The sequence below is a fragment of the Halocynthiibacter styelae genome, from assembly GCF_016123485.1.
Lineage (GTDB): Bacteria > Pseudomonadota > Alphaproteobacteria > Rhodobacterales > Rhodobacteraceae > Halocynthiibacter > Halocynthiibacter styelae.
Genome location: NZ_JADCKQ010000019.1, coordinates 1 through 44,356, shown reverse-complemented (window position 1 = coordinate 44,356; position 44,356 = coordinate 1). Strand labels below are relative to the sequence as shown.

Genomic DNA, 44,356 nt, shown 5'->3' with positions numbered 1-44,356 from the left:
GCGGCGGTGGCGGCGGTGGAGGTGGAGGTGGTGGCGGTGGTGGCGGTGGTGCAGAAGGTGAATCTACATCGGCATAGCCCAGACTGAAAGTTCCGGTCTGCTGAATGAAGTCATACCCGATGACAACAGCATTATTGTTGCCCAGATAACCGATACCTGCGTCGGCCCCGAACTTACCAGAGCCCGGATAGTAGATGTAGCGGGCCAAAAGTTTTGTCAGTGCGAGACAAAATGACTGTCACTGAGATTTAGCGGGATCTGTAGCAACTCAGCGATCCAGAATTGAGATGTACTCTCCATTGCCTGTATTCCGGTTTGCGGATGTTGTAGCGGGCTTGTCTTCTTTCTCTTCATCCATACCGAATTGCGCTTCAATGGTGGTGGTCGCGCCGCCTTCTTCTCCAAAGTCCCAGACATGGGTAACGGAATGCGCGATCCAGTTTCCATCCAGATCCGGAGCCACATTCAGGACTTGCACTGGTGCCTCTGCGCGGGCCGCAGGGGCACCGACCAGCTCAACAGTCATTTCACCTTCACCAGCCCGCACCTCTTTGTGACGGGCCTCTGCTGCTTTCACAGCGTCAGCCTCATTCTGAAACACCTCTCGAAGGGTTATTGAGGGGCCTTCAACAGCCAGTTCAAGGATCGCCTGGCGGGTGCGACCGGCGGCTGCATCCTCCCAGTTGGCAATGATGCGGGAAAAGCGGCTACGCGGCTTCAGGTTGACGGAATAGGCGTTGTCGGCAATCAGTCTGTCTGTTGTGACCTGCACAGCGGGCAGATCCTGACCGCTGGCTGTTTTACCGCTGTTACGCTCTGTCACCAGCAGATGACCATCTTTCGGCGCAATCACCGCGCCAATGCGTCTGCCGATCCGGGTCAGCAGGTTCTGGTCGCTCTCATTGGTCTGCGCGATGTAATCAATCACATGAGACGCCAGCGCTTCGGAAATCACCAGTTTCAGATTATGGCTCCGGGCAATCTCGCCAGCGATGCTTTCGACGGTTCCCGACCAATTACGGGTTTTGGGTTCTTTCAGGCTTTTCGCGTGATCTGCAGCTTTCGCGGTCAGGGTGGCGGTGCGTTCAAAACCATTCCGCCCCCATTCCTCAAACAGATATGTCCCGGCAAACATCAGGCCGGTTTCCTCAAACCCCAGATCCAGAGTAATGGCTGCACCTTCGCGCGGGCGCTCAACAAAAGGAAATGTGTCATCGAAGGTGATTGTCAGCTCATCGCTTTCATACCCGGCAGCATCCGTGGCCTCGATACGCAGTACGCGGGCGCTGTTAAAAGGTTTGCCTTCAACAGTGAGGCGGAAAGTGGGCCGGTATTGACGCAGATTAATCATAGAGTTTCACCGGCTGCACGGCGCTGACTTCGGGAAGGTCTGGCAGGATCACCGTCAACCCGGCTGGCAGAACCAACGGGGACTGGGCCAGCCCCCGGTTTGCTTCCCGCAATGCCTCTGTGCTGCCTTCGTGGCGTCCGTAGTGCTGCCAGGCAATGCTGTCTACGGTATCACCCTCTTTGGTTTCATAAGTATCAGCCATTTTGCCACCTCACAGGATACCATATTTCTGCTTCGCCCAGGTTTCGACTTGCTGTACCTGCGCTGCAGTCGGCGGGCTTGAAGCGTGAAAAGCCAACAGCTCACACATAATCCCCTGCCAGGCCCGATCCGCGTCATTTTTATTCGGGCCACCCAGTGTGGCAATTCGCACGGGTTCACCTGGTGTCGGGTGGTCCAGTGCCGAAAACCTGACAACGGACAAAGGCATGGGCAAAACGGTGCCTGACGGTGAAGCGCCATTCACGCGGGCCTTATTGGGGGAACCTGTAGACCAGAGAACATCACTGCCCGACGTGCCAACTGTGCGCCTGCCGTTGCCGTCAATGCCTTCCAGATTAGCAATGAACGTCACCCAGTGATCAAAAGAGGTATCCAGCCCGTCTTTATAGCACATGACCGCAAAGACCTCAGAACATGGTGCATCAAACCCCAGAACCAGTCCTTTCTCATTCGCGCTATTCGGCCAGACCAGAGCGGGGTTGCCGTTTGCGCGCGGTTCGCTGGTGGCGTAGTCTGGCCCGCCACCCGGACCAGCAACAACCGGCGCGCCACCAGGCACACGGTTGCGCAGTTCTGTCACTTCACTGCCAGACACGGTCACGCTTTCAGCATGCGAAGCGTCATACCATCCAATCAGCCCCGGAATATCCAGAGGTGAAAACGCAGCCTTCTGGCCGCTCCCCACCGATGGACCTTTGCCTCCGGCAAAGGATCTGAAGCCGGATCTGTCAAACGGATTAAGCATGATCCACCAGTACAATCGCATCAGGAAAAGACATTCCCAGCGCCCAAACTCTCGCACCACCAGTTGCTGCAATTTCATCCAGAGCCACAGCTCTTTCACCTTCTCCGGCCCCATAGAGCCAACCGCGCTTTTCAGCTCCGGCAGGTTGCACAGCAGATCGCAGGATTTCGACTTCTCCCTCAAGCACCTGAAACGTCAGGATGCTGACATCGCTGTTGGTCAGCTCAATCCATTGTCCCTTTTGCACGGTGATGGGTTCCTGTTCACGGGCCATTGTCTTTTTCCTCCTTAAAACACCGGAATGCCAAACACTGTGACGCCAGCGGGCGCACGGGTCAGCTTTATGGTCAGTGTGATTTTCTGAAACGTGCCATTGGGCAGCACATGGGTTTTCTCGCCGGTCAGCTCTTCGATGAGGTAGAAGCCATAGAAATGACCAGACCGTGAAATCAGCGGCAGGCGGCGACCAGAACGCATCCAGAGGCGCATCAGCTCAACCTGTGTCGGCCCGCCGGGCGAAAGCACCTCTTTGTAAATCGTCGCGCGCAGTTCCAGCTCACGATCACCCAAACCCAGAAACTGTTTTGTCGGCATAGAACGCGCCCGGTCCATGCGGGCAATGCGCACATTTTCGCGATCTTCCATCTGTTCCAGCGCCATGGTTGAGAGCGCAATCCTGAATGGTCCAAGAGCCATAAGCATAATCAGTCCTCCGCAATCGCTGCATCATCAAGGGCGCGGCGTGTGGCGCGTGCTGCCTGATCCCCGGTTGCACGGGCAATTGCATTGTTATCAACGCGCTGCTGCCGCGTAATGCTTACCGGCATGTCAATTTTCACGTTGATTTCCGGATTGCTTTCAAAGCGGCTTTCAACGGTGACATTCGGCTGTGTACTTCCGTAGTTTTGTAACGCACTACGCAGTTCAGAATTGGCATCATCTGAAGACATGTCCATTCCGGCTCGCACTCGCCCGCTCAGGCTTTGGATTTCAGCAGGAGATCTGAGGTTCAGACCGCCTGCATTGGGGCCGTTCAAATTGGTGCTTGTACCGCTGTTGCCGGTCTCGCTGCTTCGGAACCATGCGCCCAGATCAGGAATGATTGCGCCCCAGTCCCAATCCGGCAGAAGATCCGCCCACTGAAAAGCAAACATTGCACCCCAGGCAATCGGTCCACCAATGATTGCCATCCAGCTCCAATCGGGCAGGAAGTCCAGCCACTCAAAGGAAAAGAACCAGCCAACCCAGTCAATGGTTGTGTTGAGGTAGTCACGCCAGGGGAGTTCCTTCAGCCCCAGATAGTTCCACGCAAACATCCCGATTTCAGCCGCCATCACGGCCCAGCCAATGACCGGGATCAGACGCAGCGCTCCGCGTCCGAACCAGCGCAGCGGTGTGATCAATCGCCCCCAGCCAGAGGCATTCATGCCGAATGTGCCCAGACGGCTGATCATAGAAGCCCAGCCAATGGACGGGATAAGACGTGCGCCCCAAACCAGAGGCCGGACCAGAGAGCGCCATGGAATTGCAGGGATCAGACGTGCAGTCCAGCGCAGTGGGCGGATCGCCCAACCACCAAATTTGAAACCCCGGCCAAGAATGCGGGCAAGACCACGTGCGCCCAGGGCCGTGCCGCGCAACAGGCTCGCAGTGCGCCACAGACCACCCTGCATGACAGCCACGCCCAAACCGACGACACGGGTTGCAATCCCTAAGGCCAGCAGCGCAGCAGCGCCCTTAACTATCGTTGCAGTTAATTCAGGATTAGCCTGCGTCCAGGCCGCGACCTGATCCACAATCCAGGTGGCGTCCTGGATCATTTCAGTAAAGACGGGCAGCAATGCGCCAGACGCGCCCAGGAGTGAGGTCAGGGAGTTGCGCAACTGACGGGTGCTTTCGTTGAAACCTTCCATCACCGCTGCATAGTCCTTATCAATCACGCCTTCCGCGCCTGCGGCAACTGCAGTGATCCGTTGATATTCCTCAAGGTTCGGAATGACCGCGCGCAGGAAGTCCAGAACCTGCTTATCTGCGAACAGCTCACCCATTTTGAAGGCATCACCTCCGGTCATGCGTTCAATGACCAGAAGCATATGTTCAAGCGGGTCTGTGCCGCGTTCAAGGGCAATGGCAAGTTCACGCTGGATATCAACGCCAGCTTCCTGAAACTTGCGCACTGTATCCGGGGCCGTGATCTTGCCCAGAAAGTTGGTCATATTGGTTGCGGCCTGATCTTCAGAGCCTGCAGATTTCATGGCAAGTTGAAGGGCGGCGGACAGAGAGGCTACGGCTCCGACACCTTCCATGCCAAGGGAGCGCGCCCCGGCTGTAATCTCCGGGAACTTCCGGGCCATCGCTGCCAGCTCAAACGACCCTTCCTTGCCAGACTGGGCCATGATATCGAAAGCCTGAGACAGGCGGTCCGGAGCAACATTCAGGTTGTCCATCACCGCATAGCCCGCATTTGCCATTTGCTCGAACTGGGAACGTGTTGCGGTCGCAGCACGTCCCGTTCCGCGCAGTGAGGCCATAGCCTCATCCATACCCATGCCTTTACCCACATAAGTGGCAAGACCTTCCAGAAGCTGCAGCTCTGACTGCCCGGTGACATGGCGCAATTCACTGAGTTCATGACGCAGCGAACTGGTGCGCTCCGCGCTCAATCCGGCGAGGTTGGCAAAGTGGATCAGCTCTTCTTCAAAATTCCCGGCCGTCATGACCGGCGCGGCCAGTGTCAGCGCCATTCCGGCCGCGCCGATCATACGCTGGCGCGCGCGGGTAAAGCGCTCTTCGGACCGGCGTATTCCGGCTTCGATATTCTCAGCAGAAAAGCCCGTCCGGATGTTTCGGCCAAGCGACGCCCTGAACGCATTGGCTTCTGTTTTCAGGCTGCGCATGCTGTCACGCAGACGTGCGCCCGGACCAGAAAACTGGTCCATCAGGCGCACGATCATTGCAACACTCAGATCTGTGGCACTCATTGTTTTGGCCCCATCGCTTTTGCTGCGCGGATCATCTCACTGTGCCACTTGCAAAGCTCATCCCAATACTCTGTTTCAAGCTCTGCCTTGCCCCAGTGAAACCCCCAGGCAAGTTCCCCAATTAACTGTCTGGCAATTGGGATCGCGCCATTTCCTGCTCTATGCCCGCGCGCATCGTTTTGGGCAAAAAATCAAACACGGCGTCTTTCAGCGCAAGAAGATCATCGGCATCCAGGCAGTTCAGAACATGGGCTGAAACACCTGTGAAGTGTTCCAGCATTGCACCATCTGAACCGTCGCCATTTTGCGCTTCCTCCTTCATGGCTTCCTGAAACGCGATCATCTCAGAACCATTCAGGCGGCGCACAGTGATACTGCTCATTTCCTTGCCATCTACCAGCAGCGGCCAGTCAAGTGGCACCGCGCGTTCGCGGGACTTACCATTGTCTGCAAACCGCACTTCGGGCGGTGTTGGTGGTTCAGGCTGTGTGATTTCAGTCGTGGTTGTTTCCGGTTGATCTTGCATAGTGCGTCCAGATGTAAATGGGGCCATCCGGCCCGGTGAAACTGGTTGCGGGGGGCGGATTTGCACCGCCGACCTTCTGGTTATGAGCCAGACGAGCTACTGCTGCTCTACCCCGCGCTCAAACTCAGAGGCCCAGACCGCCCCGGATATCGGCCCATTGGTCTACGCCATCAACCACACCAATCATGTTCAGCAGGTCGATTTCATAGACAAGCTGCCCGTCAATCAGGTGCTTATAATAGGTGATGGAACCAATCTTATAATCGGTGTCTGTTTTTGACTGGGCCTGCCAGTCATTGCTGTCCACATTCAGGCGACCCTGAATGATCAGGACTTCATCCTGTTGCGACCCGTCGATTTCAGATACGGAAACGCCCCGGAAGGTTACACGGGTGGATTTGCCTGGTGTCAGGCCCGCCTTACCCATCAAAAGCTTATTGCGGGAATTGACCATCAGGCCCGCTTCCAGCTTCTGCACCCCCAGAGGCACATCCAGCTCGCCAAGCAGGCCACCGGCTTTAATTGCTTCCACCTGATCACGCACCAGTGGCGGTGTGATCTTTTCAATCTCCAGATGGGTGGAATAGCCATCAACATGAGCGTTAAATTTACGCAGGATATGGGTCATAGATTTTATCTCCGCTGAGGCTTACTGGTTGGACAGGCGCGCAACTTCCGCCACGGCATCATCAGCCAGTTCGGCGTAATACCCGGTGTTGCGGTTAAACTGGAAAATGATGTGCTGCATTGGCGCTGGCGGCTCTGCGTCATAAGACACGAACAGATCACCGTTCACCCAGCTCTCTTTTGTGTTCAGTGTCGGATCAATCCAGACCTTGCCACCAAGGGTCACGCCACGTGCTTTGAGCTGGCGCAGGTATCCGTTTACGGTCTCTGCAATATCCAGAATGGCCTGAACAGAGAACGGCTTGTCAATTGCCCACTTATGGGCTGCAGCAACGCTGTCCATGACCAGATCCTGAGTACGCTGCACCGCAAGGAACTTGGTCAGAGGTTCGCTGGACGTGCTTTCGTTACCCCACAGCTTGTATCCACCATCACGAATGATCGTCGCTACGCGATGTTCATTCAGATAGTTCGCTTCACAGTTCCGTTCGCCCATCAGAAATTCAATCGGGCGGGCTGTGCCGGTAATTCCGAACAGCTCATGATTTGAGATGGAATGATGAAACCCTTTTTCCTGATCTACGCGACACATCAGGCCGGTGACTGAAGGACTGGCCGGGCGGACAACATCCAAACCATTCAGACGGATCTTCACGCCGGGATCCACCACAAAGACACGCGGGGAACCCCAGTCCTGCGCATATTGCACAGCATCCTCTTTGGTCGTGTTCGGACCATCAGCGATGATCCAGCCACGGTTGCGGGTCGCAAAACCCATCAGCTCAGCCACCACCGGGTTGCGTGAATTTGCAACGCGCTGAGACGTAAAGCCCGGCACATCAAAGATACGCGGCACAAGACCGGTTTCGCTTTGGGCCGCGCGCAGGGCATGAATGCCAGTCTGCGCACCGGCAGTGCCGATGATGTTTGCCAGGGTCGCGTCAAAATCCGCGCCTTCTTCAACGCGGATCATCACAGAGGTTGTGGAACCATGTTCTTTGAACTGCTGGCTATAGGCATCCGGCAGAGTGCCGGTGGTGCCCAGATCTTCCAGCAGGCTACCATCGCCAATCATAGCAATGGGTTCATTCAGCGGGAATTTGTTGTTGTCAGCATCTGGCGCGGTGCCGACACGTGCAACGATTGAGGATGGAAGGGTCTGAACCGGGCGACCGCCCTTGATGTTCAGAAGGCTTTCAATCCCGTGCAGATAACCAAGGCCTGACATTCAGCGCTCCAACGTAAGGTTTAACTTTTGTTGGAGCGTTTTTGACATGGGGAAAGGTGTAACCCGCTGGTAGCGCCGCTACCTAATTCCAGAAATTCAGAAATGTCCGGGGTGTCTTCATATAGGCAAACGCGGGTGCACCGCGCAAGCCTTTCGCTTAATGGATCTGGAAAGCTTTTTTACGACGCGCTGCCCGCTCTCTGGCTTTTCGTCTTTTTGTCCCGGCTCTCAGGGCGGGTGTTTCGCGAAAACGATATGTTCTGCGCCACAGTACCTCAGTTACAACACGCTCCCAAATACCTAGTAACAGACTTGAGAAATGCCTTGGCTTCAGAATTTTATGTCTTATCGAGCACACGTATGATTGAAACGGTATGTCAGCAATTTGAGGCCACGGATATAGAAATGATACAACAACCATATATTTACATCCTGTCTCTTACAGACAGTGAAAAGCGCCGGGCACCTCTTATTCTACAACTCGAATCGATGGGCCTAGAATATAGTGTTTGGGATGCAATTGATGGCCGACAAGGCCTGCCAGAAAAGTACGAAAGCCTTATTGATCGTGAGCAGAGCAAAAAGCGCATGGGACGAAATATGTCAGATGCGGAGTTCGCCTGCGCCCTGTCCCACCGCGCCATGCAGCAGGACGTCCTGAACCGAAACTTACCTGGCGCGTTAATCCTGGAAGACGATGCGGTGTTGACGGAGAGCTTCAATGACATCCTGTCGCTCCTTCCCCTGAAAGGGCATGATATTACACTGCTTCATCACAAAGGAGGACATGCACGTCGACGGACTACTCCAATATCACCGAAGCACAAAGCGCAGCGTATTACGCTTTTTCCGAATAGTGCCGCTGCCTACTATATCACACGAACGGGTGCAGCACGCATGGTCGCCGCAAGCACACCGGTTAGCTATGTTGCAGACTGGCCGCTGGATTTGTCTCTGATAAACAGTTTTGTGCTGCAGCCATGTCCTGTTCAGCCACCTGAAGCAACAGAAGCCAATTCTGCAATTGAAAAATCCCGTATAAACATGAAAAAACTTCGATATAGAAATCTCCAGCGGTTTCTTGATCGATCTTACTGGAAGCGAAAGTACCTGAAACTTATTTCAAAAAAGCTAATCTGAGCATTATAGGCCTCAAGAAGCCCAGAAATTGGATTATGTTTTTTGAGCAACCGCCGGGCAATCTTTTTCAGGATACGCGACAGAAGGCTCATGGTGAATAATCCTCCAGGATTTCCTCAAGACTGGCGTAATCAGCCCGGTATTCAAAAGAACCAAGCTGCCCCCCGATGCGCACAGCAAGGAAGAACATCAGAGCAATCATGAGCGCCAACGGAATGCGGATGATCCGCCACTTTGGATGCGACAGCGCATCGCGCAGCATCGCCATGAAGAACTTCCAATCACAGCGGGCGCGATCCCATTGATCGCCGCCCACCGCATAGCCGAAATCATGGTGACGCCAGCTTGCATCCTTAAAGAACCAGCTCGCGGTTTCTGTGATCATGCGGCGCAGAGGATCTGGCAGCCAGCACGGGCCGACGCCATTGCCAAACTGCGCCTGCTGCTCTGGTGTCAGATCATGGAAAGACGGGCGCTTCATGCTTCGTCTCCTGAGGCGTTTAACTGGGCAATCCCTGCCTGCACGTCGTGAGCCAGCATTGCGAACACGGCTTTCACCCGGCCCTCGACTTCGTCCAGTGGCACGCCCTCATCTGTCGCCACAAGAATGGCGGAGCGACCTTTGGCGCGAATGCCCCCCGCAATCCCTACAAGCGACAGGAACCTTTCAGCCTTGCCAATGATGGTGGCGGCCAGCTCTGGTTCTGTAACCCCTCTGCCTTGTGCCTCTGATACGAGCATCGCCGCCTGTCCGGCGGTTGCATTGCCTGCAACGAGCGCACGGGCTGCTTCTTCCTTAACCTTCCAGGTGTCACGTTCAGCCACGGTTGCACTGCCAGTAAATTCCTCAAGGTATCTGGCATGCATGCGGTCAATTTCCGCCAAAGCAATTTGGCGTTGTTCCTGATGCGGGGGATAATCAGAAACAACGATCCACTCACCATCAATCCAGGAATGGTTGGAACTCGGACGTGCAGGGATTTCCTGAAGTACCCCGAAACGCGTCGTAAGAGTATCCTTCGGAGCACCTGACACAAAGATTGCGCCATTTTCAGACAGATAGGTAACCATCACAGAACCTCCGCCCAGAAGAGAATATCTACGTTATTGGAATTCAGCGACGTCAACCCGGCGTTCGGGTTAGTCAGGCTCCCCGCGCCTCGCTGAACAAAACGCATTTTCTGTGCGTTCACGATAAAACTGGAACCGCTATTGTCATCATCCGCAGTTGGCGAAGTCAGGATAACATCACCGTTAGAATACCCGGACGTGTTCCCGCCTTTCCAAATAAACTGCATTCCAAATGAACCGGCAGCAGGAACGGAACCAAGCCCATGAAGCCATTCTGTGCCGCTCGGATTATATGCCAGCAACCCGGATGTGATGATACTACGAGGCGTACCCGCACCAATGTTAACCCGGGCCTGAGCCGGGTTGACAACCTCCGAAAGGTTATTTGCCCCAACCATTGCATTGGTAATCTGCGATAAGGCTGCTGCGATCTCGCCATCATTTGCCTGCACTGCCGCGGCCAGCTCATTCAGCGTGTCCAGCGCCCCCGGCGCGCCATCAATCAGATCTGCAATCGCCGCATTGATCTGAGCTGCGACATCGATATTGGCAAACGCAACTTGCAGAGCTTCAATTGCGGTCTTGTTGAACCGTGTCCGAGAGGCAAGAAGCTGCGCCTGCCAGTTCATAATGCCGCTGTCATTTGCGGGATCTACAGGCCCGCCGGTCGGCCAGAAACCATCTTCCAACTGCGGGATCTGTGCCGGAAAACCTGCCGCTTCCGGCAGATAACTCAGGGATGCTACATCAACCATAATTTACCTCTGTTCTGAATGTTCCGCCCAATGGGATATTGGTGCCAAGCGCCCAGTCATTTGCGCCAAGCACATATTGGATATTGCGGACTGTGATTGCGCGCAGGCGACAGAAGACCGGCGCCACGGTTGCAAGGAGGCGCACCAGTTGATCCGCTGCGCGCCGGTCAATTGGTCTGGATACTTCAACCCAGTAGTCAGCCCAATGCACGCCACGCAAACCAAGCTTCCAGGACCGCCCCAGCTCATGAGTGCGACCAAGACGGGGAAGCGCTTTCGCCTCGATGACACTGACATCACCATAGGACGCAGCATTCAGCGCGCGTTTAATTGAACTCAGCGTCCCTTTTTCCCGATGCACCGCGATGGATTGCCGGATCGTTTGCCGCTTGACCGGCAGCGGCCATTGATCATCCCAGAAATCAACCGACATCGCCCAGGCAAGAAACTTCAGCGCATGTTCCGGACAACGATCAGGGTTCCAGAGATCCCCGATCGGCACATCAATGCGAAACGCATTCCGGATCAGGGTTTCAAGTGATCTTTCAAGGCGTGTTGAATTGACTGGAAGTGTGGAAATATCAGACAAGTTCACCCCCATCAGTCAAGCGAGTGTCTGTGCGTATCGCTGCCTGTTGTGAAGTGCAGACAACATCCGCTGCAGGCGACAGCAGCTCAACATTCTGGACACCATCCAGAAACAAAGCGTGGGTCAGTCCGGCACGGGTAATATCCACCCCGAGGTTATGGCGCTGCGCGCAATGAACATCCACGGACACGCGGCATTTTTCCATCAGCTCCTGCGTTCCATAACCGGGCAGAAATGTAATCCGCGCCTCAACCTCATAGGGAATGATCTGTGCGGACTGAAAGACATGATCGGCGCAGAGCGGCTGACGACCATCAACGTAATCTGTGACCTGCTGGAGCAGTGCAGGTGAAGCTGTACCGTCTCCCTCATTTGAGAGGATCGCAACGGTTACGACACCCGGTCCGGATCGAAACGGCCAGGCAGCTTTTACCTCTGAAGAGGCATTCAGTGAATGATAGATATATGACCCGGAAGAACCGGCTGAAGTCAGACCTTCAGGTGCAAGCTGGATCCGCTTGCGGAAATCTGCATCGCTTTCCAGAACCTCTGGCACCGGCGGGCGGGCATTCGGATCTGCAGCCTGCAGGACATGACGCGCCAGCCCCCAGAAATCGCCAAAGTTATCCAGGCTGGATCCGAACCCATGGGCCAGCGTGTTTTTCCGCGCTTCGTCATTGATCAGCCCGCGCATGCGCACGACTTCTGAAGCAACGATCTGCAGAATGATCACCAGCGGATCTGTCTCAGAGTTCACAACTTCTGTGACCTCAGGGTAAAGCGCCACCAGATCACGCTTGTAATCCGCCAGCAGCCTCTCAAAGTCCGGCTGTGCGACAGTTTCGGGAAAGGCACGGTCCCGCAGGTCAATGGGGGTGAAGTCACTCATATTGCATATCCGATATTCTGGCGCTGTCCGGTTGCCACCTCTGTGACTTCCACACGGATCTGCACCGCGCCATTTTCGTCTGCTTGTTCCAGGGCAAAGCCGTTCAGTTCTACACGGGGTTCATAGGCATCAATCGCTTCCGCAATCGCGACGTAGTAATCCAGAACGATTTCGGGCACGGAAGGCTTGTCTGTCAGATCCGGAGCCACAGAACCAAAGGCGCGGCGTTCAAGGCGTGTGCCGACGCGGGTTGTAAAGATCACATCCAGAGATTGCCGGATGTGATCCCAGCCCGTCAGGCGCTTGCCGGTATGTCTGCACATGCCCGCCATTTCAGATCAGCCTTTGCCTTTCGTTTTCTTTTGCAGATCACCTGCAGCAGGCTGCGCGGCATCCTTCAGACGCAGAATGTGCGGTGTGAAATACTTTGCTTCATCCGCTGTTTTAAACACGGTTTTCTTGCCCGCTTCCCGGTAATGCGGGCCATCCCAGAAGCTGCTCACAACTTCATATTCATACTTCTGAGGCGCGCCGCCCTGATCTTTCTTCTCTGGCATTTTCGTCTCCTAAACTGGGGTGCCGGTTTCAGCCGGACCCGGTTGGATCCCGCTGTGTTTATGGCTGTCGCCAATATCTGTTCCATTGTGGGTGACACGACCGCCTGTGATCGCCAGGCCTGCGCCGGTCAGATCAAGGGAAACGCCGCCGACCGTCGCATTTACGCCCCCGGCGATTGCGGTGATCGTCACATCGCCAAAGGTGAACACCGCCGCCTCACCATCACCTGAAGGTGCTGGATTTTCGTCTGTGAAGCCTCCCGGAAATGCACGTGACCGGCTGCTGATTTCGCCTGAAGGAGAAAACACGGTCATCTCTTCACCGACTGCAGGCGGGTTCCAGGTCTTGCGGGCACCGCCACGTTCCGGCCAGCGGATCCACGGGGTAAGCAAGGGATTTGCTTCATCCCCGATATCAACGATCACACGCTGATTAGCAGGATCAACCTCAACCACACGACCGGCGCGGACTATGTTGCTGTTTTTGCGCTGCAGCTCCGCAATCTGGCGCTGCATGGTGGCAAGAATGCGTCCAAGATCAGCCATGCGTCACCGCCCCGGAAACTGTGCCGGCATCAATCGGTCCACCACAATCGCTGACCTCCCCGATCTGCACGTTTTGCGACCATGCCACAGCATGAATGCAGACACCTTTTGATTTCGTCGCTGAGTACAGCGCCTGCATGCGGTGGTTTTTTGGAACGCCTATTCCCAATCCGGCGCTGAACTGGTTCAGTTCCACACGGGCAGCGACCGCTTCCATGATCGCCACGCCATCAGTGATACGATCTGCGCCATCGGTGACAATGAACACGGCCAGCGCTGCCTCATAGCGGCGTGTCTCATTGGCAAGCGCATCCGTTTTCGGGGCACCCAGAAAGGCAATGCGCAATGCCGGGGCACGAAAGCTCTGACGTTCCAGATCATCGGCCCCAAACTGACCCGGTGTAATATCAACATCGCGCATCGTCTGGCCCAGATCCGCTGTCTTCATATCGTCACGGATTGCTTTCAGCAGAGTAACAAGCCTGCTCATTGCAAAACCTCCGCAATGAAATCAGCAACCACGCTTTCAATCTCATCCCGGTTATCTGAACTTAGGCCCAGATAGGGGCGCGCAGGCATGGTCACAGACTGGACAACGAAGTTTTCACCACCGGCAGTGAAGGCCAGTGCCTTGGCGTTCTTAGGTTTGATCACGCCCCCGAAATGATGAATAGCCGCGTAAACCAGAGACGACCCGACTTCTACATCACCACCGCTCACGCGGTAATCAATGCTGTCGTGCAGGTTGCCCTGATCATGAAGAAGAGATGATCCCCGATAGTTCGCTTTCCAGGGTGTTCCATCTGGCGCGGTTTTCTCATCCCGGATCCGGCGTCGGGTTTGCAATTGCGCCAGACGCCCGACTGTATCCAGCAGCTCATGTTTATCCAGAACCGTCAGACGGGTCAGACGGTCTGTAGCTTGCGCCAGACCTTCCTCAACAACTGTGACTGCAACACCGCTCATCTGTTGCGCCCAAAGCGGCGGGGCCGCGCTGAAAATGACAGACCTTCTTCCCCACTGGATACAGAACCCGTCGCAGGCAGATCCGCGTCAGGTTCATCAGCGCCAAGGCCCGCTTTGCCTGCAGCAATTTTGGTCAGAAAAGAAATCGCCTGGTCATAGCGCTTTTCCATTGTATCCGTCAGGCGGGTATGAGCATTCGCCAGAATATAGGCTGCGATATCCACGCAGGGGCGACGCAACAGCCGGGGCTGGCGTGGCAAAGGCAGATCGTAACGGGCAGACAGATAACCGTCGATTTCGGCAGAGGCATCATCCAGCGCCTGATCGACCGCAGCCTGCGGATCAGCCACATCAACCGGCGTGAGATCTTCCAGATACTCAGCGCCATAAATGTTCACAATGTCACTGCGGGTTGCGTATTGCACGGTCATATTCCTGTGTTTCTTTGCCGGTCTTTCCCGGCTGTCGCCCCTGCTTGCGGGGCGTAACGGACCCGGTTTCCCGGATCCGGACTGATCAGCTCTTCGGGCCGGTCACATTCAGATGCGGATCATCAAGGATCGCCTGCATGCGCTTATCATCAATGTCGCCTTTGTAGATTTTCACCGGCTCAGGGCCGAACTTCAGACCGGCGCGGCGACGGGGCTTCAGAGACTTCACCTCGATGTAGCTGCGCGGGGTGTCTTCTTCAGCTTCCAGTTCGGCAGTGGCTTCACCGTCACCTGCCGGTTGCGTTGCAGCCTTCGCAGCTTCCTGGACCTTAGCAGTCGCTGTGTCGTCACCTGTGCCTGCGTCGTTTTGCTTTTCTGCATCGCCGGTCACCTGGGATTGTTCCACTTTCTCTGCCTTTTCGGTTTCAGTTGCTTTGGGGTTTTTGGTTTTGCCAGCCATCGGGCTTTCTCCTCATGGTCACTTCACTGAAGCGGGCCGTTTGACCGGCCCGCTCTGTCAAATGACCAGGCTTAACCGGCAAGCCACGGGGTCATCAGGATTTCAGCCTTGCCATAGTGAGCATTGTCTTTGCCGCCGTCCGTGCGTTTGACTTTGACAATCTCTTCTGCGGCCCCTTCCAGTTCAGGTGGAACAACCAGCAGGTTTGGCACGATGTTCAGAGGGCGACCCTGATCACCCACCAGAGAGGCCATCGCTGCACGGGCAGCTTTGAAGTTCTCAGGGGTCAGAGGGGCACGGGATCCGAAGGCCAGTTGCCAGAAAGTGTATCCGGCAGCACCACGGGAACGGGTGCCATACAGGTACTGGTCTTTCATAAAGACAGTGTTTGACTTCTCCGGATCGTCATGCACAATCAGTTCAGCTTTGACGCGGTCCTGATAGATCAGAGGTTTCACAGATTTTTTAGTCGCCAGAAGGAACCACGCCGGGCCGGAACCATCCTGCATGTTGGAAACAGATACTTCCTCACCATCAATGATCACCGGATGATCAGGATCAAAGAAATTCTGTCCGTCATAACACGGGCTTTCAAAACCCTCTTTAAGAGCTTTAAACACCAGTTCATCAGGATGTTCAGCAGCAGCTTCCGCAAGACCTTTTACAGCCATGGAATAGGTGCCGACGTTGTCATCTTCCACATCTTCGCGCTCAACCGCGATTGTGTCTTCAAACTTTTCGTTGCGGAGCTGATAGGCATCGCGTTCCAGCTTTTTGACGCGGCGCTCATCAATCCAGCGCTTCATGCCGGGGATCTGGTTCAGCCAGGTATAGGTCTCAACTTTGGCCGTTGAGTTCACTTTCTCAGCAATGTTTTGCCACTGAGGGCTGGCGCTTTCAAAAGCCTTGTTAAAAATCGCCTTGAACCCTGTGTTCAGGCGGCTGAGAAGTTCACGGCTCATACGTTTGGCGGGCATCGGTAATATCCTTTGCGATGTTCAGAGAAAAGTGGCGGGCCGGATCAGATAGCGATCCAGACCCCATTGCCCTCAACCGCACGGATTTTACCCGCGACACAGCGGGTGCCGCCGCCATCGGTCTTAGCAACTGTGGTTGAGTTCAGAACGAAACACAGCTTGCCAACATCCGCACGGGTGATCTGATCAGCAGCAGACGCACTGTCGAATTTCCACGTGCCAACTTTGGCAGTGATCTGTTCATCGCCATCAACGCCATTGGTGTTGTCCTGGCTGTCTTTCGCCACGCCAACGGTCACGGCTGTTGAACTTTCAAAGCCCGGCTTGGCATAGCCAGCATCCAGCACGACCAGATGACCAAGCCAGATCTTTGCACCAGCGGCCATATCATGCTGAAAGCTCTGGCCCTCACGGCTTTCTGTGTTTCGTTCCATTGTTCAGATCCTGTTTCGGGAGAGTTAAAGAGTTTGCGGGCGGGGGATCAGTCGTCAGCAGCGCCGCGATCAGCGGCAAGCTGTTTGGCATAATCCGCTTCATCAATCCCCAGTGACGCAGCCATTTCCTTGTCCTCATCAGACAAAGCGCCAGCGGCCACATCGCCCTCATTCAGATTGGACGGCTCCGCAATTTGGGACATGCCTTCGACCAGCTTCTTGATTTCCTCAAAGCCAGCATCAGAAGCGGAAGCAAGAGCAACGTAATGGTCCTTTGTGGCCGGGGTGATCTTCCCGGCCTTCACTGCACCGGAAATCAGTTCATCAATTTCAGCCTTGCGGCCCGCCTTGGCTGTCTCTTCCAGCTCTGCCTCTGCAGAGTTGGCACGGGCCAGCACAGCGTCGTAATCAGCACGCGGCATGAAATCATCCGTTGACGGGATCTTTGCAGCCTTTGCAGTTTCCAGTTCCTGATCCTTATTACGGATCGCAGTCAGAACCTGTTCCTGTGTGGCGTCTTCAGAAAGGCCAAGCGCCTTTGCAATTTCTTTCAGCATTTCTGCATCCTCAGTTTTGGGAATATCTGCGCGGGCCAGAGCCTTCATCTGAAACGCCGGACGGTTTACCAGCGCCAGCGCATCAAGGGTCACGACTTCACGGGTAGTTTTGTGAACACGAAATTCCGGGCTGACAAAGCGCCATTCCTTACCGGCAATCTGTTCAGAGGCCCGAACTGTCCAGGCAACACGCGCCCAGACCGCGCCATCACGCACTTCCAGTTCTTCAATCCAGCCAGCGGCGGTCTGATCGCCATTCTCTTCCGGCTTGAATGAGGAAAGGTGATCGAAGTCCACCAGAATTGGCATGCCTTCTGACGCCATCTGACGCTCAACAAAAGCCTCCGGATCAGACATGCGGAAGTTCCGGCCATCAACCGTTGCCAGTTCCGGGCCTGCCGGGAAGATCTGCACCCAATCCGGAGCCACAGAAGTGCCCTTCTCCGCCTTCAGCTCAAATGCCAGGGCAGTTGCCAGATAATGGCGCGCATCAGATCCGGCGTTGCCAGAGGCAAGGACAGTCTGGAAATCAGTATTTGACAGATCGTTGTTCATGAGAGAGGGAATGCACCGGATATCCCTTCAGCTCTCTGGTAGCGCCGCTACCTAAATCATGATTTTCGGCTGATCACCCTTCGGGCTGTCTGTTCCTTAGCGCATCACGCAACGCAGATCAAATTTGAAAGTGATTTGAAAGCGTTTGAAAGGCCATCTGTGCAATTCCGGTGTCAGGGGGCACTTTCGGTGGCTGATCGCGCTCTATGGGCAAATTTGGCGGCGGTGCGTTTTGCTGGCTGTCAGTCAGGAATTGATATTTCCTGCGTGACGATCTATATAACGTATGAGGCCGAGTAAACAGTGCCTGGTATATTCCAGCGGGGATGTTGTGACCCCCCGGCCTCATATTCACCTTAGCGGAATATGTCTTTCAGTCTCCCCGTATTGCTCCGGGCGGATCCGGCGGAAGCTTTTGAGAAAGATTTCACGGCGATCCTGTGTCATGCGCAGAACGGCAGACCATGGCTTTCCGTCACGCATGAGCTGAAACACAAAATCCCGCTCAAAGCGCACATCTTCATAAGCTTCACCTGATTCAATTATCTCCTGCACAAGCGCATAATCCGGGGCATCCAGTTGCCCGGAACCATCAGCGTTGATCCTCTTGCGGGCCTGCTTATGGGCATCCCCATTTGAGAACAGGACTGTGCGGGATCGTGCGCCCATCAGTTCCTGCAGTTCTTCAGACAGTCGGGCGACCGGCAGCGCTATGCGCCCCAGCTCAACATTGCCCGGAGTGCGATCAGCCGGACCAGCGTAAGGCAGATCCCCGGCCTGCAGATCCCGGAACTGTCGCGACGCAACCAGATCCTGCACCGCCACACGTTGCGCCTGGGGAGACATCCGGTCCATCCGCTCCCCCAGAAAGCCAGACACATTGGCTGCACGGGTTGCGCCGGGATTGCTCTGCCAGCCGGGGTCTATGCCTTCCGGTATATCCAGAACCTCGCCTGTTTGCTTATTGGTCCAGCGCCGGGTGACAACCTGAGGCGCATCCACAGTCTCATCATAACCCAGGCTGAGAGCTTCACGCCGGGAGATCTGGCGCACCCGGCACTGACACAGCCAGCCGTTCGGCGGATAATGCGTTGCCCAGAATGTATGATCCACCGGGAGAATAACCCCGACCCAGCCCATATGTTCTGGTCGGCGTTTCTCAGCCACGGAAAGCTCATAGATCAGAAATGGCAATCCGCGCTTTGTGCGCTGGATCCGCTCCCATTCACCTGCGGCCCGTGCTGTTGACACATTAGCCCAGTAGATCGTGCGCAAACGGCGCAGACTTCCCAGCTCAACAACTTCCCCGTTGATACGCTGCCGACCCCACCAGCCCTTACGGCGCAGGAGCGGCTCCAGATCATCCGCGAATTCCCCGAAATTGCGGTAGTTATCAATGCTGTTTTGCAGGCCTGCTTTCAGATCATCCACAATGTCATAGCCTGCAGATTTGGACACAGTAAACGAAATCGCATGTTCGGCCTCGGAGAACTCCTGCCAGCCCCATGTGACCTGTGTATCCTTAGCCTCGAAATAGCGCCGCACTTCCTCCTGTGCGTTCTCGAACGGATCAGGCATCAGACAGGCCGTCCCCTTTTGCCTTCATCATCGAGATCGCCAGGCGTTGTCCCAGACGGGACACATCCGGGGTGTGTTCATCCAGACGCGCAAGGAAATCATCAAAGCCACTGGATGCACGGGCCAGCTCAATCACCCCGGCCACAATCGGGGTCATATCCTGTTCCCAATGTTCCAGCGCCTCATGCACCAGCGGATCCTCATCCATCTGTGTGGCGCTTGCCCGGTGGCGTTCGCCACAGTTCACACAGGCATGGGCTTTCTCACTGGTAGCTGCAACCGCAGGCGCTATCTGCAAAACAGGTTCATCATCCTCAGGCACACGGAACCCCATGCGTTTATTCACATCCGCCCGTGCCACCCGCAAACCAAGCGGGACCAGTTTCGAAAGGTTATCCGAAAGCGCCTTCAGATCTTCCGGATCCTCAACCGGAAAGCTGACAACCGGCGGTTTCACATCCACCCCGAAATTAAACGCAACATAAGGCGCGATCAGATCACGGTTGATCGTGGTTGCGAGCTGGCGGGCATCTGCCTTCTTAATGTCACCACGCACATTGTCATGGGTTTCTGATTGTGATCGGCTGGACCCATCGTCCACAGTCATGGTCTGACCGATCACGGCCTTAGAGATCTGCTTATCCAGAAAGTTTGCCATCTCAGCAAAGACCGCTGTGCCTTTACCACCAGAACATTCAATGAAATCGACTTCCATGCTCTTTGGAATAATCGCCGCCGCATCTGCCCCCAGATCACGCACAGCCCGCAACAGAACCCGCTTTTCCTTGTCACTGGCCTGGCCATCATATTTGCCCAGACGCAGCGGCATGCCAAAGACTTCAAGGAACGCAGCCCAGTCATTCAGCGTGTAGGTTTTGAGCATCAGTGACCAGGCCACAATCCGGGCAAGACCGCCCCGCACCGGCAGGCCTGATTTCAGCTTCGGGCGATGCACAATCATTGTCCAGGGCGTCAGCGGTTTGCCTTCAGCATCCTCATCATCGCGCAGGCGCAGCTCACGCCCGGTCTCTTTATCAAACTGGAAATGGCGCGGATCCCGGTGCAGGTAGTCTTCCGGCCACCATGTTTTATCCCCGTATTGCCAGATGTTTTCGACAACGGAATATCCTTTGGCAATGCCGTCCAGAAGATCATCCACCATATCCGGAAACAGCGGGCTGGCTATCAGATCCTCAACGCTTGCCGACACGTCTTTATCAAACTGATCATCACTGGCAGGTGTGACTACGGGTTCAATCCCGGAGACAGCCCGTTTTCGCTGCCCCAGTACAGCGGAATAATGCCCGTCACGTTCTTCCATTTCTTCAGCAAGGGTCAGGAAGTCCTGGTTATCACCTGCATCTGCAGCCTTCAGAAGCTTTGCCAGTTTTGCGGGATCAAGGTTTTCGGCAAGACCCGTCACCCATGGGGAGCGCACACCTGTTGTGGTCGGCGCTGCCTGTTCTTCAGTCAGCAGGCTGTATTTGATCGGCAGACCATCCGGGCCGATGACGGAATTACTGGTGTGGGTTTCTTTGGGCATGGTGTCACCTGTTCATTCAATGACGGCGACGGAAACCGCGCCATCTTTCATTGTCCCAATCGTCGTCATCATCATTCAGATCATGAACGCTCTGGTAGTCGTATTCGGAAACGGGCTGACGGCTTGCAAACCATGCCAACGCACCGGCAACTGCGCTGTCGCCATGGCGGTTGAAACCGTCAGATCCTTTAAAGCGGAAATCTTTCGGCACCCGGATCAGACCATCAACATATTGCAAGGCCTGGTGATCCTGCAGAACGTCATCATGTCGGGGCAAAAGTACGGTCTTGTCAGAGAAAGCCTCAATATAGGCAGGCATTTCCTGCCGATACCATTCAGCAGAGAAATGCACTTCAACGATCTTGTCACCATAGCGTTGCACGGCTTTCTCAGCCAGATAAGCGCCGTTCCCGGTCTTATCCATTGCACCCTTCATGAAGTTCGGGATCCGGTCACAGATGTAAAAGAGAATATCCCGCTGCTGATCAAAAGGAATGTTGCGCAGCTCAACCAGCAGAACCGCACGACGCACCAGATCCTTGCCGATTTCATAGATGATAATGTCAGTGACATCACCGTTGCGCGCAAAGTCTTCACCCATGACGTGGCGCAGATCCTTGTTCAGTCCGTTCAGAACCGGGCGCAGCTCCTTCACGCAAAAATCAAGCGCATCCGCTTTGCGCACATGATCGGACGCATTCCGAAAGTCATCATCCCGTGTCCAGCGATGCACCGGAATGCCATCGGCCATACAGGCCTCAATCTGAACCCGCGTCAGGGCAGAGCCTTCCGCTTCCGCCGGGATCGCGTCCAGCTCCTGCTTCATTGCTGCAGTGCGCGGCCCGTAAGAACCACGGATCAGCGCTTCCCAATCATCCTGCTTTTCCTGTGACCAGGTATTGCCTTTGATCCGGCAGACACGACGATACAGGCCGTTTTCAACAGCTATTGAAAAGGGGATATGGTGGATTGAAAATGGGTTCTTCCCCGCATTGGCTTCGCGGATCAGCTCATTGAACGGGTTCAAGACACCGTTATGCGTTGAAATAACCCGAACCTTGCCGCCCCAGATCAGAAGCGCATTCACTGCATCAATGACAGCGCGCACATCACGGTGGAATGCGGCCTCATCAATGACAACCACGCCCTGCAGACCCCGGATGTTTGCCGGATTGCTGGACAGCGCTTCGACCCGGTATCCGCTGGCAAACTGGATGCGGAATGCAGAAATGTCTTTGGTTGATCCATCCGGCTGCTCATCTTTGAAAATGAACTCTTCTACCTGGTGCAATTCGCCCGCGATGATCTTTGCGAAATGCGCCACATAGCCGATGAACTCCCGGCCCTTGTCTTTGGTGTCACCGATGTAAAACACATTGTCACCGCCCGCAGACCGGCTGGACGCAGCGATGATTGTATCCGCCAGAGCTTCGGCAAATGTGATCCCGGTGCGTCGCCCTTTCTCTGCCAGCTTCAGATCGCTGTCATCTTCCAGCCATTCCCTCTGGTGCTTCATCAGGATCCCTTCAGCAAGTGGATCCAGATCATCCGGGATTTCCGCACCACGGGTGAAATTCTCTGACAGCTCAGAAGGGTCACGCGCCACAACCGGCGCGCCTGCATGTGTATCAGGACGGGCGGCAGGGGTTTGCATCAGAACTCTGCCTTTACTTCCAGAAGCTGCCAGCCAGCACGTTGTAGCGACTGCCAGCACAGGAAGCGTTCAGTGTCAGACATGCGGTGATAAACAGCGGACGCGCCGGTTTTTTTCTGGCTGACAATCGCATTGTAAACAGCGTTATCACGCGCTTCATCAGCAGTGCTGAAAGCATGGGACGCAGTGCCTTTAGGGTTCTTCCATGACCATCCGATATGGTGACTGCGAGAACTCATGACTTTACCCCCAGAACCTCACGGCGGAAGAACTCAGCCTGCTCAGACGACAGGCCTTTTTCCGAACTGACTTTCTCAAGGGCATCATCGACCTTGGCTGCAAACTGTTCTTCAATGGCGCGCTTACGATCCAGAGACAGCTTCTGAGAATTGACCGCAGCCTGAAGGGCACGGGCCAGCTCCATCGCACCTTTCGGTGTAAGCTGTTCGTTTTCTGTGATTTCAAAAATCAGGGTTTTGATCGTTTCAGCCGCGATAATGGTCAGATCATCAGTCTGCCCCGGCTCCAGGCGTTCCGTCAGTGCAGAAGTCATGGCCCGCACTTCTTCATGGCGGCGCGCCATGCTGGCAAGCCGGATAGAATGGCGATTGAACGCAGTTTTGGAAATCGGCCCCAGACCCAGCGCCGCCAGCTTGTCGTTAAACTCAAACCAGATTTCAAGCTGTGTGCGTTCTCTCTCACGAAGTTCCTGAAACGCCCAGGCAACAACGTGATCCGCTTCGGGCGGCAGCAGGTCAATGGACGAAAGCCGACCACGACCGCGCTTTGGTTTCGGACGCCCAGCCATATCAGAGCAACGCAGGTGAAGGCTTGCGCACGCCGGTAAGGACGACACGACGCTCGACATGATCAAGCCCCCGTTCGGTCAGCTCCGCGATCACAGCAGTTCCGGCTTTGGTCAGCTTGACCGCCTGCACTTCCGTTTCCAGCCAGGAAAGCTCATTGCGCAGGTAATCCCGGCTGCGGTTAATTGCAAACGCCTGAAGCACAGCCATCAGCATAGTGTCATTCAGACGATAATCGGTTTCTTCAGCCAGCGCTTTCAGAACCGTCAGACGGACAGTTTCATTGTAACTGTCGCTGTAACCTTCAAACATTGTCATTACTGCCCTTTCTGTTTTTGTGAGGCATCAATCATGAAATCTTCAATCCGTCCGACCGCGCGGTTTGTGGATGTTGTGATTTGCTCCAGGCCGCTCATACGTTCCATGAGGCGGGCAATATTGACTTCCACCTCATGCAGTTCTTCGCGGGTTGGAAGGTGGCGCAGATCCTGTTCAACGACGCCCAGGCGCTGATCCATTTCCCGAACCTGAGAACTCAGTGCGGAGAACTCAGAAGCGGCAACCCCGGATCCGGAGCTGCCCCCGGAAAACCAGCGGGTATGACGCAAAAGGAACCCGATCAGAAGAACAACACCGACAACCAAAGCCCCGACCGGGCCGCTGTTCATGAGTTGTAAGAATTGGTTGTCCATGCCAGCCAGGCTCCTGATACGGCACAGCCAAGTGCCAGAATGAAGTAATTGAAATTCGCAGTTGTCTCGACGCCGCCTTTCCAGAAGTTCAGCGTGATCACCGCCCAGGCACCGGCTGCAAAAGCCAGACCGATAAACCGATGCACACGACGCGCGCCAAAAGCGGGGATCATGCAACCGATCTGCCAGGCACCAACGCAGGCGAACAGGCCCGCCCAGACAGAAGCATTCAGCCCTTCAAAGCCCTGATATGCTTCCAGTGTCAGAACCTCAGGTGAGAAATTCAGCAGATCCGCCCAGGCCATCAGGTTCAGGGCCGAGAAGATTTCCAGCAGACGCACCTCATCGTGAAAGACAAAACGCAGGGTTGCGATCCAGAAACGGCGCAGGCGGGATGTGATTGCCTTAACGTCCATGACCACGTTCCACTTCTTCATGATCAAGCTGGCATTCAATGCAGCGGCGGGCGAATGGCGCTGCGGCACGGCGGGCCGCTTCGATTTCGTCTCCGCAGTCAATGCACTCAGATGTGCCTTCCGCCTCAACCACATCACGATTGCGCGCAAGGGAGGCGTCACACTCCTGCTGAACACGGGCTTCCGCACGTTCAATATCGCGTTCACTCATTCCCGCGCTCCTGCCAGGCGCGTACAGCCGGGTTTTCACTGGTTTCTGTTGCAGCTTCACTCAGCTCTGTATCTGTGCCGGGATCTGCAGCGCCGGGGCTGTCGCTGGTGAACTCGCGCAGGCTGTCAATTGTCTCAATGATCCGGGGCGCATTGGCGACAGTTGCGGCAAGGGATGTGTGAAACTCCTGCGCTTTGAGCTGCATACGGCCACCGTAGTAGAAACTGGTAACGGTCCCGACAATCGCCCAGTAACCAACCGGCAGCAGCGCCAGGGAGGCAATGGCAATCGCCATATGTCCCGGCCAGATCATGGTAATGGGAATGGGCAGCAAGACGCAGAGCGTCACAGCAGGGCGCACAAGCCGGTTCAGACCATCGGCCAGACTGTCAAACCGCGTCCGGTTGCTGCGCGCGTGAAACTCAGCAGCATACTGCGCCAGAGCTGCCTGGCTGTAATCAGCATCGCGTACAGCACCAGCTTCTGCATTCTCACGGAACACCTCAACTGTTTCCTTCAGGACATTACGCCCACCACCAAAAAGCCATTGCAAAATGCGCATGTCTTACCTCCCGAGCCGCAACCAGATGCGGTCCATCAAAAGTGAAAATTGCCAGTCAAACGGAAGCATCACGCCCATGCCGACACCCGGTCACGGAACTGCGCGTCAGTCAGGTGATACGTCGCTGAAATGAACTCTTCGGCCCGGCGGATCCAGCCACCTTTGCCGCCAGCGCGGCTCTGGGCATATTTGCGTGACGCAGGGCGGCGATCCGCAATCCGGAAGTAATAATCACGGCGGGCAATCCCATACGCATCCACCAGATAATCACCGGCCTTTTCATACACTCGGGCAACAGCGGCTGCTGTCTTCGGCCCCAGTGCGCCATCAACTGTGACAGGTTCCTGAAACTCTGCCAGCAGGCGCTGCAGGATCTTCACTGCGTTACCACCTGCATTGACGTACATATCAAAAACAGAGGCCTGCAGCGGCTCTGGCAGCAGATTAATGCGCGGGCGCTCATAATAATGGCGAATGAAAATATCCGTGGCCTGCGTTCGGGTCAGCAGGCGCACGTCGCGCACATCAATGTCGCCATCACGATCCAGATCAATGCGCAGGCGGCGCATGGTATGAATGGTGACACCGTATTTGGTTGCACCGCCCGGATCATCCGGATCATTCACAAAGCCGCCTTCACGCGCGACAATCTCAGTGGCAATCTCACGGACGCTCTGCATAAAAAAATCTCCCGGACCAGGTGGTTCAGGAGATTTCTAGAAAATCGGGGCAGCAAATTATCTGGTAGCGGCGCTACCTGATTAGTCAAAAAGGTCGGATTGTCGGGATGTATCAGGCCGGTGGTGTTTTCGTTCGCGATTTTTAGCCTGACGCCGGAATACCGTAGTACGATGTGTACGGGTTGCAACGGCAATCTTATCTGCAGATACGCCATTTGCCAGCATTTCGTCAATGCGCATGCGGCGGCGGCGCAAATCCATGTTGGGTGGCAGGGGCAGTACAAGGCTTGCACCGCTGGTTCCACCATAGCCGGTGGCGTAATGCGCGCAGATCTTCTGCGCAGCCTCTTCGCCAACTGCTTCAATCAGCCAGTGACCGGACCTCGGTTTGGCCGGAAGAGAAATCCGGCTTCCACCGCGCGCATTCGCCATCGCAAGCGCGGCATCAAGACCGGCGACTTCTGCAATTTCCTGCAATGTAGGAGGAAGCCAGGAATAGCTCATTCTTTGTGATCCTGTTTCTTCTGGGCGCGGATCTTACGGCCCAGATCATTCATGACGACGATCCAATCTTCAGCGGTCATTTCAGCAAAAGGCCGGTCAACCAGATGGCGCACATATTCGGAAAGCGTTTGCCCCTGACGGGAGAAATCTTCCAGCTTACGCCACTGCGCACAGGCGATTTTAAAGCCCGGTAAGCTGCAATGTACCGGAGACAGGTTGTAATTGGTCCAATCCACACCATGACGTTCCAGCATGGATTTCAGCGCTTCAATCACGGCAACCGCATCTTCCTGGTGGCGGATCCAGTTGGCATGGCTGACATTGGCCTGACGAACAGCAAAGGCATTCAGCGCCTTATCATCTGCACTGTCGATGATCCCCATATTCCAACAGGCGATCCAAAGGGCCTGCAGCTTCTTTGCATATGGGCCTGAAAGGGACTTTCGAGAGCCTTTGGAAGGGGCTTCATAGCGCCCGCCCAAAAGCCGGTCGAGTTCCCCCAGAAGCGCCCGGGACTGAACCGGCTTCAGGTTCCTTGTGGATCGCTGGCCTGTCATGCGCTGGACCAGATCGCGCCAATCGTCCTCATCAAGCCCATGCGCCTGCACAAGCTGGCGACGCTTGATCTGAATAGCCTGTAGTGAACTCATTCTTTCACTCCTTCTTTCAGGGTCGCAATGCTGACCGGATCATGTTCAACAGACAGGACAACTGCACGGTCACATTCCGGGCAGGTGAACTCACCAATGCCAAAACCATCATCGCCGGGCAGATCGGTGTAACAACCGGGGCAGGTCCAGTAATCATCCCGCCCCGGATTGCGGCATTCCTCAGCGTGTGGCTCATATGATGGACGTGTCATTCTTCCACCTCATAGGCATGGGCCAGATTGATCGGCAGAACGCGGAAGCTTTTGTTGCGATCCTCCCGCACGGAAATCTGGAAGAAGTCTTTGCTTTCCAACACCCGCATGCTCTGTTCAAGCGCAGCCATTGCCTGCACCCACTTTGGATGGGTGATCGGCCAGCGGCGCAACTGATAAAGCGCCGAGCGGTTTACCTTGCCCGGCTTGTCAGCGTCGAAGGCGCGGGTCAGCAAGGTCTGGACCTCAGGGGGCAGACCATCGCTGATCTCTTCAATGTATTCGTCAATCAGGCCCTTAGCGATCTGCAGCTCAGGCCCGAATGTGATGTAGTCCTGAACCCGGATTTCCACCTTCACCAGCCCGTCAAAGCTTGTGAAGCTGACATTGCCTTTTTTGCCCCGGTACACATAGCCGAAATCCTCAGACAGAAGGGCCATCAGAGTATTAATGTCGTCAAACGAATGCCCACGAAACCGGGCAATCTGAGACATCAACGGATTTGCATAGTCAAGGATCTGGCGCACGGTCTGATCAATCAGCTTGTCACGCTCAGACACCATCTTAACCGGAACCATGTGCCCCTTTGCGTTTTCCATATGAGTTGGCTGGGCGGCTTCCATATTAACCTGCGGTGTCATTTTTAAACCTTTCGATTGAAGTTAAAGGGGACTGCATAGCCTCAAACAGGAAATGCAGATCGCCTTTGTTCAGGCGCTTTTTACTGCAAAGCCGGTTCAGAACATCAAAGGTCTGATCCAGCCCCATAACCATGGCGATGATCTCGTTGTAGGTGAGGGAAAGAGGCTTGCCATTCATCTCATCATCCAGAACACGCAGCGCCACACCCAATGGGCAAATATCCTGAAGCTCACCACCATCCGGCGTTAAACCGCGATCTGCCAGAAGCGCCCGCTCTTCACGGTGTTTACTCAGATCAATAATATTGTGATCACTCATTGTGCAGTTCCCCCAGCAATACTGTCGAGACTGCTACGGGCGCGCTGCGCTGCCGTGCGGAACTTCGTCAATTCGGTATCAGCCTGAACATAGGCTTGCGCCAAAATGCGCAGCTCCCTGTATTTAAGGCCAGGTTCATTTGCAGAAGGAACCAGCAGGCGTTGCGCGATATCAAACGGGGTCGCAATATTGCTGCACCCGGTTGCGCCATCCACAGCCTGCCTTGCAAGGCTCAGAAGCTGATCCAGCTCATCAGCGTACTCCTGAGTTTCACCGCGCCTGCGTTCAATCCGGTTTTGCGCGGCATGGCAGGTGCGGGCGTCACGCCCACCAATATGACGCCCGATACTGAGAAGGGAATGGTGCGTCAGTTGTTTCGCAATCCAAACTGCCTCTGAACGTGCGTCGGCAATATTCTGTTTCTTTGAAGCTGATTTCAGATCCTGTTCACTGATATTCCGAAAAGCGCAGACCGTGCGCATGATCATCTGAAGTGGTTGCTGGAACTCCATCTTATTTCCCTTCCTTCAGATCGCCATCACCGCGCAGGAAATATCCGTCGCGGATATCGTCAGCAGTGATCGCCCGGCCATTACCACGCGCGACCATCGCCGCAGATTTGAGAGTTTCAGTCATGGATCCGAAATGCCCTTGCTTGCTGGCGACCAGCGCGGCAACACGGCGCACTTCCGGATCTTTCACCTTCCAGGCATTCAGCAGCATTTCTGCATCAGCGGGATCAGGCTGCATGATCTGCAAGGAACGGCCCCGACGCCGGTGCAACTGTGGTGAACTTTTATAAGGGATTTTCCCCTCATTGTTCCCCAGAAGCACAAGACCGCATTTGGCTTTGTCGTGGTAATAGCGCAGCTCATTGATACAGTCCGCATCAAGGTTCTGGGCCTCATCAATGATCAGCAGAGAACTGAAGCCTGAATGCTTCAGCGTGGCAATGATCTTTGCGCGCAGCGAGTTGCTGTCGCGGCTGTTAATGCCAAGCGCATCTGCAATCTCAACATTGATCTTATGCGGGGTGCAGACAGATGGGCTGAGGGTCACGTGGTAGACATGCGGGCGTGTCGCTGCAAATTCCTCTGCAGCCATTGTTTTTCCAAGACCAGCACCGATGATTGCAACGCCCATGGTTGGCAGTGCCTGCGCATAGGTGAAGGTTTCAAACAGAGAACGTGCGATAGAGGTCTGCACAAAGCCCGGATCATCAGGCAGGGCAGCGGTAGCTGCATTTGCGGCCTGAAACCCCGCAAGGAAGTTTTCAATCTTCGCGGTATTGGTGTCATAACGGCCTTTATAGGTTCCGTCATACCAGCCAGAAAATGTGCCCACCGCAAGATCCGCGCGCCGGGCAACCTCGGATTTTGACCAGCCTTTTTCCAGCGCCAGCTTGCGCAGCTCATCCGTTGCGGCATTCCAACGGGAAAGCACGTCATCGCTGCACCCGGCTGGCTTGCTCTGCGGCATCGCCCAGACACTGTTGCCTGCAGGTGGTTGTTTCACTGCTACATTCATGTTACTTTTCTCCTCGTTTGATAGCCCGCATCTCATCCTTGGGCCGTTTTGAAGGCGGGGATATGCCAGTATCCCCGCCGATTTATTTTCTACTTCCGACATCAAAAATATCCGTCACACCCAGACTGGCTGTCACACCGCGACTGAACCCATCATTTGCGCGCTGCGCCTGAATGCGGCTGCGCCCTTCTTCGGCATCAACGCCCTCATATGGCGTTTCCACATCCTGAAAGTTCAGCCCGACAACCTTCTGCATTTTCTGCTTCTTCGGGATCCGCACTGTGCCGGGCGTATCAATGCCGGGCGTCATGGCAGCGATATCCTCAACCGTATATTTGGAAGCATCGGCCAGACCGCTGCGCCAGCGCTTAACAGAACTGTTGCGCATATCAGAATGGCGTTTTGCTTCAGCCGGATCATTATAATGCGCGGCATGAATGCATTGCGCAGCCGTGATGAACCGATCTTCTTTCATTGTGTAAACAAACAGATCATCCGTCGGGTTCTGAGGGTCATAACGCACTGTCACACGCTTCCCCATCAGCTCATTCAGATCTTCATTCCAGTAGCGGTTGCCCAGCATATGGATTGCACCGTCCGGCTTGCGCACCAGTTTATCCTCACGCGCCAGATACATCAGACGTTTCTGCAACGGGGTCGCACGGGCAATCAGAACATCAGGATGTTCCAGGCTTTCCCGGAACGCATCCCCATAGCTGCCCCCGGCAGCAATACGGGTGTTGCGCCCGGTTTGCTCATTGTAGCGCTCAACTTCACGGGCCAGCAGTTGCTCATATGTTTCCAGCGGCACGGCCTTTGACTTGTAATTGTCCGGCTTACTCAGGGCATCTTTGCCAGTGTATGCACCAGCACAGGCCGGGTGTTTGGCGACCCGGTCACACAGATCTTTCCAGAGGCGTTCAATCGGCTTTGCCTGACCCCAGTAAACTGTTGTCGCGTGGATCGTGACGCCAAGCTTTGGCAGCATCCCCAGTGGTTCATCAGCCTCTTTCTTCCGGAAGCCTTTGGTTGCGCCGCCGGAAATATGTTTGGACCAGAAGGCTGCGCCGTTATCAAACCAGACATCCTCAGGAATACCATGCTGCTCAATCATATCTGCAGCCGCAAGCTGGATCAGCCAGCTATCCTCAGACTTACCCACTCGGAAGCTCAGACCTGCATTGGAATAGAGGTCCTGGAAGCCCACAACGGTCGGGCGCATGATTTCGCCATCGGGGAACAACACCCAGGTATCCGCAACGTGACCGTCAGAGTTGACGCCCTGCATCGCGTGGAAACAGCTCTTGTCCCGTTCCTGTGCCGGAAACAGCCGCATCGCACGGTCTTTTCCTTCACGCCAATAAACAATCGTCTGGTATCCGACTGTATCCTCAACCCGACGTTTCAGGGTTTTCCAGCTTGGCAGCTTTCCCCAGCCCTGAACTGCCGCCACATCCTTTAGGCGGTCATAGCAAGACTTAAAGCTTGGCCCTTCATTGCGCACATAATCTGTGATGATGTATTGCAGCGCATCCGGGTGCAGGTCTGTCTTTTTGCGGCCTGTCTTGGCAGAAGGCATCAGCACAACCAGCCAGTTGCGTTTTTCGACGCCGCCAACCATATCCCGCCAGCGCATGACAGAACGCGCTGACACGCCAAGTTTCCGGGCAACGTAATCATAAGCGACGGTCGCGGTCAGGCTCAGTTCCAGATCAAGGAACATGGTCACAGCCTGCAGGCGCAGTTCAGCTTCTGATCGTGCATGTTCAGAGGCACGGGCAAAAGCATCCCAGCGCTCCGCCCATTCCGCATCCTCTGCCGCTTTGGCATCCATATCTTTGGCTTCTGCCATGGCTTCCAGATGCGTGATATGCACCTGCAGAGAGCCGGGAAACAGAGAGCGGTGGTATTCGCGACGGGTGCCGCCGTTGTCCTCAACCTCACGCCAGCAGGTGCTGTGCGCATGCCAGTTGGTTTCGGCAAAGCTGCGAATACGACGCACAGTCCCCGGCAAAGCATTGTGCCCCAGTGCGTGAAGCTCTGATATGGACCACCAGTCTTTCATTTGAACTCAGCGCCAATCTCTTCCAGGAATGCTTTCTGCCAGTGCTTGCTGCCCTGCGACCATGTTTTGCGCACAGCCCGGAACCATGCTTCGCGCGGATCATCCTCTTTCTTCGCGGGCGCATCGCTTTTCAGCGCCACACCTTCCGCCACAGATTTAATGCCGCCGCTTTTGATCAGCCCGGCAATCTCTTCCTGATCCGCAGGTTCCAGCTTTGCCAGCGCCTTCAGTTGCGCCCCGTTGGAGGCAATTTCTGTATCGCGCAGGGCGTTCAGGGCCTCAGGCGTCAGGCGTTTCACAAGCGCCACGGCGTCCTGAATAGTGCGCTCAGACAGGCCGATTTTCTCAGCCACATCTTCGGTAAATCTGCCAAGTCGCAATGTTTGCGACTTGCCACCAGTGTGCTGATTTCCCCGGTCGCCACCATGCACAGTTTCCGGGTGCAGTTCCTCATAAACCCGCTTGCGCTCTGCCAGAAACACAGCCCGGTCAAGCGCGCTCATTTCCCGGCGCATCAGGTTTTCGTCAATCTCTGCCAGACGTGCCTCAGCCTCTGTCAGGTCAAGGATCTTACATTCCGCCTCATCCAGTCCGGCCAGTTCCAGCCCCCGGAAACGGTGCGCACCAGCCACCAGAGCATAGCCGCCACCCTTTACCGGGCGCACAACAATCGGTTCCATCAGCCCGTTGATTTCGATGGACTGCGCAATGGCTTTCGCCCAGTCCTCATCCACAGACCGCAGACGGTCCGCAACGGTGATTTCAGACAGGTTCAGAAGTTCAACACTCATTGAAAGTAGCTCTCCATAGCCAGCAGACCAAAGAATATGACGAAGAGGCTGACGCCGCCTATGGTAGCGTCCAGCCAGGGCCACCACGGATGATCCGTAAACCTTACGCGACCCCGGCTGTCGTCGTGATGGCGGGGAGTGCCGGGGTCGCGTGACGCCTCAACGTAGCGGGCAGCTTTACGGAGGCGAATAAAGTCGGAATGCACCTCATGGGGAGGTTTCATTGCAGTGCATCCCGCCCTATCGTCATAGCGTCCAAACAAATGACGGAGGGATTTCATGAGAGGACTAAATTTGCACAGATATGCAAACGAGGCACGGCACCGGGCCGATGAATTACTGGACCTGCTCTCGGACGAAGACATGGAAGAGCTATTCAGCCTTGAGCAAACAAAGCGGATTGTTGACGTAGAAAACATTGTCAGTGCTCCGTCTCAACGTGTTCTGAATATTCTCGCTCAGACTCCGTCTCAGGATGAGAAGTGGGCGCAGAAAAAGAACCGGATACAGTTTTTCCAGGAATGGATTGCTGCGCGGCATTGGGTGATAAGATCAGCCAACGCATTGCAACTCGCAGCCAACGTTGCAGATAACCTGGGCGGCGGTTATCGGGACGCTGTTCGAGGTGGCGCTCAATTAGCAAGTGAGTTTCCGGCCCAGCCAACTGCAGAAGACTGGCTATATACGCGAATGGCAGGCTGAGGATGTATCCCGGAAGGCAGACACGTGGCATGTCACGCCAACCACGTGTCTGACGACCTGCACTGTGCTCGACCTCATGCTGTACCGCCGACGCCAGAAGCTCACCGTTCAGAAACAGCCGCTCCATGGGCCACTTGAAGAAAACGGTTTCATTGTCCGGGTTCTGATAGCTGACCATCCGATAAGACTGCAGCATTGACACATTCACAAAATGCCGACCGTCAGAGTAACGGTCATTGTGGAAAGGTTCCGCAGAAAGAATTTCCCCGGTTTCTTCATCACATGTCAGGCGCAGCAGATCCTGCCCCTGATCTTCAAACTCAATCTTATACATCTGCTCTCAGACCTCAGTTAAAATAAGCGAATTTCAGCGCGGCGGTGCGGGTGTAAAACTGTTCACACCGACCATCCCGCGTGACCTTAAAGCGATAACCAGAACCCGCTGGCAGCGGGCTGATACGCCAGCCATTGCAGCAACCATCACGCATTAGCGGCGCTGCCCTTTGCGCAGCTCATCGGCATGTTCCAACACACGCTTCTCATAAACCTGACGGACGATTTCCGGCCCGGCGGCTTCCACAAGCTCTGCCAGAATGTTGCGACCATTCTTCCCGCGTGATTGTCCGGTAGTGGCCTGACGGGCAACGGTCGGGTTGATTTTCTTCTCACGGCACCAGCGCTCAAAGCTGCCGCCGTGCATCTTGAAGGCCCCGATTATTGCATCGTGTAAAACTGCGCCGGGCTGGAAATTCATTTCCCTTTGTGCCATCTTTCCTCACTAGATCAGTCTGCGCCTTAGCTGGCTGCGTTAAATATGAGATTAGGTTGAATATTATCTACCGTCAACAGGAAAGTTGAATATTGTCTACCATTCATGAGAGATTACGTGAGGAACGCATCAGGCTTGGCATGAACCAGCCAGACTTTGCTGAAGTCGGGGGTGCAAAGAAGCATTCGCAGATAAATTACGAGAAGGGCAAAACCAGCCCAGACGGGGATTATTTTGCTGCAATCTCTGAAATTGGCGCAGATGTATTATATATACTGACTGGCACCAAAGGATCGGAGCCAGAGTATTCAGGGAGAGAATCCCTTGGGGTAGAAAATAATCTACCATACCTCACTTATCTGCCTGAATATGATATCAGCGCCTCTGCCGGTCCCGGTGCTGCTGTCGCATCAGAGGTTATCGTGCGTGACATCGGCTTTCAGGAAGGCTTCCTGCATGATCTGGGCGCATCCCCCAAACACTGCTCTATCATCCGGGCCAGCGGCGACAGCATGGAACCCACCATCCCTGACGGATCGCTTCTGGTGGTGGATCACAGCCAGGCATACATCAACGGCGGTGGCATCTATGTCCTGGGCGTTGCCGATGATCTGCTGGTGAAGCGCGCGCGCAAGCGCATCGACAACACCATTGATCTGATTTCCGACAATCAGATTTACCCACCTGAAACCATCGCCCCGGATCGCATGGAAGATCTGCGCGTTGTCGGGCGCGTGGTCTATTTTTGCCGGACACCGTAGGAAAAATAGTGGTGCAAAATGCGTCCTACCTTTGAGAGCGGATTTTGCGGCGCGGCGTGGTGACTTTTGCCTTATATTATTGGTGAATAGGCGCAGTGGGACTGAAAAAACAAAAGGTAGGACGTTGCGTCCCACCTTTTAAAAACGCCCTTTTCAAAAATTCCAGGCATCGTCATATTTTTGAAAGCCTCTCAGGCCTTGTTTAAAAGGGCCTTGAAGGCTTTTGAAAACCGCTTTCAAAATCACCTTTCAAAACTCCGCCCGTTCAGGTCGCCTCCCGGATCACCCCGGATATCACCCCTTTACTTTTGTCCCGCCCTTTGAGAAGTTCCCTTTGGATAACATCCGGTACGCCCTTATAAACAAGGCCAATCCCACTTGATCCCGGATAATCCAACTTAATCCCTCATATGACAGTACTTATGTCCCGTAACAGTAGATCACGCCAAGCGCACCGACGACATCGTCGCGTTGGTCAGATGATAAGATTTTTGCGGTCAGGCCCAGTTCCGGTGACGCATTCCCCCCAAAGGAAATTGTACCACCCAGCATCCAGGTCGGATCCGCGGCCGCAGCTGTTGCAACAAAACCTGTTGCACAGACAGCGGTAAGCAAGCGTTTAAGCATAACGCACTCCCCAGTGTTATGATTGAAACGAACGAACTTGTTACAGATTTGATTTACATTTGAGGGACTTGGATCGCATGTCAACGCACCGAAACTGAGGCCGGATCAGGGCCGAATTGCGACCTCACGGGTTTGTGAGGTGAGCTGAGGGAGAAGTTTCTTTCTCTTTTGAGTTAAAATTCAAGCCGGGCTTTCATATTAGGGGGGTGTGCGTATGGTGAGCCGCAAGAACTATCTTTTGAGGGATAAATCTATGCGTATGGCTTCAGTGCTTGCTTCGTTTTCACTGCTGTTAGCCCTTCCGGTTTCCGCTCAAAATTTCAGCTGTTCATTTGGGAGGCCAGCCTGTCTCGACTATGGCGACACCGTTTGTTCCTCAATGGGAAAATGTGTTTCATCTTCTGCAGAGTGCTTTGAAAGCTACCAATGCAATTACGAAGGTTTCGCATGTCAGTCAGATGTCAGTGATTGCGTTGAAGAATATGAAAACCTGCGAGGCGAGTACAACGACCTTGTACGCCGATACAATGATCGGGGTGATACGATTGCTGAGCTGGAGCGCAGTCAGAGAAATCTGAGCCGGGAACGAGAGCAGCTCGAGGCGCAGGTGCAGGACTACAGTTACTGTATTCAGGCAGCATCCACTTTAGCAGGTGCCCAGGCTTGTTGGGCACCATTCTGAGGTAGTCACCGCCGTTTCCCTTTCCGGGCCCGCATCCCTGCCTTGCCGGCGCTTGACCGGCCGCCGGCGTTGTGGGCTTCTTCGACGGCTGCATCAATGCTGCTCTGGCGGGCCATCGGGTCGCTTGCGACGGCAAGGTCGACTGCCTCAAGACGTTTGACCTCATCGCGCAGGCGGGCGGCTTCCTCAAACTCAAGGTTTTCAGCCGCCTTGCGCATTTCGTCACGCAGCCCGTTCAGATGGGCTTCAAGATTTGCGCCGTGCAGAGGTTTATCGACAGTGGCCGTGACGCGGTTCATATCCACATCACCATTGTAAAGCCCGGCGAGAACATCCTCGACGTTCTTCTTCACCGTCGCAGGCGTGATGCCGTGTTCTTCATTATAGGCCATCTGACGGGTGCGGCGGCGGTCGGTTTCATCCATGGCGCGCTGCATCGAACCGGTGATCTTATCGGCATACATAATGACGCGGCCTTCAGCGTTTCGGGCGGCACGACCGATGGTCTGGATCAGCGAGGTTTCAGAGCGCAGGAAGCCTTCTTTATCCGCGTCCAAAATCGCCACCAGGCCACATTCCGGAATATCCAGGCCTTCCCGCAAAAGGTTGATCCCGACCAGCACATCAAAGGCCCCCAGCCGCAGATCCCGCAGGATTTCAATGCGTTCCAACGTATCAATGTCGCTGTGCATATAGCGCACTTTGATGCCCTGTTCGTGCAGATATTCGGTCAGGTCTTCGGACATGCGTTTGGTCAGGGTGGTGACAAGCGTGCGGAAACCGCCCTGAATCATTTTGCGCACTTCATCCAACAGATCATCAACCTGTGTCTCAACCGGACGGATCTCAATCACCGGATCCAGCAGACCTGTAGGACGGATCACCTGTTCGACAAAAACGCCGCCGGTCAGTTCCAGTTCCCAGTCTTTGGGTGTGGCTGACACAAACACAGATTGTGAGCGCATCGCATCCCATTCTTCAAACTTCAGCGGTCGGTTGTCCAGGCAGGATGGCAGGCGGAACCCATGTTCCGCCAGTGTCGCCTTGCGTCGTCTGTCGCCACGATACATGCCGCTGATCTGCGGCACGGACACATGGCTTTCATCGGCAAACACAATTGCGTTGTCCGGGATATATTCGAACAGGGTGGGGGGCGGTTCACCCGGATTGCGGCCGGTCAGATAGCGGGAATAGTTTTCAATCCCGTTGCAATAGCCCTGGGCCTCAATCATCTCGAGGTCAAATTTCACCCGTTGTTCAAGGCGTTGATATTCCAACAACTTACCTTCGGCCTCATATTCAGCCAGGCGCACGGCCAGTTCTTCCTTAATGGATTTCACCGCCTGCAAAAGCGTCGGGCGGGGTGTCACATAATGCGAATTCGCATAGACCCGGACCTTTTCCAGATCGGCCGTTTTGGCACCGGTCAGTGTGTCAAATTCGGTGATCGCTTCCAGTTCATCGCCAAAGAACGACAGCCGCCAGCCGCGATCTTCAAGATGGCTTGGCCAGACTTCCAGGCTGTCACCGCGCACCCGGAACGTGCCACGGGAAAAAGCGTTATCATTGCGTTTGTATTGCTGTTCAATCAGGCCGGACATGATTTCGCGCTGATCATAATCATTGCCTGCGATCAGATCCTGGGTCATTGCGGTATAGGTTTCGGACGAGCCAATACCATAGATGCAGCTGACCGAGGCGACGATGATCACATCATCCCGTTCCAGCAGAGACCGCGTCGCCGCATGGCGCATCCGGTCGATCTGTTCGTTAATCTGGCTTTCTTTCTCAATGAACGTATCAGATCGCGGCACGTAGGCTTCGGGCTGATAATAGTCATAGAAGCTGACGAAATACTCGACAGAATTTTCCGGAAAGAACCCTTTCATCTCACCATACAGCTGCGCGGCAAGGGTTTTGTTCGGGGCGAGGATAATCGCGGGACGCTGCGTTTCCTCAATCACTTTGGCCATGGTGAAAGTCTTACCGGTGCCGGTTGCGCCCAGCAGCACCTGATCGCGTTCCCCGTCATGGATGCCTGCCGTCAGTTCGGAAATCGCTTTGGGTTGATCGCCGGCAGGGGAGAAATCGCTGTGCATGACAAAGCGTTTGCCGCCTTCCATTTTGGTCAGCTTGCTGCGCCCGGCGCCTTTGGTCAGGCCGCTGGCCTGGCTGGTCTGAAGATCCGTCTCTGTCACGATGTGATTCCCTTGCTTGATGCATTTTTGTCCTCTTTTTGTTCTGCTGCAAGGGCAGGGCGCGTTTTTCAGGGCAGGGAGCGCAAAAAGGTTAATTAAATATTTCCCTTCAGGTGGATAAAGGTGAAAATAATTACAACTTAAGGTAATTTTAGCCTTGCGTGGTTAACAACTTGCGGCGTAACCTGAGTTTGCAAGCAGCAGAAACGGTTGCCAGATCGGGTGAACCACCCACCCACCCCTCACTCCCCACCTCGTCTGGCAACCAACCTGCGCTTTCTTCCACTCAGAAACAGGGTATCATCCCTTGCGCTGATCGCCACTTTAGCGTTATCTGCTGCATACGTTATTCTAGCCGAGGAGAGCCCATGCGCGCCCGTCTCTTTAAGCCAGCCCGCAATGCCATGCAGTCCGGTACCGCGAAAACGAAGAACTGGATCATGGAGTTCGCGCCGTCTTCCGCGCGTGAGATTGATCCGCTGATGGGCTGGACGTCCTCGGATGATACACAAAGCCAGGTCCGCATGTCTTTTGACAGCAAGGAATCTGCCCTTGATTATGCCAAAGACAATGGCATTCAGGTGATGATTCAGGAACCCCAGACCCGCAAAGCCAATATCCGTCCCAATGGCTATGGCGAAAATTTTGCAACTGATCGTCGCCAGGTCTGGACGCACTAACACAGTTTTCCGGCAGAAATTGACCGCCTGCCGGATTTTTCTCTTTCACTGCCCGCCACTTTTGGCGATACAGCGGATGACCTTCAGGTCAAACGGCGGTCCCGTAGCTCAACTGGATAGAGCATCTGCCTTCTAAGCAGAGGGTTCGGGGTTCGAGTCCTCGCGGGATCGCCAGCAATTTCCTAAACTATTGAAAGTAAGTCTTTATATTGTGTTTTTGACAACTTTTTCGGGTGAGTTGCCAAATTTTGTTCCCGAAATGATCCGCTTTGCATCTGCTGTTTTGCTATATTCGAGCGTTTGTTTGGTGGTGTCATGCCCCAAGACGGCCATTCGCTGTTCATCTGTTGCTCCGCGTTCCGTCATGGTCACGGCTAGATATTTCCGAACTCCGTGAGCGGTTTTACCCTTTTCCAGCCCTGCTTCACGTGCTGCTTTCGCGAACCATTGCCCAACCGCTTTGCTTGAACGAGGAAGGCCTCGTGGTGTCGCGAGAAATGTCAGGGCGCGCGGGGCGGCGCTGATGCAATCCGGAAGATCTTTGCTGCCAGGAAACCAGTGGGGCCAATCGGTGCTAAAGGGGATTGTGCAATAAGTCTTTGATTTGGAACGCTTGTAGGTCAACCATCCGTCTTTGATGTTGCTGGGGCCAAGTTTGACTGCATCGCCGATTGCCGCCCCGGTATGGCATAGAAGTTCAAAGGCAAAGCGTTGTGTTGTTCCGACAGGCCAGTGCGCGCGAAATGCCTTTGCATCGGTCTTCGTCCATGGGATGTGCCCGTCTGACTGGGGGATGGCGCGCTTTCGCACATCGCGGGCGGGATCCGAATCTATCAGACCTGCGTCAACGCTCCATTTGCAAAGTGCCCGCCAAACTTTGAGGCGGTTGTTGGCTGGATGTGGGGCGAACTTTGAAAGGTACTTCCGAATATGACGCGATTCGAGATCTGTGATTTTTGCTTTTGCGAACACGTTTTCTAACTCTTCCAAGGTTCGTCGCCAGTTCGAACGCGTGCCTGGTGCTCTGGTTAAAAAGTGATCGGACGCCATAAAGGCTCTGATCGCGGAGCCAATGGTCCCGGTTCTATGGTCAATGCGAGGAGAACCGGCCTTCTTGCCTTCGAGCGCCAGTGCGTAAGCTTTCAGAAACTTCGGGCTATCTTTAGGCGCGTCAGGCAAAGGGATGTCCTTTGCATCGTTTTGGCGAAGGTAATAGCGCGGATTTCCAGATGGAAACGAACCTGAAATCTTCAAGCCCTTCAGCCTTACAGAGCCCCGAGAATGTCGTCGCATGTGTTTTCCCCTTTAGGAGATTTTACTTTCGGCATCGCGTCAATTGCAATGATCCTAACGACGCCACCTTTTTCGACCTCAACTGCGCCGACGTGAATTCCAGCGTTTTTTGATGCCTGTACTGCGCTCGTAATAAGAGCTTCTGTTGTTCGGGCTTGTGCCATTCTCAACCTCCTACAATCCGGTACGCCTTTGGGCCTGTATCAATTTCAGTCATGGAGCGTCCCATCCTTGGTTATCTGATTGCCATTCCTTGGCGATATTACTGAAGCGGGTGAACTGGCCGTCGAAGGCGAGATCGACGTTGCCGATTGGTCCGTGGCGCTGTTTGCCGACAATGACTTCGGCCTTGCCTGCAAGCTGGTCCATTTCATCTTGCCAGGCCGCAACCTTGTCCAGTTCGTGGTCGTTGGGTTTCTGGCGCTCTTTGTAGTATTCGCCGCGATAGACAAACATCACCACGTCGGCGTCTTGCTCGATAGAACCGGATTCGCGCAGATCAGACAGCTGGGGTCGTTTGTCTTCGCGGTTCTCAACCTGACGGGAGAGCTGCGACAGGGCGATCACCGGGACGTTCAGTTCCTTGGCGATGGCTTTCAGGCCCATGGTGATTTCTGAGATCTCATTCACCCGGTTGTGGTTGTGGCCGCTCGACATGCCCCGGCACAGTTGCAGGTAGTCAATGACCAGCAGGTCAAGGCCGTGGGTGCGTTTCATGCGGCGGGCGCGGGCCGCAAGTTGTGCGATGGGTAGGGCTGGTGTGTCGTCTATGAACAGGGGGCAGGCTTCCAGATCCTTTGCGGCATCCACAAAGCGGCGGAATTCATCTTCCGTCATGTCGCCGCGCCGGATCTGCTGGCCGGGGATTTCGGAAGCCTCAGACAGGATGCGACCGGCAAGCTGTTCAGATGACATTTCCAGGCTGAAGAAACCAACGATGCCACCCGTGATTGCGCCCTCGCTGCCATCGGGGCGCCTGCCTTTCTGATAGGTGCGAGCGACGTGAAAGGCGATGTTTGTGGCAAGCGCGGTTTTGCCCATGGATGGGTGACCGGCCAGAATGATCAGGTCAGACGGGTGCAGTCCGCCCAGCTTGTGGTCGAGATCGGACAGGCCGCAAGACATGCCAGACAGTTCACCTGCGCGTATATTCACCGGGAGACCGGATTAAGCTTGGGTCGCATTACAGGTATCAAGTTGGCGGCATGGCCTTCGGGGCAAATGGCACCGAAATTTTCTACTCTTCTAAATATCTGGACATCATCAATCAGGCCGGGGGCGGAACTCAGGGTTTGTCTGGTGATGTGGATTGGAAATTGGAGCTTTTCTCATGGATGTAAGCAACGACATTATCCGCCACGCTTTTGATGCAGAAGGCAACTATCTGGGTCTGAAAAAGGGGGCTCCAGAAGCGCTCGCTGAAATGGCGACCAGCAACGACTGGACGCTTTCTGAAGATGGCCCGGCAGCGCCTGATCCGCTGCATCGCGATCTTTCACCTGCCGAATGGCGTTTCTTCACGCATGATGATGTGAGCGGGTTTCGCAGCCTCATTCAGGACGTTCTCACAGCAATGCCCGCCGGGCCTGATCGGGCAGAACTTGAAGCGAAGGCGTTCCATTCGCAGACCTATCGACTGGCTGAAACGTTGGGTCTGGTCGATTGGGTGAGCAGCATGAACCTGCCGGGCATCACCGTTCCAGAGGTTGAAGAAATCCGATCCGATTGGGAAATGACTGTCGCGCGGGAAACAATTTCATGACCCCGGCGTGGTGTGAAGCAGGGGGCGCGCGTGGCTACGTTGTCACGCAAGCCTTCACCTGGGACATTGGCCGGGAGGGGGCAGGCCTGAAGCTACATGTGCCAGAGGGCCGGGAGTTTGAAAGCTCTGTTCCGCGTAGCCTGCAATGGCTCTGGTCGCCGCATGATCCGTATTTTCTGAAAGCGGCTGTCGTGCATGACATCCTGCTGGAAGATGGCAACGGCGCGGTGTTCTCCGACAGCCAGTGGTTTGATGCTGCCCGCAGTGCGGGTGCGCCGGGCTTAAAAACATGGGTCGCCTATTTCGGAATGATGGGGCGGCGATTTTTGCAATGGGTTTGGAGTAGAAAAGGAAAACCGCATGTTTGATAAACGCATAACTCTTGGAAATGTGCTGACGTTGCCGTTGTCGGTGCTTCGCTTTTCTGCAGCGGATCAGGGGCTTTCAAGCTTCAATGTGTCCAACTTTGGGCGCAAGGAAAGCTCGTCTCTGTCCCGGTCCTGGCATGGGCCGATCTGTGAGGTTCTGGCCTTCTCGTCACCTCTGACGAGCGAGGATGCGGGCACTGTCCAGCAGTACCTGAATGGGAAATACGGCCTGCCATAGTGGCCTCAATCGAAAACCTGACCTGACACACCCCGCCGCGTGCGGGCTTTTTTATGGAGGACACTATGAACCGTTTTGAGCGGGCATTTGCCCTGCTGGCTGTCCATGAAGGCGGCTATGTGAACCACCCCGATGATCCGGGTGGCGCGACGAATAAAGGCGTCACGCAGCGCACCTATGACAACTACCGCGCCCGTCATGGGCTTGCCCCCCGGCACGTGCGGCAGATCACACATAACGAGGTCGCGGCCATCTATCAGGTACAATACTGGGGCGCGATCCAGGCGGATGAACTGCCCGAAGGCCTAGCCTATTGCGTATTCGATGCGGCGGTAAACAGTGGCCCGGCGCGTGCTGTGCGCTGGCTTCAGGCAGAGATCGGCGCGACGGTTGACGGGGTGATTGGGAATGAAACCCTTGGCCTTGCGTCTCGCGCCGATGCGGCTGCGTTGATTGATCGCTATTGTGATCGCCGCCTGCGTTTCATGAAACGGCTGCGCCATTGGCCGACCTTCCGCAATGGTTGGTCTGCACGGGTCGCTGAGGTCCGGGCGCAAGCGAAGGTCTGGGTGGCAAAGCAGGAACCTGCCGTCAGCACCATCGCGCCACAGCCGAAAGCAGACGGCCCGATGTCGACCATCGAGCGCCTGTTGTCCGCCCTGGCGGTTCTCTTCGGAAAGGATGCAAAGAATGAAAACCTATAAACGCGAATTTGCGATTATTATTGCCCTGTTTTGGGCGGGGTTTTGCGTCTGGGGTGTCTACGATGCCCAGGCATTGCGGGTGGCTGAGTTCATTACATGGCCGTGTCTTGCACTGGCTGCGTCTGCATTTGGTCTGGATGCGATTGCAAAACAGTTTGGTGGCCGCTGATGTTTCAGCACATCCCCACCAAGGCGGCGATCTGGGCCGCTCTCAGCGCGTTTGTGGCCTTTCTGGTGTCGTGGCTCCGTTTGGACGCCAGGCGCGCCCAGAGACACGACACGGAACGTCAGACCCTCAAAGCCCGCCATGAAGCAATCCAGCACAAACAGGAGATTGAACGCGATGTTGAAAAGCAAACCGACGATGGCCTTGTTGACCGTCTTAGCCGTTAGCGGGTGCGTGAAACCGGAAGGGGATTTCTGCGATATTGCGCAGCCGATCCGGTTTGACCGTGCGGTCGCTGTGGTCCTTGTACGTGAAGACCGGCAGGCAGCAGAAGTGATCGACAGCCAGAACAGATATGGGGAGCAGGTTTGTGGGTGGTGAATTTGGTTGCTTGCTATACTTGATTGTTCTCCTTATGTTCTCACCGCATGACCAGAGGGCGCGCCAGATCTCAATATAAGAACCGGGCTGAACAAAAGTTCCCGATCCGTATTCGAGTGGAAACACCTGAGTGCGGATATGGCAGGAAACTGGATGACATGCTTGTATGGCTCAACAAGGAATGTGGGGCAGGGGAATACGCATGGGCAAGCGATAAACAGCCCGGCTGCGTCGATGCTTCATCATTCTATTTTAAAGATATGGAGGCTGCCCAGGCATTTATGTCTGCGTTTGACATTCGCCTGAGTTATGATCCGGAAATGAGATTGTTCTAGAGCTGTTCAGCTCGTCAAAGTGGACGTGGATCTTCATCTCGGTCGGATGACTGTCTACATGTCTGCGATGGGCAGGTAGACTAATTAGGCAGCCAACTACATAACTGGACCTGTCTCGCTTTCGTGCCGCCCCAAGTGCTCGTTTAAGCCACTTTCCTTTCGAAAGCGACGGGGCTTTTCCACCCCAATGCTGAGTGGCGGCGACGTGGATTGTAGAACCCGTTTATATATT

The 44,356-nt window shown here is 55.0% G+C and carries 62 protein-coding genes, 2 tRNA genes and 1 pseudogene; 13 read left to right on the top strand and 52 right to left on the bottom strand.

Annotated elements, in window-relative coordinates; all coding sequences use genetic code 11:
* From H1D41_RS17395 to H1D41_RS17345, 11 genes are all read right to left on the bottom strand, one after another.
* Window positions 1-208 (bottom strand): hypothetical protein (locus tag H1D41_RS17395; RefSeq protein ID WP_228850122.1); only part of this gene is annotated, 208 nt, incomplete at its 3' end.
* A 60-nt stretch (window positions 209-268) separates the two neighbouring features.
* The gene (locus tag H1D41_RS17390; RefSeq protein ID WP_228850120.1) at window positions 269-1,351 is read right to left on the bottom strand and encodes a contractile injection system protein, VgrG/Pvc8 family; all 1,083 of its coding nucleotides are present in this window, start codon (window positions 1,349-1,351) and stop codon (window positions 269-271) included.
* Window positions 1,344-1,553: a tail protein X gene (locus H1D41_RS17385; protein ID WP_228850119.1), complete on the bottom strand. Its 210-nt coding sequence runs from the start codon at window positions 1,551-1,553 to the stop codon at window positions 1,344-1,346. The genes H1D41_RS17390 and H1D41_RS17385 overlap by 8 nt, the downstream gene beginning before the upstream one ends.
* A gap of 9 nt (window positions 1,554-1,562) precedes the next feature.
* On the bottom strand, window positions 1,563-2,318 hold the full coding sequence (locus H1D41_RS17380) for a hypothetical protein (protein ID WP_228850118.1): 756 nt from the start codon (window positions 2,316-2,318) through the stop codon (window positions 1,563-1,565).
* A complete protein-coding gene (locus tag H1D41_RS17375) occupies window positions 2,311-2,592 on the bottom strand; it encodes a hypothetical protein (protein ID WP_228850117.1) in 282 nt (93 codons plus the stop codon). Before H1D41_RS17375 ends, H1D41_RS17380 begins: the two co-directional genes overlap by 8 nt.
* A gap of 14 nt (window positions 2,593-2,606) precedes the next feature.
* Window positions 2,607-3,020 carry a phage tail protein gene (locus tag H1D41_RS17370; protein ID WP_228850116.1) on the bottom strand — a complete coding sequence of 138 codons (414 nt, stop codon included), beginning with the start codon at window positions 3,018-3,020 and terminating at the stop codon, window positions 2,607-2,609.
* A 2-nt stretch (window positions 3,021-3,022) separates the two neighbouring features.
* Window positions 3,023-5,299 carry a phage tail tape measure protein gene (locus H1D41_RS17365; protein WP_228850115.1) on the bottom strand — a complete coding sequence of 759 codons (2,277 nt, stop codon included), beginning with the start codon at window positions 5,297-5,299 and terminating at the stop codon, window positions 3,023-3,025.
* A gap of 121 nt (window positions 5,300-5,420) precedes the next feature.
* Window positions 5,421-5,825 (bottom strand): phage tail assembly protein, encoded by a 405-nt coding sequence (locus H1D41_RS17360; RefSeq protein ID WP_228850114.1) that lies wholly within the window; start codon window positions 5,823-5,825, stop codon window positions 5,421-5,423.
* A 42-nt stretch (window positions 5,826-5,867) separates the two neighbouring features.
* Window positions 5,868-5,942, bottom strand: a tRNA-Met gene (locus H1D41_RS17355).
* 7 nt (window positions 5,943-5,949) lie between these two features.
* Complete coding sequence (locus H1D41_RS17350; protein ID WP_228850113.1) at window positions 5,950-6,453, bottom strand: phage major tail tube protein; 504 nt, start codon at window positions 6,451-6,453, stop codon at window positions 5,950-5,952.
* 21 nt (window positions 6,454-6,474) lie between these two features.
* A complete protein-coding gene (locus H1D41_RS17345; protein ID WP_228850112.1) occupies window positions 6,475-7,680 on the bottom strand; it encodes a phage tail sheath C-terminal domain-containing protein in 1,206 nt (401 codons plus the stop codon).
* A gap of 324 nt (window positions 7,681-8,004) precedes the next feature.
* Here H1D41_RS17345 and H1D41_RS17340 point away from each other — a divergent pair, with 324 nt between their 5' ends.
* Entirely contained in the window at window positions 8,005-8,820 is an 816-nt protein-coding gene (locus H1D41_RS17340) for a glycosyltransferase family 25 protein (RefSeq protein ID WP_228850111.1), read from the top strand.
* An 88-nt stretch (window positions 8,821-8,908) separates the two neighbouring features.
* Here the strand turns inward: H1D41_RS17340 and H1D41_RS17335 are convergent, their stop codons facing one another.
* The 35 genes from H1D41_RS17335 to H1D41_RS17165 all read right to left on the bottom strand — a co-directional run bounded on the left by H1D41_RS17335 (window position 8,909) and on the right by H1D41_RS17165 (window position 32,458).
* Complete coding sequence (locus H1D41_RS17335; protein ID WP_228850110.1) at window positions 8,909-9,301, bottom strand: hypothetical protein; 393 nt, start codon at window positions 9,299-9,301, stop codon at window positions 8,909-8,911.
* Window positions 9,298-9,891, bottom strand: coding sequence for a hypothetical protein (locus H1D41_RS17330; protein ID WP_228850109.1), 594 nt, complete (start codon window positions 9,889-9,891; stop codon window positions 9,298-9,300). The genes H1D41_RS17335 and H1D41_RS17330 overlap by 4 nt, the downstream gene beginning before the upstream one ends.
* Window positions 9,891-10,646, bottom strand: coding sequence for a hypothetical protein (locus H1D41_RS17325; protein ID WP_228850108.1), 756 nt, complete (start codon window positions 10,644-10,646; stop codon window positions 9,891-9,893). The genes H1D41_RS17330 and H1D41_RS17325 overlap by 1 nt, the downstream gene beginning before the upstream one ends.
* Window positions 10,639-11,235: a phage tail protein I gene (locus tag H1D41_RS17320; protein WP_228850107.1), complete on the bottom strand. Its 597-nt coding sequence runs from the start codon at window positions 11,233-11,235 to the stop codon at window positions 10,639-10,641. The genes H1D41_RS17325 and H1D41_RS17320 overlap by 8 nt, the downstream gene beginning before the upstream one ends.
* Window positions 11,228-12,124 (bottom strand): baseplate assembly protein, encoded by an 897-nt coding sequence (locus tag H1D41_RS17315; protein ID WP_228850106.1) that lies wholly within the window; start codon window positions 12,122-12,124, stop codon window positions 11,228-11,230. Before H1D41_RS17315 ends, H1D41_RS17320 begins: the two co-directional genes overlap by 8 nt.
* Window positions 12,121-12,447 carry a GPW/gp25 family protein gene (locus tag H1D41_RS17310; RefSeq protein WP_228850105.1) on the bottom strand — a complete coding sequence of 109 codons (327 nt, stop codon included), beginning with the start codon at window positions 12,445-12,447 and terminating at the stop codon, window positions 12,121-12,123. Before H1D41_RS17310 ends, H1D41_RS17315 begins: the two co-directional genes overlap by 4 nt.
* A gap of 15 nt (window positions 12,448-12,462) precedes the next feature.
* Window positions 12,463-12,681: a hypothetical protein gene (locus tag H1D41_RS17305; protein WP_228850104.1), complete on the bottom strand. Its 219-nt coding sequence runs from the start codon at window positions 12,679-12,681 to the stop codon at window positions 12,463-12,465.
* Between the two features lie 9 nt (window positions 12,682-12,690).
* On the bottom strand, window positions 12,691-13,227 hold the full coding sequence (locus H1D41_RS17300) for a phage baseplate assembly protein V (RefSeq protein WP_228850103.1): 537 nt from the start codon (window positions 13,225-13,227) through the stop codon (window positions 12,691-12,693).
* A complete protein-coding gene (locus tag H1D41_RS17295) occupies window positions 13,220-13,717 on the bottom strand; it encodes a hypothetical protein (RefSeq protein WP_228850102.1) in 498 nt (165 codons plus the stop codon). The genes H1D41_RS17300 and H1D41_RS17295 overlap by 8 nt, the downstream gene beginning before the upstream one ends.
* The gene (locus H1D41_RS17290; protein WP_228850101.1) at window positions 13,714-14,193 is read right to left on the bottom strand and encodes a phage virion morphogenesis protein; all 480 of its coding nucleotides are present in this window, start codon (window positions 14,191-14,193) and stop codon (window positions 13,714-13,716) included. Before H1D41_RS17290 ends, H1D41_RS17295 begins: the two co-directional genes overlap by 4 nt.
* Entirely contained in the window at window positions 14,190-14,618 is a 429-nt protein-coding gene (locus H1D41_RS17285) for a gp436 family protein (RefSeq protein ID WP_228850100.1), read from the bottom strand. Before H1D41_RS17285 ends, H1D41_RS17290 begins: the two co-directional genes overlap by 4 nt.
* A gap of 91 nt (window positions 14,619-14,709) precedes the next feature.
* Window positions 14,710-15,084 carry a hypothetical protein gene (locus tag H1D41_RS17280; protein ID WP_228850099.1) on the bottom strand — a complete coding sequence of 125 codons (375 nt, stop codon included), beginning with the start codon at window positions 15,082-15,084 and terminating at the stop codon, window positions 14,710-14,712.
* Between the two features lie 71 nt (window positions 15,085-15,155).
* Window positions 15,156-16,061: a Mu-like prophage major head subunit gpT family protein gene (locus H1D41_RS17275; RefSeq protein ID WP_228850098.1), complete on the bottom strand. Its 906-nt coding sequence runs from the start codon at window positions 16,059-16,061 to the stop codon at window positions 15,156-15,158.
* 44 nt (window positions 16,062-16,105) lie between these two features.
* Entirely contained in the window at window positions 16,106-16,495 is a 390-nt protein-coding gene (locus H1D41_RS17270) for a hypothetical protein (protein ID WP_228850097.1), read from the bottom strand.
* 47 nt (window positions 16,496-16,542) lie between these two features.
* On the bottom strand, window positions 16,543-17,607 hold the full coding sequence (locus H1D41_RS17265) for a phage protease (protein WP_228850096.1): 1,065 nt from the start codon (window positions 17,605-17,607) through the stop codon (window positions 16,543-16,545).
* 351 nt (window positions 17,608-17,958) lie between these two features.
* Window positions 17,959-19,185 carry a phage head morphogenesis protein gene (locus H1D41_RS17260; RefSeq protein WP_228850095.1) on the bottom strand — a complete coding sequence of 409 codons (1,227 nt, stop codon included), beginning with the start codon at window positions 19,183-19,185 and terminating at the stop codon, window positions 17,959-17,961.
* Entirely contained in the window at window positions 19,178-20,728 is a 1,551-nt protein-coding gene (locus H1D41_RS17255; RefSeq protein ID WP_228850094.1) for a DUF935 domain-containing protein, read from the bottom strand. The genes H1D41_RS17260 and H1D41_RS17255 overlap by 8 nt, the downstream gene beginning before the upstream one ends.
* A gap of 16 nt (window positions 20,729-20,744) precedes the next feature.
* Window positions 20,745-22,382 carry a hypothetical protein gene (locus H1D41_RS17250; RefSeq protein WP_228850093.1) on the bottom strand — a complete coding sequence of 546 codons (1,638 nt, stop codon included), beginning with the start codon at window positions 22,380-22,382 and terminating at the stop codon, window positions 20,745-20,747.
* Window positions 22,382-22,621, bottom strand: coding sequence for a hypothetical protein (locus H1D41_RS17245; RefSeq protein WP_228850092.1), 240 nt, complete (start codon window positions 22,619-22,621; stop codon window positions 22,382-22,384). The genes H1D41_RS17250 and H1D41_RS17245 overlap by 1 nt, the downstream gene beginning before the upstream one ends.
* Window positions 22,618-23,190 (bottom strand): DUF3486 family protein, encoded by a 573-nt coding sequence (locus H1D41_RS17240; protein ID WP_228850091.1) that lies wholly within the window; start codon window positions 23,188-23,190, stop codon window positions 22,618-22,620. Before H1D41_RS17240 ends, H1D41_RS17245 begins: the two co-directional genes overlap by 4 nt.
* 1 nt (window position 23,191) lies before the next feature.
* The gene (locus tag H1D41_RS17235) at window positions 23,192-23,506 is read right to left on the bottom strand and encodes a VpaChn25_0724 family phage protein (protein WP_228850090.1); all 315 of its coding nucleotides are present in this window, start codon (window positions 23,504-23,506) and stop codon (window positions 23,192-23,194) included.
* Complete coding sequence (locus H1D41_RS17230) at window positions 23,506-23,880, bottom strand: DUF2730 family protein (RefSeq protein WP_228850089.1); 375 nt, start codon at window positions 23,878-23,880, stop codon at window positions 23,506-23,508. Before H1D41_RS17230 ends, H1D41_RS17235 begins: the two co-directional genes overlap by 1 nt.
* The gene (locus H1D41_RS17225; RefSeq protein WP_228850088.1) at window positions 23,853-24,296 is read right to left on the bottom strand and encodes a hypothetical protein; all 444 of its coding nucleotides are present in this window, start codon (window positions 24,294-24,296) and stop codon (window positions 23,853-23,855) included. Before H1D41_RS17225 ends, H1D41_RS17230 begins: the two co-directional genes overlap by 28 nt.
* Window positions 24,286-24,507: a TraR/DksA C4-type zinc finger protein gene (locus H1D41_RS17220; protein ID WP_228850087.1), complete on the bottom strand. Its 222-nt coding sequence runs from the start codon at window positions 24,505-24,507 to the stop codon at window positions 24,286-24,288. Before H1D41_RS17220 ends, H1D41_RS17225 begins: the two co-directional genes overlap by 11 nt.
* Window positions 24,500-25,069, bottom strand: coding sequence for a 3TM-type holin (locus H1D41_RS17215; RefSeq protein WP_228850086.1), 570 nt, complete (start codon window positions 25,067-25,069; stop codon window positions 24,500-24,502). The genes H1D41_RS17220 and H1D41_RS17215 overlap by 8 nt, the downstream gene beginning before the upstream one ends.
* Window positions 25,070-25,137: 68 nt before the next feature.
* Window positions 25,138-25,749, bottom strand: coding sequence for a holin-associated N-acetylmuramidase (locus H1D41_RS17210; protein WP_228850085.1), 612 nt, complete (start codon window positions 25,747-25,749; stop codon window positions 25,138-25,140).
* Window positions 25,750-25,830: 81 nt separating this feature from the next.
* A complete protein-coding gene (locus H1D41_RS17205; RefSeq protein WP_228850084.1) occupies window positions 25,831-26,253 on the bottom strand; it encodes a hypothetical protein in 423 nt (140 codons plus the stop codon).
* A complete protein-coding gene (locus tag H1D41_RS17200) occupies window positions 26,250-26,903 on the bottom strand; it encodes a regulatory protein GemA (protein ID WP_228850083.1) in 654 nt (217 codons plus the stop codon). The genes H1D41_RS17205 and H1D41_RS17200 overlap by 4 nt, the downstream gene beginning before the upstream one ends.
* Window positions 26,900-27,115 carry a repressor of yield of DENV family protein gene (locus tag H1D41_RS17195; RefSeq protein WP_228850082.1) on the bottom strand — a complete coding sequence of 72 codons (216 nt, stop codon included), beginning with the start codon at window positions 27,113-27,115 and terminating at the stop codon, window positions 26,900-26,902. The genes H1D41_RS17200 and H1D41_RS17195 overlap by 4 nt, the downstream gene beginning before the upstream one ends.
* On the bottom strand, window positions 27,112-27,756 hold the full coding sequence (locus H1D41_RS17190) for a DUF3164 family protein (protein ID WP_228850081.1): 645 nt from the start codon (window positions 27,754-27,756) through the stop codon (window positions 27,112-27,114). Before H1D41_RS17190 ends, H1D41_RS17195 begins: the two co-directional genes overlap by 4 nt.
* Window positions 27,740-28,075 (bottom strand): hypothetical protein, encoded by a 336-nt coding sequence (locus H1D41_RS17185; RefSeq protein WP_228850080.1) that lies wholly within the window; start codon window positions 28,073-28,075, stop codon window positions 27,740-27,742. The genes H1D41_RS17190 and H1D41_RS17185 overlap by 17 nt, the downstream gene beginning before the upstream one ends.
* Window positions 28,072-28,587, bottom strand: a complete 516-nt coding sequence (locus H1D41_RS17180) for a helix-turn-helix domain-containing protein (RefSeq protein WP_228850079.1) — start codon at window positions 28,585-28,587, stop codon at window positions 28,072-28,074. The genes H1D41_RS17185 and H1D41_RS17180 overlap by 4 nt, the downstream gene beginning before the upstream one ends.
* Window position 28,588: 1 nt before the next feature.
* Window positions 28,589-29,602: an AAA family ATPase gene (locus H1D41_RS17175; RefSeq protein ID WP_228850078.1), complete on the bottom strand. Its 1,014-nt coding sequence runs from the start codon at window positions 29,600-29,602 to the stop codon at window positions 28,589-28,591.
* Between the two features lie 82 nt (window positions 29,603-29,684).
* Entirely contained in the window at window positions 29,685-31,667 is a 1,983-nt protein-coding gene (locus H1D41_RS17170) for a transposase domain-containing protein (RefSeq protein WP_228850077.1), read from the bottom strand.
* A complete protein-coding gene (locus H1D41_RS17165; protein ID WP_228850076.1) occupies window positions 31,664-32,458 on the bottom strand; it encodes a ParB/RepB/Spo0J family partition protein in 795 nt (264 codons plus the stop codon). The genes H1D41_RS17170 and H1D41_RS17165 overlap by 4 nt, the downstream gene beginning before the upstream one ends.
* Between H1D41_RS17165 and H1D41_RS17160 the strand changes: the two genes are divergently transcribed.
* Together H1D41_RS17160 and H1D41_RS17155 are read left to right on the top strand one after the other, a co-directional pair.
* Entirely contained in the window at window positions 32,458-32,613 is a 156-nt protein-coding gene (locus H1D41_RS17160) for a hypothetical protein (protein ID WP_228850075.1), read from the top strand. The two genes, H1D41_RS17165 and H1D41_RS17160, sit on opposite strands and share 1 nt — an antisense overlap.
* A 124-nt stretch (window positions 32,614-32,737) precedes the next feature.
* Complete coding sequence (locus tag H1D41_RS17155; protein ID WP_228850074.1) at window positions 32,738-33,160, top strand: hypothetical protein; 423 nt, start codon at window positions 32,738-32,740, stop codon at window positions 33,158-33,160.
* Between the two features lie 487 nt (window positions 33,161-33,647).
* Here H1D41_RS17155 and H1D41_RS17150 read toward each other — a convergent pair whose 3' ends face one another.
* The gene (locus tag H1D41_RS17150) at window positions 33,648-33,929 is read right to left on the bottom strand and encodes a hypothetical protein (protein WP_228850073.1); all 282 of its coding nucleotides are present in this window, start codon (window positions 33,927-33,929) and stop codon (window positions 33,648-33,650) included.
* Between the two features lie 92 nt (window positions 33,930-34,021).
* On the opposite strand from H1D41_RS17150, the gene H1D41_RS17145 reads away from it, so the two are divergent.
* Window positions 34,022-34,690: an XRE family transcriptional regulator gene (locus H1D41_RS17145; RefSeq protein WP_228850072.1), complete on the top strand. Its 669-nt coding sequence runs from the start codon at window positions 34,022-34,024 to the stop codon at window positions 34,688-34,690.
* 420 nt (window positions 34,691-35,110) lie between these two features.
* Here the strand turns inward: H1D41_RS17145 and H1D41_RS17140 are convergent, their stop codons facing one another.
* Complete coding sequence (locus tag H1D41_RS17140) at window positions 35,111-35,317, bottom strand: hypothetical protein (RefSeq protein ID WP_228850071.1); 207 nt, start codon at window positions 35,315-35,317, stop codon at window positions 35,111-35,113.
* Window positions 35,318-35,570: 253 nt separating this feature from the next.
* Between H1D41_RS17140 and H1D41_RS17135 the strand changes: the two genes are divergently transcribed.
* A complete protein-coding gene (locus H1D41_RS17135) occupies window positions 35,571-35,999 on the top strand; it encodes a hypothetical protein (RefSeq protein ID WP_228850070.1) in 429 nt (142 codons plus the stop codon).
* A gap of 5 nt (window positions 36,000-36,004) precedes the next feature.
* Here the strand turns inward: H1D41_RS17135 and uvrB are convergent, their stop codons facing one another.
* The gene (uvrB, locus tag H1D41_RS17130; RefSeq protein ID WP_228850121.1) at window positions 36,005-38,122 is read right to left on the bottom strand and encodes an excinuclease ABC subunit UvrB; all 2,118 of its coding nucleotides are present in this window, start codon (window positions 38,120-38,122) and stop codon (window positions 36,005-36,007) included.
* A gap of 443 nt (window positions 38,123-38,565) precedes the next feature.
* Between uvrB and H1D41_RS17125 the strand changes: the two genes are divergently transcribed.
* Window positions 38,566-38,877 (top strand): ETC complex I subunit, encoded by a 312-nt coding sequence (locus H1D41_RS17125; protein WP_228850069.1) that lies wholly within the window; start codon window positions 38,566-38,568, stop codon window positions 38,875-38,877.
* Window positions 38,878-38,974: 97 nt separating this feature from the next.
* A tRNA-Arg gene (locus H1D41_RS17120) sits at window positions 38,975-39,051 on the top strand.
* A gap of 30 nt (window positions 39,052-39,081) precedes the next feature.
* Here H1D41_RS17120 and H1D41_RS17115 read toward each other — a convergent pair.
* From H1D41_RS17115 to H1D41_RS17105, 3 genes and pseudogenes are all read right to left on the bottom strand, one after another.
* Entirely contained in the window at window positions 39,082-40,131 is a 1,050-nt protein-coding gene (locus H1D41_RS17115) for a tyrosine-type recombinase/integrase (protein ID WP_228850068.1), read from the bottom strand.
* Between the two features lie 11 nt (window positions 40,132-40,142).
* On the bottom strand, window positions 40,143-40,334 hold the full coding sequence (locus tag H1D41_RS17110) for a hypothetical protein (RefSeq protein WP_228850067.1): 192 nt from the start codon (window positions 40,332-40,334) through the stop codon (window positions 40,143-40,145).
* Between the two features lie 49 nt (window positions 40,335-40,383).
* Window positions 40,384-41,298: pseudogene (locus H1D41_RS17105) on the bottom strand (DnaB-like helicase C-terminal domain-containing protein); the annotation flags it as partial.
* Between the two features lie 202 nt (window positions 41,299-41,500).
* On the opposite strand from H1D41_RS17105, the gene H1D41_RS17100 reads away from it, so the two are divergent.
* The 6 genes from H1D41_RS17100 (at window position 41,501) to H1D41_RS17075 (ending at window position 43,635) form a co-directional block, all read left to right on the top strand.
* Window positions 41,501-41,932 (top strand): hypothetical protein, encoded by a 432-nt coding sequence (locus H1D41_RS17100; protein ID WP_228850066.1) that lies wholly within the window; start codon window positions 41,501-41,503, stop codon window positions 41,930-41,932.
* On the top strand, window positions 41,929-42,300 hold the full coding sequence (locus tag H1D41_RS17095; RefSeq protein ID WP_228850065.1) for a DUF1353 domain-containing protein: 372 nt from the start codon (window positions 41,929-41,931) through the stop codon (window positions 42,298-42,300). Before H1D41_RS17100 ends, H1D41_RS17095 begins: the two co-directional genes overlap by 4 nt.
* Complete coding sequence (locus H1D41_RS17090) at window positions 42,293-42,538, top strand: hypothetical protein (RefSeq protein WP_228850064.1); 246 nt, start codon at window positions 42,293-42,295, stop codon at window positions 42,536-42,538. Before H1D41_RS17095 ends, H1D41_RS17090 begins: the two co-directional genes overlap by 8 nt.
* Window positions 42,539-42,603: 65 nt before the next feature.
* Window positions 42,604-43,242 carry a glycoside hydrolase family 108 protein gene (locus tag H1D41_RS17085; RefSeq protein ID WP_228850063.1) on the top strand — a complete coding sequence of 213 codons (639 nt, stop codon included), beginning with the start codon at window positions 42,604-42,606 and terminating at the stop codon, window positions 43,240-43,242.
* Window positions 43,229-43,411 (top strand): hypothetical protein, encoded by a 183-nt coding sequence (locus H1D41_RS17080; protein ID WP_228850062.1) that lies wholly within the window; start codon window positions 43,229-43,231, stop codon window positions 43,409-43,411. Before H1D41_RS17085 ends, H1D41_RS17080 begins: the two co-directional genes overlap by 14 nt.
* Window positions 43,411-43,635 (top strand): hypothetical protein, encoded by a 225-nt coding sequence (locus H1D41_RS17075; RefSeq protein WP_228850061.1) that lies wholly within the window; start codon window positions 43,411-43,413, stop codon window positions 43,633-43,635. Before H1D41_RS17080 ends, H1D41_RS17075 begins: the two co-directional genes overlap by 1 nt.
* Window positions 43,636-44,356: the final 721 nt, after the last annotated feature.

Bases quoted from the DNA above. Each gene is read 5' to 3' on its own strand.
- H1D41_RS17080 (WP_228850062.1), top strand. From the start codon at position 43,229: ATGAAAACCTATAAACGCGAATTTGCGATTATTATTGCCCTGTTTTGG.
- H1D41_RS17360 (WP_228850114.1), bottom strand. From the start codon at position 5,825: ATGCAAGATCAACCGGAAACAACCACGACTGAAATCACACAGCCTGAA.
- H1D41_RS17240 (WP_228850091.1), bottom strand. From the start codon at position 23,190: ATGGCTGGGCGTCCGAAACCAAAGCGCGGTCGTGGTCGGCTTTCGTCC.
- H1D41_RS17210 (WP_228850085.1), bottom strand. From the start codon at position 25,749: ATGCAGAGCGTCCGTGAGATTGCCACTGAGATTGTCGCGCGTGAAGGC.
- uvrB (WP_228850121.1), bottom strand. From the start codon at position 38,122: ATGGAAGGCGGCAAACGCTTTGTCATGCACAGCGATTTCTCCCCTGCC.
- H1D41_RS17380 (WP_228850118.1), bottom strand. From the start codon at position 2,318: ATGCTTAATCCGTTTGACAGATCCGGCTTCAGATCCTTTGCCGGAGGC.
- H1D41_RS17260 (WP_228850095.1), bottom strand. From the start codon at position 19,185: ATGCCTGATCCGTTCGAGAACGCACAGGAGGAAGTGCGGCGCTATTTC.
- H1D41_RS17205 (WP_228850084.1), bottom strand. From the start codon at position 26,253: ATGAGCTATTCCTGGCTTCCTCCTACATTGCAGGAAATTGCAGAAGTC.
- H1D41_RS17350 (WP_228850113.1), bottom strand. From the start codon at position 6,453: ATGACCCATATCCTGCGTAAATTTAACGCTCATGTTGATGGCTATTCC.
- H1D41_RS17235 (WP_228850090.1), bottom strand. From the start codon at position 23,506: ATGACAATGTTTGAAGGTTACAGCGACAGTTACAATGAAACTGTCCGT.
- H1D41_RS17310 (WP_228850105.1), bottom strand. From the start codon at position 12,447: ATGTGCAGACATACCGGCAAGCGCCTGACGGGCTGGGATCACATCCGG.
- H1D41_RS17110 (WP_228850067.1), bottom strand. From the start codon at position 40,334: ATGGCACAAGCCCGAACAACAGAAGCTCTTATTACGAGCGCAGTACAG.
- H1D41_RS17390 (WP_228850120.1), bottom strand. From the start codon at position 1,351: ATGATTAATCTGCGTCAATACCGGCCCACTTTCCGCCTCACTGTTGAA.
- H1D41_RS17075 (WP_228850061.1), top strand. From the start codon at position 43,411: ATGTTTCAGCACATCCCCACCAAGGCGGCGATCTGGGCCGCTCTCAGC.
- H1D41_RS17315 (WP_228850106.1), bottom strand. From the start codon at position 12,124: ATGAGTGACTTCACCCCCATTGACCTGCGGGACCGTGCCTTTCCCGAA.
- H1D41_RS17095 (WP_228850065.1), top strand. From the start codon at position 41,929: ATGACCCCGGCGTGGTGTGAAGCAGGGGGCGCGCGTGGCTACGTTGTC.
- H1D41_RS17305 (WP_228850104.1), bottom strand. From the start codon at position 12,681: ATGCCAGAGAAGAAAGATCAGGGCGGCGCGCCTCAGAAGTATGAATAT.
- H1D41_RS17245 (WP_228850092.1), bottom strand. From the start codon at position 22,621: ATGAGTTCTCGCAGTCACCATATCGGATGGTCATGGAAGAACCCTAAA.
- H1D41_RS17365 (WP_228850115.1), bottom strand. From the start codon at position 5,299: ATGAGTGCCACAGATCTGAGTGTTGCAATGATCGTGCGCCTGATGGAC.
- H1D41_RS17330 (WP_228850109.1), bottom strand. From the start codon at position 9,891: ATGGTTACCTATCTGTCTGAAAATGGCGCAATCTTTGTGTCAGGTGCT.
- H1D41_RS17280 (WP_228850099.1), bottom strand. From the start codon at position 15,084: ATGGCTGGCAAAACCAAAAACCCCAAAGCAACTGAAACCGAAAAGGCA.
- H1D41_RS17230 (WP_228850089.1), bottom strand. From the start codon at position 23,880: ATGGACAACCAATTCTTACAACTCATGAACAGCGGCCCGGTCGGGGCT.
- H1D41_RS17170 (WP_228850077.1), bottom strand. From the start codon at position 31,667: ATGAAAGACTGGTGGTCCATATCAGAGCTTCACGCACTGGGGCACAAT.
- H1D41_RS17215 (WP_228850086.1), bottom strand. From the start codon at position 25,069: ATGCGCATTTTGCAATGGCTTTTTGGTGGTGGGCGTAATGTCCTGAAG.
- H1D41_RS17165 (WP_228850076.1), bottom strand. From the start codon at position 32,458: ATGAGTGTTGAACTTCTGAACCTGTCTGAAATCACCGTTGCGGACCGT.
- H1D41_RS17325 (WP_228850108.1), bottom strand. From the start codon at position 10,646: ATGGTTGATGTAGCATCCCTGAGTTATCTGCCGGAAGCGGCAGGTTTT.
- H1D41_RS17125 (WP_228850069.1), top strand. From the start codon at position 38,566: ATGCGCGCCCGTCTCTTTAAGCCAGCCCGCAATGCCATGCAGTCCGGT.
- H1D41_RS17220 (WP_228850087.1), bottom strand. From the start codon at position 24,507: ATGAGTGAACGCGATATTGAACGTGCGGAAGCCCGTGTTCAGCAGGAG.
- H1D41_RS17290 (WP_228850101.1), bottom strand. From the start codon at position 14,193: ATGAGCGGTGTTGCAGTCACAGTTGTTGAGGAAGGTCTGGCGCAAGCT.
- H1D41_RS17255 (WP_228850094.1), bottom strand. From the start codon at position 20,728: ATGCCCAAAGAAACCCACACCAGTAATTCCGTCATCGGCCCGGATGGT.
- H1D41_RS17085 (WP_228850063.1), top strand. From the start codon at position 42,604: ATGAACCGTTTTGAGCGGGCATTTGCCCTGCTGGCTGTCCATGAAGGC.
- H1D41_RS17265 (WP_228850096.1), bottom strand. From the start codon at position 17,607: ATGAACAACGATCTGTCAAATACTGATTTCCAGACTGTCCTTGCCTCT.
- H1D41_RS17200 (WP_228850083.1), bottom strand. From the start codon at position 26,903: ATGAGTTCACTACAGGCTATTCAGATCAAGCGTCGCCAGCTTGTGCAG.
- H1D41_RS17150 (WP_228850073.1), bottom strand. From the start codon at position 33,929: ATGGCACAAAGGGAAATGAATTTCCAGCCCGGCGCAGTTTTACACGAT.
- H1D41_RS17090 (WP_228850064.1), top strand. From the start codon at position 42,293: ATGTTTGATAAACGCATAACTCTTGGAAATGTGCTGACGTTGCCGTTG.
- H1D41_RS17270 (WP_228850097.1), bottom strand. From the start codon at position 16,495: ATGGAACGAAACACAGAAAGCCGTGAGGGCCAGAGCTTTCAGCATGAT.
- H1D41_RS17180 (WP_228850079.1), bottom strand. From the start codon at position 28,587: ATGGAGTTCCAGCAACCACTTCAGATGATCATGCGCACGGTCTGCGCT.
- H1D41_RS17190 (WP_228850081.1), bottom strand. From the start codon at position 27,756: ATGACACCGCAGGTTAATATGGAAGCCGCCCAGCCAACTCATATGGAA.
- H1D41_RS17155 (WP_228850074.1), top strand. From the start codon at position 32,738: ATGAGAGGACTAAATTTGCACAGATATGCAAACGAGGCACGGCACCGG.
- H1D41_RS17195 (WP_228850082.1), bottom strand. From the start codon at position 27,115: ATGACACGTCCATCATATGAGCCACACGCTGAGGAATGCCGCAATCCG.
- H1D41_RS17250 (WP_228850093.1), bottom strand. From the start codon at position 22,382: ATGCAAACCCCTGCCGCCCGTCCTGATACACATGCAGGCGCGCCGGTT.
- H1D41_RS17345 (WP_228850112.1), bottom strand. From the start codon at position 7,680: ATGTCAGGCCTTGGTTATCTGCACGGGATTGAAAGCCTTCTGAACATC.
- H1D41_RS17175 (WP_228850078.1), bottom strand. From the start codon at position 29,602: ATGAATGTAGCAGTGAAACAACCACCTGCAGGCAACAGTGTCTGGGCG.
- H1D41_RS17300 (WP_228850103.1), bottom strand. From the start codon at position 13,227: ATGGCTGATCTTGGACGCATTCTTGCCACCATGCAGCGCCAGATTGCG.
- H1D41_RS17185 (WP_228850080.1), bottom strand. From the start codon at position 28,075: ATGAGTGATCACAATATTATTGATCTGAGTAAACACCGTGAAGAGCGG.
- H1D41_RS17275 (WP_228850098.1), bottom strand. From the start codon at position 16,061: ATGCCCGCCAAACGTATGAGCCGTGAACTTCTCAGCCGCCTGAACACA.
- H1D41_RS17140 (WP_228850071.1), bottom strand. From the start codon at position 35,317: ATGCTTAAACGCTTGCTTACCGCTGTCTGTGCAACAGGTTTTGTTGCA.
- H1D41_RS17225 (WP_228850088.1), bottom strand. From the start codon at position 24,296: ATGGACGTTAAGGCAATCACATCCCGCCTGCGCCGTTTCTGGATCGCA.
- H1D41_RS17385 (WP_228850119.1), bottom strand. From the start codon at position 1,553: ATGGCTGATACTTATGAAACCAAAGAGGGTGATACCGTAGACAGCATT.
- H1D41_RS17375 (WP_228850117.1), bottom strand. From the start codon at position 2,592: ATGGCCCGTGAACAGGAACCCATCACCGTGCAAAAGGGACAATGGATT.
- H1D41_RS17335 (WP_228850110.1), bottom strand. From the start codon at position 9,301: ATGAAGCGCCCGTCTTTCCATGATCTGACACCAGAGCAGCAGGCGCAG.
- H1D41_RS17295 (WP_228850102.1), bottom strand. From the start codon at position 13,717: ATGAGCAGGCTTGTTACTCTGCTGAAAGCAATCCGTGACGATATGAAG.
- H1D41_RS17135 (WP_228850070.1), top strand. From the start codon at position 35,571: ATGCGTATGGCTTCAGTGCTTGCTTCGTTTTCACTGCTGTTAGCCCTT.
- H1D41_RS17100 (WP_228850066.1), top strand. From the start codon at position 41,501: ATGGATGTAAGCAACGACATTATCCGCCACGCTTTTGATGCAGAAGGC.
- H1D41_RS17370 (WP_228850116.1), bottom strand. From the start codon at position 3,020: ATGCTTATGGCTCTTGGACCATTCAGGATTGCGCTCTCAACCATGGCG.